The organism is Mycolicibacterium chengduense (assembly GCF_033741155.1).
Lineage (GTDB): Bacteria > Actinomycetota > Actinomycetes > Mycobacteriales > Mycobacteriaceae > Mycobacterium.
In genome coordinates, this window is record NZ_JAWQNH010000006.1 from 280,482 (window position 1) to 336,455 (window position 55,974).

Consider the following 55,974-nt stretch of genomic DNA (forward strand, 5'->3'; position numbering starts at 1 on the left):
GTTGTCCGGTCAACCGGTTCCGCAGCTGGCGCCCGAAGCAAGTCCGGCGCCCGGTCCAGCGCCTGGTCCGGCACCGCCGCCTGCCGCCCCGCCGCCACTGGCGGTTGCCGAGTACGACCCCGCGACCGGAACGTATCTCGGGCCCGACGGGCACGTCTACACCCAGGCCAATCTGGCCCACAACGCTCAGGAGCAGACATGGCAATCGATGCTGATGCCGCCGGACCAGAAGTGAGGAACCCCGCCAGGATCGCGTTGCTGGTCGGCCTCACCGCCGTGGTCGGCCTGGTCGGTGTGGCCGGCTGGCTCGGGTTTCGCGCCTCGGCCATCCACCGCGAAGACCAACGGCAGGCCGCGTATCTGGAGGTGGCCCGCCAAGGCGCGGTCAACCTGACCACGATCGACCACCGCGAGGTGGAAGCCGATGTCAAACGCATCCTCGACTCGGCCACCGGCCCGTTCTACGACGACTTCAGCAGTCGCGCCCAGCCCTTCATCGACGTGGTGAAGAAAGCCCAGTCAACGTCGGTGGGCACCGTGGTATCGGCGGGTATCGAGTCCGAAACCGACCACGACGCCCAGGTGCTGGTGGCAGTCAGCGTCAAGACGGCGATCGCCGACGGATCCGACCAGCAGCCACGGTCCTGGCGGATGCGTATCGCGGTGCAGCGCCAGGGCGATCAGCTGAAGGTGTCCAACGTGTCATTCGTCCCGTAACACCCTGTTCGACAACAGCTCTCACCCAACGACGAGGATCCACCATGCCCGCAGTCGAGATGACTGACATGATGACCGACGAGACGCCCGACGAACTCGACGAATCGCCCAGCGCGCACACCCCGGTGCCAGAGAAGAGGTCACTGGTGCGTGGACTGGCATTCGTCGTGCTGCCCGTCATCGTGATCGCACTCGGCGGTGTCTGCGGTTGGCTGAAATGGGTCGACGGATCGTCACGGGCCGCCCAAGGTGCGGCAACCGAGTCGGTCCAGGTGGCCCGCGATGCGACCATCGCGCTGTTGTCGTATCAGCCCGACACCGTCGGGCAGAGTCTGGAGGCAGCGCAGTCGCGCCTGACCGGGGCCTTCCGCGATTCCTACGGCAAGCTCATCCACGATGTGGTGATCCCCGGCTCACGTGAGAAGAAGATATCGTCGATCGCCAACATTGCTGCCGCAGCATCGATCTCGTCCACCGCCACGCACGCCGAGGTGTTGGTCTTCGTCAACCAGACCTCTATCGTCGGTGCCGACGCGCCGACGGACACCGCCTCGGCGGTGCGAGTCGGGCTGGACAGGATCGACGGCCATTGGCTCGTCGCGTCTTTCGACCCCGTCTGAACTCTCCCCGCACCGCCGGTCATGGCATCGTGTACCCACCGCTGACCGAGATCATCTGACCGGTGATCTGGCGCGCCGCCGACGGCGAGGAGAACCACAGCACGGCGCGGGCGACGTCCTCGGCGGTGGTCAATTGGCGCGTCGGGGTGTCCTTGAGCATGAACTCGATCTGCTTGGGATTGAAGACTTCGTCCTCGCCCACGGCCCACAGGCTGGCTGCCCCCACCGCGTCGGGGCCTTCCGGCATCACCAGGCCCGGGCACACGATGTTGGAACGGATTCCGTGCCGGCCATGTTCGCGTGCGGTGGTACGGGCGAAGGCCACCATCGCCGCCTTGGACGCCCCGTAGATGCCCTGGCGGATCTGGCCGAAGGCGGCGTCGCTGGCGATGAACACGAGCGCACCGGCGCCTGCCTCTTTCATCGGGCCCAGCGCGGCCTGGGTGGCGGCGACCGCGCTGTAGAAGTTGACTTCGATGGTGCGCTGCCACTTGTCACGATCGGTGTCGGTGGCCACGAAACCGGGCACGCTCCAGCCGGCGTTGTTCACCAGGACGTCGACCCCGCCCCACTGGGTCACCGCCGCCCCGACTGTTTCGTCGGCGCCGGTGCTGGTCGTCAGGTCGTGGATGGCCAACTCGACAGCCTCGGCGCCGAGGTCGACAGCCTCGTCACGCACCTTCTTCGCCTGCGGTTCGTCGATGTCGTTCAAGACGATCCGCGCCCCTTCGGCGGCAAAAGCATGCACGATGCCGCGTCCGATGTTGGATGCGCCGCCGGTGACGACGACGCGTGCGTCGGCCAGTCCGAGATCCATCATGTCCCTCCTCGGCGGGGCGGTGTTGAAACACCCCGACTCATTGATTTAACCTAGATTAGAAATCTCGGTTAGATTTGTCTATGCCGGATGCGTCGACAGGAGACGGTGTGGAGAAGCTGTTGCAGGGCAAGGTCGCGGTGGTGACCGGGGCCGCGCAGGGAATCGGACTCGAGATCGCCCGGACACTGCATCGGCACGGCTCCCAGGTGGTGCTCGCCGACCTCGACTGCGATGGGGCGCGCCGCGCCGCCGCCGGCATAGCCGGCGCCGGGACGGACTGCGTCGGCACCGCGTGCGATGTCACGGCCGAAGACCAGGTGAAGCAGCTGGTGGCCACCACGGTCCGGGACTTCGGCCGGGTCGACCTGTTTGTCAACAATGCCGGTATCACCCGTGACGCCTCGCTGAAGAAGATGCAGGTGGCCGACTTCGACGCCGTCATCACCGTGCATCTGCGGGGCACTTGGTTAGGTGTGCGGGAAGCCGCGGCGGTGATGCGCGAGCAGAGGTCGGGCAGCATCGTCAACATCTCGTCGCTGTCGGGCAAATCGGGTAACCCGGGCCAGACGAACTACAGCGCCGCCAAAGCCGGAATCGTCGGCTTGACCAAGGCGGCCGCGAAAGAGGTTGCCCACCACAATGTCCGGATCAATGCCGTGCAGCCCGGGTTGATCCGTACGCCGATGACGGCCGCGATGCCGCCGGAGGTGTTCGCCCAGCGCGAGGCCGACGTGCCCATGAAGCGCGCCGGCGAGCCGCACGAGGTGGCCGGTGCCGTGGTGTTCCTGGGATCGGACTTGTCCAGCTATATCACCGGCACGGTGATCGAGGTCGGCGGCGGGAGGTACATGTGACGACAGTGCGCAACGACGTGGACGGTGGGGTCGGGTGGATCACGCTCAACCGACCCGACCGGATGAACGCCGTCAACGTCGACCTCGCCACGGCCCTCGGCGCGGCCATCGGCGGTCTCGGGGACCGGCCGGATGTCAACGTGATCGTGATCCGCGGTGCCGGCGGCAACTTCTGCGCCGGTGGCGACTTCGACGAGGTGCAGCGGTTGCGGGCCGAGGGCGCACCGGCGTTGCGCGGGCTGTTCACCGCCTTCAAGGCGGCCTGTGACCAGATCGGCAGGGTGGCGGTCCCGGTGATCGCGGCGGTCGAAGGCGTCGCGATGGCCGGTGGATTCGAGCTGATGCAAGCCGCGGACATCGTCCTGGTGACCCATGAAGCCCGGATTGCGGACAACCACATCAATTTCGGCATGGTCCCCGGCGGCGGGAGCACCGCGCGGCTGCCGCGCATCCTCGGTCGGCAGCGCGCCCTGGCCCTGCTGCTCTCCGGCGACAAGATCGGTGGCGAGCAGGCAGTGCAGCTGGGACTGGCGTATCGGGCCTACCCCGCGGCGACCTTCGACGAATCGGTGCACACCTTTGCGACGCGGCTCGCCGGCCGCGAGCGCGCCGCGGTCACCGCGATCAAGGCGTTGGTGAATCACGGCTTGGACAACGACTTCCACACCGCCGACAGCAACGAGACCGACGCCGTCGTCGCCCACATCGCGGGCCGGGCCGGCCGAAGCGGTGTCTCCGCTTTCAAGAACAGAGAGGTGCGCACATGACCACAGCGATCGACGAGCCGGTACTACGCGAGGTGGCACCCAACGGTGTGGCCACTATCCGCCTCAACCGGCCGGCCACCTCCAACGGGCTCAACGTCGAGACGCTCAAGGCGCTGCACGAGGCCGTGCTCACCTGCCATGCCGACCCGTCGGTCAAGGTAGTGCTGCTGACCGGGGCCGGGCGCAACTTCTGTGCCGGGGGAGATGTCCGGACCTTCGAATCAAAAGGGGAGGCGTTACCCGACTATCTCCGTGCGGCCACCGCCTGGTTGCAGCTGGCCACCTCCGCGCTCATCCAATTGCGCGTCCCGGTCGTCACGGCGGTGCAGGGGTTCGCCGCCGGTGGCGGCGGCATCGGACTGGTCTGCGCCTCGGACATCGTGGTCGCCGCTCGTTCGGCGAAGTTCTTCTCCGGGGCGGTCCGGGTCGGGATGGCGCCCGACGGTGGATCGTCGGTCACCCTCACCCAACTGGTCGGGCTCCGGCAGGCGCTGCGGATCCTGCTCACCAATCCCACGCTGACCGCCGACGAGGCCGCCGCGATCGGGCTGATCACCGAGGTGGTCGACGATGCAGACCTGCTGGCCCGGGCCGAGACGCTCGCCGCGGACTTGGCGGCCATGCCCACCAAGGCATTGTCAGCCACCAAGCGGCTCGTCTGGTCGGGTGTCGGCGCCTCGATCGAGGAGCGGCTCCCCGAGGAGTCGCGCACGGTGTCCGAACTGTCGGGCACCGCCGACGCGCTGGAGGGGCTTCGGGCCGTCATCGAGCGGCGCGCACCGAAGTTCACCGGCCGATGAACGTCTTGATCGAGGACGACGGCCCGGTGCGGACTGTCACGCTCAACCGGCCGCAGGTGCGTAACGCGATCGATATCCCGCTGCGGCTCGAACTGGCCGACGCCCTCGAATCAGCCGATACCGACACCGGCGTGCGGGCGATCGTCCTCACCGGTGCCGGCGCAAGCTTCTGCTCCGGCGGCGACATCTCCACCATGCGGGTCATGTCCGAGTCCGAGGCGATGGACCGCGCGCAGTTGGCCCAGCGCATCATCCGCGCCATCTGGGCGACGCCCAAACCGGTGATCGCGGCGGTCGAGGGCGCCGCGTTCGGGGCGGGTGCGGCACTGGCCGCCGCGTGTGACCGGGTGGTGGCCGCCCGCGATGCCCGATTCGCCACCACCTTCACCAACGTCGGTCTCGCCGGTGACATGGGGGTGTTCGCCTCCCTGCCACGACGCGTCGGTCCGGCCCGCGCTCGTCAGATGCTGCTTTTCCCGGAACCGTTCACCGCGGATGCGGCGCAGGAGTGGGGGTTGGTCGACGCCATCACCGAACCCGGCGATGCGGTCACCGCGGCCCGGGCGGACGCGCAGCGGCTCGCGGCCGGGCCGGCCGCCGCCTACGGAGCGATCAAGAACCTGCTCGCCATCAGTCCGACCTTGCCGCCGGTCGAGGTGCTCGACCACGAAGCAGCGCAGCAGGCGCGGTTGTTCGGCAGCGCCGACTTCGCCGAGGGTATCGCCGCCTTCCGGGAGAAACGGCGACCATCCTTCGGTCCACGACAAGGAGTTTCGTCATGACCCACGTGACCGATCCGGTGACCGGCACCGACGGCAGATATCAACGCCTGATCCGCCCGGACAAGGTGCACGGCACCCTCTACACCGATCCCACGATCTACGCCGAGGAACTGGCCAAGATCTGGTACCGCACCTGGGTGTTCGTCGGCCACGAGAGTGAAGTCGCCCACCCCAACGACTATGTCCGCAAGAAGCTCGGTCCCCAGGACGTCATCATGACGCGGGATCGCGACGGCGAGATCCACCTGCTGCTCAATCGCTGTGCTCACCGCGGCAACCAGGTCTGCGACGATGCCAAGGGCAACTCCAGCACATTCCGTTGTCCGTACCACGGGTGGACTTTCCGAAACGACGGCGAGCTCATCGGTTTCCCGTTCTTCAAGGGCTACGGTGGCCGCAAACTGGACCTGGCGATGGGACGGGTCCCGCGCGTCGACTCGTACGGTGGTTTCGTCTTCGGCAGCTTCGCCCCCGATGGTCCGACGCTGTTGGAGCACCTCGGTGCGGCCGCAGGCGAGATCGACCGCCTGGTTCGGCTGTCACCGGAAGGGCGCGTGGAGTTGACGGCAGGCTGGCTGCAGCACACGGCACGCGCCAACTGGAAGCTGCTGGCCGAGAACGAAACCGACGGGTACCACCCCCAGTTCGTGCACGGATCCATTTTCGGGGTGACCGGCAGCACGATCGGCCCGCTCTACAGTGACTCCTCCATCGCGGTCACCCGGGATCTCGGCGGCGGGCACAGCGAGAACGATCTGCGCCCGGAGTTCCGCAAGTTCGCCGAGCCCATGCGCTGGTTCGGCACCACGGAATCCCGGGTCCCGGATTATGTCGCCGCCATCCGCGCCAAGCACGGCGCGGACGCCGAACGGATCCTGATCGAGGGCGCACCTCATGTGATGATCTTCCCGAATCTGTTCATCGCCGAGATCCAGGTCTTCAACATCCAACCGATCTCCGTCGACGAATGTGTGCAGTACGCGACGGCCGTCCAACTGGCCGGCGCGCCCGAACTGAATCGCCGGATGGTCTCCCAGTGCATCGGCTCGGTGGGGCCGGCGGGCATGCTGCTGGCCGACGATACCGAGATGTACGAGCGCAACCAGCAGGGTATCGCGTCGCTGAGCCCGGAGTGGCTCGACATCCGGCGCGGCATGAACCGGGAAAGGTTGGACGACAACGGATTCACCATCGGCACCAATACCGACGAAACCGGCATGCGCGGCTTCTGGGCGCAGTACAAGCGGCTGATGGAAGAGGACTGATCAGCGTGACGACGTCTTTACAGACTGCGGGCGCGTCGGCCCCGGTGCCTGAGGGTTTCGACCGGTCGGCGGTAGAACAGTTCCTCTACCGCGAGGCCCGCTATGCCGACGAAAACGATTACGACGCTTGGGAGGCGCTGTGGACCGACGACGCACTGTACTGGGTTCCCGCCGTTTCCGGTGACTGCGACCCCACCCGGCAGATGTCGATCATCTACGACAACCGCAGCCGCATCTCGACCAGGCTGAAACAGGTGCGCACCGGTCGCCGGTACGCCCAGGCGCCGCCCTCGCACCTACGCCGCCTGATTTCCAACATCGAATTCGAAGGCGGGCGCATCAACCCCGCGGGTTCGGTGGATCTGGAGGTCGGAGCCAACTTCCTGGTCATCGAGGCCCGGCCGCGGGGCAACCACCTGTGGGGCGGCCGGGTCACCTACCGGTTGCGACGCGTCGACGCTGACCTGCGTCTGGCGTACAAGAAGGTGCAGTTGGTCGACGCCGACAAGCCGATCCCCACGCTCAGTTTCCTCATCTGAAAGGGCAAGCATGGGAATCCATTTCGACGGGTCGGCCCGGGTGACCGTCGCTGGCGTCGGCGCGGTCGTCGGCAGTGAGTTCGCCGAGATCGCGGTCTCCATCGACGAGCAGGCGAACTCGCCCCGGCTCAAACTGGAGGATCTTCGCACCGGGCGGGTGCGTTTCCTGGACGCGCTGGAATTGGAGACGGTCATCTGGCTGCCCGACGAACGGCTCAACAGCCTGCTCGACCCGTCGGCCGATCGTTGGCGAGGTGACGAATGAGGCGGGCGGCCATCGTCGCGCCACTGCGGACCCCGGTCGGCACCTTCGGCGGGAGCATGCGACCGTTGCGCGCCGAAGACCTGGCCGCGCACATCGTCGCGTCGGTGGTGAGGCGCAGCGGAATCGACCCCGAGGTCATCGAAGACGTGGTCATGGCGCAGTCGTATGCCAACTCCGAAGCGCCGTGTATCGGGCGCTGGGCCGCCCTGCATGCCGGTCTGCCGATCAGTGTGTCCGGCTTGCAGATCGACCGCCGCTGCGGCGGCGGGCTGCAGGCGGTGATCACCGCCGCGATGACCGTGCAGACTGGCGCCGCCGATGTGGTGGTGGCCGGCGGCGTCGAATCGATGAGCAATATCGAGCACTACACAACCACGGCGCGATGGGGCTCACGGTCGGGCAATCAGATGCTCTACGACCGGCTCGACCGCGGACGCGAACGATCCCAGCCGGAATGGCGATTCGGCACGATCAGCGGGATGATCGAAACCGCGGAGAACCTCGCCTCCGATTACGGGATCGATCGGGCGGCCGCCGACGCCTTCGCCGTCCGCAGCCACCGGAGGGCGAAGGCAGCACAGTCCGGCGGCCTGTTCGACGACGAGATCGTCCCCGTGGACGTTCCGCAACGCACGAAAGAGCCCGTGGTGGTGACGCGGGATGAGGGGATTCGCGCCGACACATCCACCGAGACCCTGGCGGGTCTGCGTACGGTCATGACCGGTGGGACGGTCACCGCAGGAAACGCGGCCCAGCAGAACGACGCCGCGGCAGCCTGCCTGGTCGTCGCCGAGGACCGGCTCGACGCCCTCGGGTTGGAGCCCATCGGCTTCCTCGAAGGGTGGGCGGCCGTCGGGTGTGAGCCCTCCCGGATGGGTATCGGCCCGGTGGGGGCGGTCGAGAAGTTGTTCGGCCGAACGGGTCTGACGTTCGATGACCTGGCCCTGATCGAGATCAACGAGGCGTTCGCCGTGCAGGTGCTCGCGGTGCTGTCAGGATGGGGCGTCACTCTCGCCGAGGTCGAGGACCGGCTCAACGTCAACGGCTCCGGCATCTCGCTCGGTCATCCGATCGGGGCGACCGGGGTGCGGATCATGGCCACGATGTTGCACGAATTGCGGCGCCGTGGAGGCGGCCTGGCACTGGAAACCATGTGCATCGGCGGCGGCCAGGGGATTGCCGCGGTGTTCAGGAGCGCATCGTGACCTACGGCCTGCTCGGGTATGCCGGTTATCTACCCCGCTATCGGCTCAGCGCCGCAGATATCGGGTTGCGCGGAGGTGACCGGGTGGTCGCCTCCTACGACGAGGACTCGACCACCATGGCCGTCAGCGCTGCCGGCATGGTGGTCGGGCCGGGAAGCCGGCCCCAAGCGCTCTATTTGGCAACCACCACACCCGCCTACGCCGACAAGACCAACGCCAGTGCCGTGCATGCCGCGCTCGGTCTGCCCGCCGACGTGCTGGCTGCCGACCTGGGCGGAACCGCTCGCAGCGCCATCGCCGGCGTGGTCGCCGCGGCATCCGGCGGGGGACTGGTGGTGGCCGCCGACGTACGGGTGGGCAAGCCGGGGTCCTCCGACGAAAAGTCCGGCGGTGACGGAGCGGCCGCGCTGTGGTTCGGCGACGGTGAGTCGATTGCCGAACTGCTGGCGGTGCGCTCGCTGACCGACGAGTTCCTGGACCGCTGGCGAGATCCCACCTCCAGCACGGGTATGCAGTGGGAGGAGCGATTCGGCGCCGAGCGGTATGCGGACCTGATCCGTTCGTGCTCGGGGGCCGCGCTGGACGCGGCCGGGGTAGCCGACGTCGACCACGCGGTGTTGGCATGTCCCAACACGGCGGTGACCAAGCGAGCGGCAACGTTACTCAAGGGGCAGAAATCGGTCAGTAGTTCGCCGATCGGCCACAGTGGGGCGGCCGATCCGCTGATCGCGCTGACCGGTGTGCTCGACATCGCGGACCCGGGAGACACGATCCTGGTGGTGTCGGCTGTCGACGGATGCGACGCCATGGTGTTCCGCGCCACCGCCGCCATCACCGAACACCGGCAGCACCTCGTGTTGAACACCCAACGCCGGCAGGGACAGCCGGTACCGTACCTGACCTATCTGGGGTGGCGCGGGCTCGTCGAACGGGAGGCGCCGCGCCGACCCGAACCCGAACGCGCTGCCGCGCCGCCGGCGGCCCGATCACAGCGCTGGAAGTTCGGCTTCACCGGAACGCGCTGCACTCGATGCGGTTTCGGTCATCTCCCACCGGTGCGGGTGTGCCGATCGTGCGGGGCGACCGACGAGATGACCGAGGTGCCGGTGGGGCGCCTCACCGGAACCGTGGTGACCTATACGGTCGACCATCTCGCGTTCTCGCCGTCGCCGCCGATGGTGCAGGCGGTCATCGATATCGACGGCGGTGGCCGATGCACCCTCGAGGTGGCCGATGCCCGACCCGAGCAACTCGCCGTGGGCGCTCGGGTGAGGTTCACCTTCCGGCGACTGTTCACCGCCGGTGGCGTGCATGACTATTTCTGGAAGGCGGTGCAGGACAATGCCGAGTAACGGAATCGCCGGCAAGGTTGCCGTCGTCGGCATGGGGTGCAGCGCCTTCGGCGAGCGGTGGGACGCCGGCACCGACGACCTCATCCTGGAGGCATACCAGGAATGTCTGGAATCGGTCCCGGCTTTGGGTCGTGGTGACGTGGACGCCTACTGGCTCGGAACGCTGAGCTCCGGGCTCGGGGGACTGACCCTCAGCCGGGCAATCGCCACCGACGACAAGCCGGTCACCAGAGTGGAGAATTTCTGCGCCACCGGCTCGGAGGCCTTCCGCAACGCCTGCTACGCGGTTGCTGCGGGCGCGTACGACATCGTCATGGCGGTCGGCGTCGAGAAGCTCAAAGACTCCGGCTATTCCGGGCTCCTGCGACAAGATCCGCCAGGGGACGGCACCGCCCCGGAGATTTCGATGACGGCGCCGGCGGCGTTCTCCCTCATCGATCCGGCCTACTGCGCCCGTTACGGCGTACATCCGGATGAGATGCGGGCGGCGATGACGCACGTCGCATGGAAGAACCATGACAACGGCACGCGTAATCCCAAGGCGCAGTTCCGTTCCCCGGTCGCCCGAGAGACCATCGACAAGGCGCCCAAGGTAGCCGGCCGACTGGGTATCTTCGATTGCTCGGGAGTGTCCGATGGCGCGGCCTGCGCGCTGATCGTGTCCGCCGAACGCGCCCATGAGTTCACCGACACGCCGATGTACGTCCACGGGTTGTCGTTGATCTCCGGGTCGGCGCGGGGCTCGATGGATTCGGATTTCGACTACACCACCTTCCCGGAGGTGGTCAGGGCGGCCAAGGACGCTTACGCCCAAGCTGGCATCGACCGACCCGCAGAACAGCTTTCGATGGCCGAGGTACACGACTGCTTCACACCGACCGAGATCGTGCTGATGGAGGATCTCGGATTCTGCGATGCCGGCCATGCGTGGAAGGACGTCCTGGACGGTGCCTTCGACGCCGGCGGGCGACTGCCGGTCAACCCGGACGGGGGTCTGAAATCGTTCGGCCATCCCGTCGGGGCCAGCGGCTTGCGGATGCTGTACGAGGCATGGCTGCAGTTTCGCGGTGCGGCAGGCGAACGCCAGCTGGCCGACCCGCGCACCGCACTCACACACAACCTGGGCGGGCGCCCCGGAGGCTGTGTGTCGTTCGTGTCCATCGTGTCCCGGGAGATGCGCCGGCCCTGAGTGTCGTCGACGACGGCGCAGGGTCGAAGACCCCTACGGGCCGGTGGCTCCGGGCTGTCAACGGGTGCTCAGCGCCTGTACGGTGCTGACCGCGTCGGAGTCGGCAATGATCGCGAAGCTGCGCTCCATCAAAACCTGCAGCAGTTCCTGTCCCCGAGGGTTGACGGTCTCCCAGGACATCATGGCAGCCAGGGGCAGAGCGATCTGGGCCACGACTGCGACCTGAAACTGTTGCCACGCCTGGTCGAACGGATAGTTGATGCCCTCTCTTGCAAGAGCATCGAGGTAGCCCGTCACCAGCTCCTGCTCACGACCACCTCGTTGCGTTGGAGTCAGGCCCTGGCCGATCAGATAGGCGACATCCCACATCCCGCACCCACGGCCGGCGAACTGGAAATCGACGGTCACGTGCGAACCGCTCTCGGCAAAGAACAGATTGTCGACGCGCAGGTCGCCGTTGACCAAGGTCGCGGGTTGGGTGAGCGCCCCCAGGAGGTTGGGGGCCAGCCTGCCATAGGCCGATATGACCGCTGCCACATCCGCACGGGCAGTCGTGCGACCGTGCTCGAGGAAGATGGGCCAGCCTGCCGCTGCGCCGGCGCTGAACAATGCCACCATGCGGGGGTCGTCGAGATCCAGGAAGGCCGGGTTGTTCGTGGCGGGAGGCGTCAAGTGCCAACCCCAGGCATGGAAGCGGGCGAGCTCTTCGAGCACGGTCTTGGCCCGGTCGAAAGTCAGGCCTGCCAGGTGGTCTCCGTTCTCGAGAGCGGCGAGGTCTTCCATGACGATGAGGAATTCGCCTGTCTCGTCGTCGAAGGCAGCGATATGTGAACGGGGTGCGCGCATCGGTACTACCGGTGCAATCTCGTTGTAGTACAGCACCTCTCGCTCGTAGAGGCGAATCGACCGAGCCAGCTCCAGGTAGGCCGGGTAATCGGTCGGCCACTTGACGATCACCGTGTCGGGTCCATCGCCGTCCAGATCGAGGTGGGCCCGATACAGAAACGACGCGAACCCCACGCCTTCGGCGATGCGCTCGATGTGAAGCTTGTTGATTCGGGATCCCGGCGTGATGACCCGGGCTGACACCAATGCTTCGGTGAGCCATGGGGCCGTCAATTCAGAAGGGTTTCGCGGGAATCGAGTGCGAATTGAAGTCATATTAGAAAAGTAGTTGTTAACTTGTACACAAGCAAGTAAAAATGTGTCCATGGTTACACGGTCCAGCCCCTCGGCCAGTCCGGCAGCGGTCGTCGAACGCTACAACTACGAACTTTGGAACGACCGGAACTACGCCGTCGGGGAGGAAGTGATCGGCGAGCAGATCATCCGGAACACCCCGGGAGGTCGGACTGTGCTCACCCACGACGAGGCAATCCAGCGTGTGCGCGACTTATGGGCCGGCGTCAAAAGCGTGCACTTCACCCTCGTGCACATGGTCGCTGACGTCGAACTGTGCTCGATCGTCTACCAAGCGGACATCGTCAACCACGATGGGAGCCAGGACGTCATCTCTTCCATCGAGGTCTACCGCGTTGTCGCGGGGCGTATCGCGGAGGTCTGGAACCCGTGCACCTACGACCATGGCCGTTGGCCTGAACTCGGCGAGGTGGCAACCGCATGACCACGTTGGTACGGCCGGAACTGGGGTTCTATGCCCTTGGCGGCCAACCGGAGTTGCCGCGGGTGATCGTGGACGAGATCCGCCAGGCCGAGCAGCTGGGGCTGGGTCACGCGTTCATCTCGGAGCGCTTCAACACCAAGGAGGCGTGCACGCTATCCGGTGCGGCCGCCGCGGTCTCCGAGACCATCGGAATCGCCACTGGCGCAACCAATCACAACACCCGTCACCCCATGGTGACCGCGGCATACGCCCTCACCATGTCCCGGCTGAGCCAGGGGCGCTTCACGCTGGGTATCGGTCGGGGGGTGCCGCCACTGCAGGACGCCTTCGGGATGCCGCGCATCACCACCGCGCAGATGGAGGACTTCGTGGGGGTGATGCGTCGACTCTTCCGCGGCGAGACCATCGTCGGTCACGACGGTCCAATGGGGCGGTATCCCTTGCTGCGGCTGGGCCAGGACTATGACGTCGACATCCCGCTGGGCATGGTGGCTTTCGCGCGGAACTCACTGGAACTGGGTGGCCGCGTGATGGACCAGGTCATCCTGCACACCTTCTTCACCGACGAAACGCTTGCGCGATGCGTCGGAATCGTCAAGTCCAGCGCCGAGCGGGCCGGGCGCAATCCGGACGACGTGAAGGTGTGGTCGTGCCTCGCGACCATCGGGGATCACCTCCCGGAAGAGCTGCGCCTGCGCAAGCTCGTCGGTCGACTCGCGACATACCTGCAAGGCTACGGCGACCTGATGGTACGGACGAACCGCTGGGATCCGAAGGTCTTGCAGCGCTTTCGCGATGATGCGGTGGTTCGGAGCTTTTATGAGGGCGGACTACAGGCGATCGACAGTCCCACCACTCCCATAGCGAAACTGGAGCACATCGCCTCGTTGCTGCCGTCGGAGTGGACGGCCCCGGCGGCCACCGGTAGCCCGGCGGAATGTGTCTCCACCATTCGACGACAGCTCAGCCTGGGTGCTGATGGGGTGATTCTGCACGGAGCCACACCGACCGAGTTAGAGCCGATCCTGGCGGCCTACTGAACGGCGTCTTGACGCGGTTATTTTTTCGAATATAGATTCAATAGAAGTGTTCGCGAACGAAGGAGTTCAGGTGTCGGGTGTGCAAGACAAAGTCGTCGTCGTGACGGGAGCCGGGGGAGGCCTGGGCCGCTCGTATGCCCGATTCCTGGCGGCGAACGGGGCGCTCGTCGTCGTCAACGACCTCGGCGGGGCACGCGACGGTTCCGGTGCCGGCACCCAGGCCGCCGACACGGTCGTCGACGAGATCCGCAACGCCGGCGGCAGAGCCGTCGCCAACTACGACTCCGTCGCCGACGAGGCCGGTGCCGCCGCGATCATCGAGACGGCGCTGACCGAGTTCGGCGCCGTGCACGCGGTGGTGAGCAACGCCGGCATCCTGCGCGACGGGGCCTTTCACAAGATGACGGCCGACAGTTGGGACGCGGTGCAAAAGGTGCACCTGTACGGCGGATTCAACGTCATCAGGGCTGCCTGGCCGCATCTGCGGGAACAGAAGTTCGGGCGGATCGTCGTGGCGACATCTACCAGCGGCCTGTACGGGAACTTCGGACAAGCCAACTACTCCGCCGCCAAGGCCGGCCTGGTGGGGCTGATCAACACCCTGGCCATCGAGGGGGCGAAATACGGCATCACCGCCAACGCCATCGCCCCGTTGGCGGCCACCCGGATGACAGCCGATATCGCCCCGCAAGAGGTACTGGACAAGCTGGACCCTGAGTTGGTCGCGCCCGCCGTTGGGCATCTGGTGTCCGACGAGAATGCCGATACGGGATCGGTTTTCGTCGTCGGCGGCGGACTGGTGCAGCGCGTGGCACAGTTCCAGAACGACGGCGTCACCTTCTCGACACCGCCGAGTCTGACCGATATCACCGCAAAGTGGCCGCAGATCAGCGATATGACCGGCGCCAAACTCGGCAGCAACCCCGTCTGAGCGCACCGTGAGCACCACCGTCCCCGCTGCAGGACGCCTGCCGAGGCGCGGCGAGGCCTACCTGCCGGCCGATACCTCGGTGCCATTGGTGGAGCACACCGTGGGTCACCTCGTGGCCGCCCGCGCGGCCGAGCACCCGGAGCGGGAGGCGCTCGTCGGGGTACGGCACGGCAGTGGCGAGGTGGACAGACTCACGTATGCCGCGCTCTGTACCGAAGCGCAGGAGGTGGCCGCGCGGCTGGCGGCAGTGACGGACCCGGGTGATTATGTGGCGCTCTGGGCTCCCAACGTCATCGAGTGGACCGTCGTCCAGTACGCGGCCGCGTTGGCTGGGGTGGTGCTCGTCGCACTGAATCCGGTTCTGCGTGAAAACGATCTGGACTATGTGCTACGACACAGCAGAGCGCGGGTGTTACTGCATGCCCGGGCCAGTCGCCAGTACGACATGGCCGAAGTCGCCGAGCGGGTGTGCGCCGGCATACCCCACCTTCGGCGAGTCTGCCTGTCCGAGCTCATGGCTCTGGAACCGACGGATCAGTGGTCGACGCGGGCCGCCGCGGTCTGTGTCGACCACCCCGTGATGCTGCAGTACACGTCCGGGACGACGGGGCGGCCCAAGGGCGTGCTGCTCACGCACCGGGCGCTGGTCAATGTCGCCAAACTGACCATGGAAGCCACTGCGGTGCCCGACGCGGTGATCTCCTACAACCCGCTGCCCCTGTTCCACACGGCGGGCTGCGTCATCGGTACTCTCGGCCCGTTGTGGGTGGGTGGCACGACCGTCGTCGGTGAACGCTTCACTCCCGACATGGCGTTGGAGACGCTGCGCCGCGAGAAGGTCACCATGATGTTCTACGTCCCAGCGGTATTGCGGGCGCTCCTGCATGCGCAAGCGGCCAGCTCCGAGGCGGCGCCGGACCTGCGCATCATCCTGGGTGGCGCCTCGGACGTTCCGGCAGACCTGATCGCCGGTGCTGCAGCAGTATTCGGCGCACAGGTGTACAACGCCTACGGACAGACCGAACTGTCGCCGGTGCTGACGATCACCCGCCCGTCGGACACCGCGGAGGACCGGCTCACCACCGTCGGGCGCCCGCTTCCGCGCGTCGACTGCAAGATCATCGATCCCGAATCCGGTGCCACGGTGGCGCTCGGCGAGATCGGTGAGATCTGCGCTCGCGGGTACCAGCAGTTCCTGGAGTACGTGCATGATCCACACGCCACGGCCCGGGCCCTGGACGCCGATGGTTTCGTGCGGACCGGCGACCTCGGCTTCATGGACGACCGCGGATACCTCAGCGTCACCGGCAGGTTGAAAGAACTGATCATCCGCGGGGGTGAGAACATCTCACCGGTCGAGGTCGAGTCGGTGATCGCGCGCCACGAGGCCGTTCTCGATGTCGTGGCCCTCGGCATTCCAGACGCCGCCCTCGGTGAGGTTGTCGCGGTGGTATGCCGGCTCTCGGGAGGTCGCGGCGACGTGCTGGCCGGTCTGATCGCTCACGCGCGGGACCGCATGCCCGCGTACAGAGTGCCCGCGCGGTGGTTCACCGTCGACGAGTTCCCGGTGACACCGACGGGAAAAGTCCAGCGATTCGCGCTGCGCGAGGCCGCTCTCGCCGGTCAGTTGCGCGAGCTGTGACCGAGCCGCTCACCATCGCCGACCGCCGGCTCGCCTTGCGCCGCCGGTTCCCCGTGTGGCAGCCGATATCGTTGGCGCGCTGGCTCGATCGCTGTGCGGCGGACTATCCGCAGCGCCCGTTCGTGCTGTCCGATGCGACAGCGCAGACCTATCGCGATGTCGCCGAGCAATCGCGCCACCTGGCCGCCGGGCTGGCCGCGCTCGGTGTGCGGTCCGGCGATCGGGTGGGCATGGTGCTGGCCAACCATCCCCAATTCGTGGCCGTCAAGTTCGCCATCGCCCGCGTGGGCGCGGTCGCCGTGCCGTTCAACTATCTCTACCGTCAGGACGAGCTCGCCTTCGTCCTGGCGGATTCCCGGTGCCGGATTCTGATCACCATGTCCGAGTTCGGGTCGCTCGACTACCAGGACATGCTCGACGGGATCGTCCCGGGCTGGGATGCGCCCGGCTTCCACCGGCGGGCCCGTACGGCCGACGAGGTGCCGGACCTGCGTGGGGTGGTCGTCGTGCCCACCGGTGCCGCGCCGCGGCGCGGTGCACTGTCGTTGCGCGAGCTCACCGATATGGGCCGTGCTCGTCTCCCGCTGTTCGAGGCGCCGGCGGTCGACCCGGCGAGTGCCGGCGACATGCTCTACACCTCGGGTACCACCGGGTCACCGAAAGGTGTCGTGGTGTCCCATGACGCGGTGCTGCGGACGGCGTACGCCTCGGCGCTCACCCGTGCCTTCGAGGACGGACGACGGATCTTGTCGTCCTTGCCCTGCTATCACATGTTCGGCTATGTCGAAGGGTTGTTGGCGGTCATGTACGTCGGCGGCGCGATCATCATGCAGCCGTCCTTCAGCCCGGAAGGCTACTTCGGAGGTATCGAGAAACACCGGGCCACCGACATCCTGTGCGTACCCACCATGGCGGTGGCTCTTGTCCAGAGCCCGGCGCGTTTCGACTACCAGCTCAGCTCGCTGCGGGCCATCCTCTGCGGCTCTGCGCCCGCTCCGGTCTGGTTGTGGCAGCAGGTGGTCAGCGACTTCGCGGTCACCGAGATCGTCACCGGCTACGGAATGACGGAATGCGGCGGAGCGATGACACTGACGCTGCCCGAAGACCCGCTGGAGAACCTCACCACGACCGTGGGACGGCCCAAGATGGCCGGTGCGGCCGGTATCACCGACACCGATGCGTTGGTCCGTTATCGGACAGTCGATCCCGACACCTTCACCGACACCGCGGGTGAAGGCGAATTGGTGTCGACGGGGCCGACGGTGATGACGGGATACTGGAACCGGCCGTTCGACACCGAGCGCACGCTGCGCGACGGCTGGCTGCGCTCCGGTGACCTGGGGCGGATCCGGCCCGACGGCTACCTCCAGGTCACCGGCCGGAGCAAAGAGCTCTACAAGAGTGGCGGCGAACTGGTCATGCCCAAGGAGATCGAGGACCTGTTGGCGCGGCACCCCGGGATCAGCCAGGTGTTCGCGATCGGGCTGACCGACGAGCGCTGGGGCGAGATCGGTTGTGTGGTGGTGGTCCCGGCGCCGGGGCACGGTGTCACCGAATCCGACATTCTCCAGGTGTGCCGCGAGAAGCTGGCGCGGTTCAAAGTTCCCAAGCGCGTGGTGTTCTACCGCGCCGAGGACCTGCCGACCACCCCGACCGGCAAGGTGCAGAAGTACCGTCTCGTCCAGCAGATCACCGGCTCGCGCGAACCCGCCCACGGAACCTGAGTGCGGTCAGACCGTCGCGAACCGGCGCACGCCGTGCTCGAGCACCGCGGCCAGGCGATCCTGTGCAACCAGCAGATCCAGATGGGACTGCACTTCCAGAACGGCCGTCATGCGGTTCACCACGTCCAGTTCGTCAAGACGTCGTTCGCGTCGGGTCCACCGCATCTTCGAGGCGACCTCGAATGCGGTCTCGCTCCCGGCTGCCACGAGGTCGCCGACCACGACGAGCCGAGTCCGGTGATGCTCTGTCAACTCCTGCGCGCGGGCGTGGGTGGTACGTGCTGTACCGCCGTGTGCGGGCAACATCCGTGCGTCGGGCAGGCTCAGCACAAGGCGCAGGGAGTCGAGATAGGAGCGCAGGGGAAGCCGCCCCGGTGCCCGCTCGAAGGCAATCGACGGTGTGATCCGTGGCAACAGGTGGTCGCCGGTGAACATCTGGCCACCGGCGGCGTCCTCGAACACGATGTGGCCCCTCGTATGGCCGGGGGTTGCGCGTACCACCAGCTGTATTGCGCCGCAGTCGATCACATCACCGTCGTCGAGCCACCGATCCGGCGTACCGAACGGCACGTCGCGCTCGTAGGGTTCCCACTGCAGGGCGTCGACGGCCGCGGCGAGCGCCGGTGCGCCGGCCGCACGGAGCATGTCCACCTGCACGGGGTGGACGACGTCGGGTCGCCGATGAAAGGCGTCGATACTGTGCCGTTCCTCGCGGCCCAGCATCAGTTCCATGCCGTAACGGTTTCGCCACCCGACGCCGAGTGAGTAGTGATCCCAATGCTGGTGGGTGGCGACGATCCGGACCACGTCGGAGATGCCATAGCCCAGCGCGTGTAGCGCGCGGGTCAGAGTCGCCTCCGAAGGCGGATACGCCCAGCCCGGGTCGACCAGCGTCACGCCGGACGGCGATCCGATGACGTAGGCGTTGACCACCTGAAGATCCGGCAACGGCAGTGGAAGCGGTACACACGTCACGGAATTCGTGATGGGTTCCGCGTCGCCACACATTCCCGCAGCTGATGCCTGTGTCATGGTCACCTCTCGCTGTGCCGTCCCAAAAATTTAACAGAAACTAGAAAAAATGTGTTAGCGTGGATGTCAGCAGTCCAGTAAATCGAGTGGCGCCTCGAAGAGAAATTCAAAACTTTTCCCGGATCGGCAAAGGAGATCGGCTCGATGGTCACCGTGCTGGACGACTACACCCACCCGGTCGGGCAGGAATCCGATTTCAACGAGTCGATGTACTTCGAGTTCCACGACGACAACACCGGCCTCGCCGGTTTCGTGCGGCTGGCGAACCGACCCAACGAGGGCCGGGGGGAGCGGACGGTCTGTCTCTACTTCCCGGACGGAACCGTCGGGTTCGGCTTCCTGCGACCCGCGGTCGCCGGCAATACCGAGATGAACGCCGGAGGACTGTCGGTGGAGGTGGCGCGTCCGATGCAGGATGTCACGGTCCGCTTCGACGGGCAGGTCAACGTGTTGTCCGACCCGCGTGCGCTCAGTGATCCGAAGTCGGCACTGGCCGCCAGCCCGGTCGTAGCCACGCGCATCCAGCTGCGGTACGTCGCCATGGCGCCGTTCCACGAGCAGACGTTCGAGTCTGGAGCGCAGTCCTTCGCGCCGAATCACTACGAACAGCTCGCAGTGGTGACCGGCAGCGTCGCGCTCGCCGATCGGGTGCAGACCGTGCGTGGACACGGGCTGCGGGACCACTCGTGGGGACCCCGTTCGTGGCAGGCTCCCTACTTCTATCGGTGGTTGCATGGCTGCTCAGGCGATTTCGGTTTCATGGCAGCATATTTCGGTGACCAGGATGGATCGTCTCGGCGGGGCGGCTTCGTCTTCGCGGGCGGGCGGATGCATCCGTGTGACGACATCAGCATCACCACCGAACGCGACGCCGACGGATTCCAGCGCCGCATCGGGGTGTCGTTGACCGCGGGATCGCGGCAGTGGCGACTCCAAGGCGAGGCGACGTGCTCGGTTCCGTTGCGGCACCGCGGTGCCGACGGCGTGGCCAGCACCCGCATCGTGGAGGCGGCGATCCGCTGGAACCTCGACGGCCGCAGCGGTTTCGGCGGAATGGCCGAGTACCTCGACCAGATGCGTGACGGTCAACCCGTTGGCGCCCACGTATAGCGGAAACTGAGAAAAGGAGTTCGAAGGGCATGAAGGTGTTCGACAACCTCGGCGAGTTCGAGGCTGCCGCCGGGACCGAACTGGGTCCCACCGACTGGCTGGCCGTGGATCAGCAGCGCGTCGATGCATTCGCCGAGGCCACCGATGACCACCAGTGGATCCACGTCGATCCCGCGCGGGCTGCGACCGGACCGTTCGGCGGCACCATTGCCCACGGTCTGCTGACGTTGTCGCTGCTGCCTCGGTTCATGCACGAGCTCTATCGCGTCGACAACGTCGCCATGGCCATCAACTACGGCTTCGACAAGGTCCGGTTCATCACGCCGGTGCCGGTGGGAGCCAAGGTGCGGGCATCGTCGCGGATCGCAGCGGTCCACAAGCTGGATTCCGCGGTGCAGGCGACGCTGGTCACGACCATCGAGGTGGAAGGTGCCGGTAAGCCGGCCGCGGTGATCGAATCGATTGTGCGCTATGTCGGTTGACCTCACCCGCGACGCCAAGGTCGGTACCGCCGACGAGCTCTACCGCGCCCTTGCCGCCGGTGACGCCGAGGCATTGGACCGCCTGCTCGCACCGGAGTTCGTGGGCCACGCCGCGCAGGGCCTTCCCCTGCAGATGGGTGGCACCCATGTGGGGCCGGAGGCGATGCGCACGAGGCTGTGGTGGCGGATCGGCGAGCATTTCAAGGCCCGGGCGGTGGCCGAGGATTTCCAGCTTCTCGAAGATGGCCGGCTCGTCGTGATCGGCACCTATCTCGGCCACGCGCGGCGCAGCGGCGCGACACTGGAGGCTGCCTTCGTCCACGTGCTGGCCTTCGACGTCGACGGCCGCATCGTCTCGTTGCATCAGCTCACCGATACCGCTGCATGGCATGCGGCTCTGGATGGAGACGACGGTCTGCACACCATCGACTACCGGGTCGAGGACGGGGTGGCCACGGTCTGCCTGAACCGACCCGACCAGCGCAATGCCATCAATCTGCGGATGGGGCAGGAGACGTTGGAGGTGGCCCGCCGGATCGCCGCCGATCGTTCGGTGCGGGCGGTGCTGATCTGCGGGAACGGTCCGGCGCTCACCGTCGGCGGAGACATCTCCTACTTTCTCGAAGGCAGCGCAGAGGGTTACGCGAAACTCTTCGAGAAGATGATCCGGCCGTATCACGAGGGATTCGACATCCTCAGCCGCGTCGAGGCCCCCATCGTCACGGCCGCGCATGGCGCGGTTGCCGGCGGCGGCCTGGGCTTCGTCTACGCCGCCGACCTGGTCCTGGCCGCCGAAGACACCCGGTTCGTCGCGGCCTTCGCCGGCATCGGTCTGTCCGGAGACGGCGGCGGTACCTACCATCTGCCTCGGCTGATCGGGCCGCGCCGGGCCGCGCAGGCCTACCTGCGCAATACGCCGATCACCGCGCAGGACGCGCTGGCGTGGGGCATGGTCAACGAGATCGTGCCCGCGGCCGAACTTCGCACTCGGGCCATCGAGCTGGCGCGCGAGTTGGCGCAGGGACCGACCGTTGCCTTTGCCACGATGCGGGCATTGCTGAGGGAGAGCTGGGGCAACGATCTACCCGGCCAGCTCGCCGCCGAACTGCGCGGCACCGTCTGCACCGGTAACACCCGCGACGCCGCGGCTGCCATCTCCGCGTTCGCAGACAAACGAACGCCGATCTTCGAAGGACGTTGACATGACCGGACTGATCCGCGACACCGACGAGCACAAGGCGATCCGGGAGAGCGTCGCCGCCATCGCCAATCGTTATGGCCAGCAATACTTCCTGCAGCGGGGCCGGACCGGCGAAGGTATCGAGGAACTGTGGAAGGACCTCGGTGCGGCCGGCCTGCTCGGGGTGCACCTGCCCGAGGAGTACGGTGGCGGTGGCGGCGGGATGGCCGAGGCCGTGGTCGTGGTGGAAGAGTTGGCCGCACACGGGATGCCGATGCTGATCTGGGTGATCTCGCCGGCCATCTGCGGATGCATCGTCGCCATGCACGGCTCGGAGGAAATGAAGCGCCGCTGGCTACCGGGGATCGCCGATGGCAGCCAGAAGATGGCGTTCGGGCTCACCGAGCCCGATGCCGGCTCTAACAGTCACAACGTCAAGACCACCGCGCGCAAGACCGCGACCGGATGGGTGCTGTCGGGATCGAAGTACTACATCTCGGCGATCGACCAGTGCGATGCGGTCCTGGTGGTCGCGCGCGATGCGGACCACTCCACCCCGGAGAAGTCCAAGCTGTCCCTGTTCGTGGTGCCGACGGATGCCCCGGGACTGAGCTACCAGCAGATCGAGACCTCGATCGTGTCGCCGGACAAGCAGTTCACCGTGTTCCTCGATGAGGTGGAGATCGGTGAAGAGGCGCTGATCGGGCAGGCGGGCAACGGTTTACGGCAGGTGTTCGACGGCCTGAACCCCGAGCGGATCCTGGTAGGCGCCATCTGCGGTGGTGTGGGCCGGTACGCGATCGACAAGGCGACGGCGTACGCGAAGGAGCGCACGGTGTGGTCGACGCCCATCGGTGCGCACCAGGGCGTGGCCCACCCGCTGGCCGAAAGCCACATCGCGGTGGAACTGAGCCGACTGGCGACGGCGCTCAGCGCGCAACAGTTCGATGCGGGACAGCCCGCCGGTGAGGCGTCCAACATCGCCAAGTTCGCGGCATCCGAAGCGGCCCTCAAGGCCCTCGATCAAGCCATCCAAACCCACGGCGGCAACGGTCTTTCCCACGAGTACGGGCTGTCCGAATTGTGGTTCGTCACCCGCCTCATGCGTACCGCGCCCGTCAGTCGGGAGATGGTCCTCAATTTCGTGGCGCAGACCTCGCTGGGCCTGCCCCGCTCGTACTGACAGCTCAGCCCAGCATCGAAGGAGAACGGACAATGACGTCAGCGGACAACGCGTTCGACGCGGTGGTGGTCGGTGCGGGGGCAGGTGGCCTGTTCACCGCCGCCCGGCTGGCCAAGGCCGGTTATCGCACCCTGGTTGTCGAGCGGCTGGACAAGGTCGGCGGCCGCGCATCCACCGACGATATCGACGGTTTCAAGGTCAACACCGGGGCGATCGTCATCGAGGTGGGCGGCATCACCGAAGACACCTGCCGTGAGGTGGGAGCCCGTTTCGACATCCGCGAGCCCAAGCCGCCGATCCTCTACCGCATCGCAGGTAAGGATGTCGATGTCACCGGCGGTGGCTGGGGTTTCCTGCTGGGCAAGCTGACCCGCCAAGGTGCCAAGCTGGTCAAGGGGATCGGTGCCGCGCGCAACGACTCAGGGCTGCCCGAGGACGAGATCACCACGGCCGAATGGGTTTCCAAGTACACCAAGAACGAAGGGGTGCACGGAATCTTTCGCAACATGTGCGCCTCGGTGTTCGCCGTTGGGTCCGAAGACCTGCCGGCCAGGGTGTTCTTGACCTATTTCACGCGCAAGAGTGCGTTCAAACGGTTCGGTTTCCACCCGGAGGGCACCATCGGACTCTGGCGTGCGCTCGCCGATGCGGTCGTGGCCAATGGCGGGCAGATCTGGCTGTCGACCGCGGTGTCGAAGATTCGCACCGACGGCGACGGCGCCGTGACCGGTGTCGAGGTGCTGCGTGATGGTCACAGTGTGCGCATCAATGCACCGGTTGTGGTCAGCGACGTCGGACCGGCCGCCACCGTGGCGCTGATCGGGGCGGAGAACGTTCCGCCCGACTATCAAGAGCTGGTGAAAAAGGCCGACCGGCCGACGTCGATGATCTCGGTCAACTTCGCCAGCCAGGAGCGACTCGTCGAGGTGCCCGGCATGTTGAGTTTCGCCAAGTCGCGCCGGCTGGCCTACATTGCCAACTTCACCGATGTGTGCCCGGAGATGGCTCCGTCAGGGTGGAACCTGTACGTCGGAACGTCAGTGCCGGACAATCCCACCGGCGACTTCGACGAGGCCGCCGAAACCGAACTCCTGCTGCAGGACCTGCGGGACAACATCGCTGATTTCGACAGCCGCGCACGGATACTGAACATCGCGATCACCCGGGACGACTGGCCGCCACAGCGTGCGGTGGCCGGCTACGACCTCACCCATGAGACGCCGTTCGCGGGGCTGTGGAACGTCGGTGACGGTGTCAAGGAGTACGCCAATGGCGGCACCACGGCGTGCGCGGAAACGGCGAAGATCGTGGTGGACAAGATCGTCGCGGCGCACAAGCCGATGGTGTTGCGCTGAGCGGTCTCGCCGAGCGGATCGCCACCGCCCGCAGCGCCCTGTTCGTCCCCGGTGACCGCCCCGACCGCTTCGCCAAGGCTTTTGCCAGTGGCGCGGACATCGTCGTCCTCGACTTGGAGGACGCCGTGGCGGTCGGGGACAAGGATGCGGCACGAGCAGCGGTCGACGACTATCTCGACCGCTGTGGTGCGCCCGTGGTGGTCCGCGTCAATGGCACCGACACGCCGTGGCATGACGCCGACCTGACCATGATCTGTCGGCACCGGGCGGCGGTGATGATTCCGAAGGCGCACAGCGCTGCACACGTCGCCGGCGTCACCGAACGGCTGGCTGTCGACACTCCCGCTGTCGTGCTCATCGAGACAGCGGCGGGGGTCTGCGCGGCCGCGCAGATCTGCGGCGTTCCCGCGGTGGTTCGGGCTGCCTTCGGCAGTATCGACCTGAGCGCCGAACTGGGCGTCGATCCCGACCAGGCTTCGGCACTGCAGTACGCGCGCAGCGCGGTGGTGTTCGGCTCGGCCGCCGCGGGTCGCCCGGCGCCACTCGACGGAGTCACCACCGAACTCGGCGATGCGAGTCGGCTTCGGCGGGACCTGTCCCATGCGGTGACGCTGGGATTCGGCGGCAAGTTGTGCATCCATCCCCAGCAGATCGCCACGGTGCACGAGGGCTTCGCACCGTCGCCGCGGGAAGTGGAGTGGGCCCGAAAGGTCACCGCTGTGGCGGTCGCCGGCAAGGCGTGCGTCGTCGACGGCAAGATGGTCGACAAACCGGTCGTCGACCGCGCCGCGCGAATCCTGCTGCGCGCCAACAGGGGACAGGATAGCTAGGAAACTCGCCCTTGCGGTGGCGCGCGTCACAGTCATATTCTAACGAGAATTAGATTCGTTCCGATGGGTGGGTGTCTCACATGTCGCGTCGTCTTCAGCTCATCTGCGCCTGGTGTGGGCCTGCCACAGTTGTCGTCACCTTGTGCGGGTGGCTCATCGCGGGCATCCTGCCGATCCCACTGGGTGCGTCCAGCAGCACCGAAGAGGTCGTGAATTTCTACGGCCACGACACCCGGGTGCTTGCCGGCCTGGTGATCGCGCAGCTCGGCATCTGTCTGGTATTCCCGCTGATCGCGTTGATCGGCTATCAGATGTTGCGGATCGAGGGGCGTCGCCCGCTGCTGACGTTGTTGCAGCTGGTCACCGGCGCTGCCACCGGTGTGCTGCTGTTGCTGCCCATGCTGTTGATGGCCGTCGCGGCGTTCCGGCCCGACCGGAACCCGGAGCTGACGGTCACTCTCAACGACATCAGCTGGCTGGTGTTCATCACGCCGATCGCGCCGTTCATCATCCAGAACATCTCGATCGGCACCGCGATCCTGCGTGATCCGAATCAGACACTGCCTCGGTGGGTTGGGTACATGAACTTCTGGATCGCCGCCTCGTTCCTGCCGGACCAGCTGGCTTTCTTCTTTCACGGCGGGCCGTTCTCCTGGCGGGGCGTGTTCGTCTTCTGGTTGGCGCTGACCACCTACAGCGTCTTTCTCGTCGGGATGGGTCTGGTTCTGCGGGCTGCGGCCCTGCGGGACGACGACGCCGTGTCGGCGGCACATCCAGCTGCGGCGTACTGAGGACCTGCCGCCGGACCCGTCCAACCGGTGAATTCGCGAGCGTACTCACCGGAAACCTTGTGGGGCAGGGTCTCTCACCGTCTCATCGCCGAGATGATGCGACCCGGTGCAGCCGCGGACACGCCGCTCCATAAGTTGACTTATGGAGCGGTCGGTGTGACTATGGTCTCAGCCGTGTTCGCACTGTGGTGCAACTCAATATTTGAATTGAACGTAAATTAAGGAGAACGATGGGGTTCGCCAGTTCGGCCGAGGTCACCAAGTACATCGGCGGTATCTTCGAGGCCGCCTTCGATGATCCCGAGATCGGCCCCAAACTCGAGGCCACCGGGCTCGTGGTCGCGTTCGATTTCACCGAACCCGAGGCCATCGTCGTGATCGATATGCCGCACAAGGCGGTGCGCGAAGGGCTCGGTGGTGGACCCGCGCCACTGGCCACCATGGCGATGACCGCCGACACCGGCAACGCCTACTGGCAGGGCAAGGTGAACCTGCCGCTGGCCATGGCGAAGAAGAAGATCAGGGTCGACGGCAACGTGGCCAGCCTGCTCAAACTGGCTCCGTTGGGCAAGAAGCTCTACCCGGCCTATATCGAGCGTCTCAAGGCAGACGGCCGCGACGACCTGCTGGCCTGAGCGATGTTTCCGGGTATCCACGCGGCATCCGCGCCAGAACGACCGGCCGTGATCATGGCCGAGTCGGGCCGGACCCTCACCTACGCCCAGCTGGAGCGCAGTTCGTCCTCGATCGCCAGTGCGTTGCACGACCTCGGCCTGCGCCGCGGTGACGTCATCGCCCTGCTGTCGGATAACACCGTCGAGGCGTTCGAGGTGTACTGGGCCGCCATCAGGTCGGGTCTCTACGTCACCGCGATCAACTGGCATCTTGCCCCCGAGGAAGCGGCTTACATCGCCACCGACTCCGGCGCCACTGTCCTGTTCGCCTCGGCGGGTGTGCGCGAACTCGCGGAAGCCCTCACGTCGCTGACCCCCGGTGTGCTCCGACGGTATGCCTTCGGCGGTCACATCACCGGCTATCAGCCATATGACGTCCTGATCGACGATCGGTTCGCACCGCTTCCCGACCGGCCGCGTGGCGCCGAGATGCTCTACTCCTCGGGTACCACCGGTCGACCGAAGGGGATCAAACCCGCGCTGCCGGACATCCAGGTGGACGAACCCGGTGACCCGGTGGTCGGGATGTTGGCCCACGCTTTCGGGTTCACGGCCGAAGATCGCTATCTCTCCCCGGCGCCGATCTACCACGCCGCACCGTTGAAGTGGTGCGCGGCGGTGCACGCACTCGGTGCAACGGTGGTGCTGATGGAGAAATTCGACGCCGTCACGGCACTGGAAGCCATTGCGAAACAACGCATCACGGCAACACAGATGGTCCCGACCATGTTCATCAGGATGCTCCAGTTGCCCGATGATGTGCGCCGCGGTTTCGACACGTCATCGCTACGACTCGCTGTCCACGCGGCCGCCCCCTGCCCCCCGGATGCCAAGCTGGCAATGATCGACTGGTGGGGGCCGATCCTGGTGGAGTATTACGGTGCCACCGAAGGACACGGTGTCACCGTCGTGACCACCCCGGAATGGTTGTCCAAGCGGGGATCGGTCGGGCGCGCGGCCCTGGGGACGTTGCATATCTGCGACGACGAAGGTGTCGAATTGCCCGCCGGGGATATCGGCACGGTCTACTTCGAGCGGGACCAACCACCGTTCGAGTACCACAACGACCCCGAGAAGACCGCCGGCGCGCGCCATCCCGCGCACCCGAACTGGTCGACGGTCGGCGACCTCGGATACGTCGACGATGACGGCTACCTGTTCCTGACCGATCGCAAGGCGTTCATGATCATCTCCGGCGGAGTGAACATCTATCCCCAAGAGATCGAGAACGTGCTGACGATGCACCCCAAGATCGCCGACGTCGCCGTCATCGGGGTACCGCATCCGGAGATGGGCGAGCAGGTCAAAGCCGTCGTCGAACTGCGGCCGGGGCACCTCGGAACCGACGAACTCGCCGAAGAAATCATCGGCTATGTGCGCGAACGCATCGCGCACTACAAGGCACCGCGCAGCGTCGACTTCGTCGAGACGCTGCCGCGGTTGGCAACCGGAAAGCTGGCCAAACGCCAGCTCCTCAAACGGTACGCGGAGGTTCACTGATGGCAAGCCAAACACTCACGGCGACAAGATCATACGACCAGGTCAGCATCTCACCGCTGAGTTTCTGGGCCAAGACCGCACAAGAACGCGAGCAGTCGTTCAAGATCCTGCGCGACGAACGCCCGCTGAGCTGGCATCCGCCCATCGAAGGCGCGCTCATGGAGGCCGAGATCGACGGCCTCTGGGCCGTCACGAGGCACGAGGACATCGCCTATGTCAGTAAGAACCCCAACCTGTTCCAGTCCGGACGGGGGGTGATGATCGAGGCGGTGCCCGAGGACATCCTGGATGCCGCACAATCGTTCCTGGCCATGGACGGTCCCCAGCACTCCACGCTGCGCCGGCTGATCAGCTCCGTGTTCACCCCCCGCCAGGTCGCCAAGATCAAGGATCAGATCAAGGTTCAGGCCTCGACGATCGTGACCGATCTTCTCGCCACGCGCAGCGGGGACTTCGTCGAGCAGGTGTCCAAACGGCTGCCGATGTGGACCATCTACGAGATGATCGGGCTGCCCGAGGAGTACCGGGAGGAGGCCGCGCACAACGCCGACGGCATGGTGTCGTGGGCCGACGCCGACGTGGCTGCCGGCCGCGAATCGGGTGAAGTCCTCAACGATTCACTGGTCGGGATGCTCAGCGCCGGACTCGAACTCGCCGAACAGCGCCGCGCTCACCCCACATCGGACCTGATGTCGCTGTTGGTGCAGGCGGAGATCGATGGTCGCCGGCTGACCGACGAAGAGCTCGGCGCGTTCTTCGTGCTGTTGTCCGTCGCTGGTAATGACACCACCCGCAACACCGTCACCTTGACCACGATGGCATTGCAGCAATTCCCGGACCAGCGTGCGCTGCTGGAGCGCGATTTCGACGCCCACATCAATCCGGCCATCGAGGAGTTCGTCCGCTGGGCAACCCCGGTGATGACCTTCCGCAGGACCGCCACCCAGGACACCGAGTTGTGCGGCCAACTGGTCCGCGAAGGTGAATGGGTCCTGATGATGTATTCCTCGGGTAATCGTGACGACCGCGTGTTCGTCAACCCGGAGCAGTTCGATATCACCAGGGCGCCAAACCCGCATCTCGGTTTCGGTGGCGGTGGCCCGCATTTCTGCATGGGTGCGTTCCTGGCCAAGATGCAACTCGAGGCGATCTTCCGCGAGCTCATCCACCGCGCTCCGACCCTGCGCGTCGGTGAACCCGAATACCTGACCGGCAATTTCGTCCACGCCGTGAAGTCCCTGCCCTACACCCTCGACTGACCGGAGGTACACCTTGACCGAGTTCTCGGGCAAACACTATGTCGTCACCGGAGCCGCCTCGGGCATCGGTCACGCCGTCGCCGAGCAGTTGTTGGCCGCCGGCGCGGCGGTGACCAGTCTCGACCGTAACCGCCCGCGGGCCGAGGTGACCCGCCATCTCGAGGTCGACCTGGCCAATCCGCGCAGCATCGATGCCGCCCTGGAGGCACTCGACGGGCCCTACGACGGGCTGATGAACGTTGCCGGTATCCCTGGGACGGCACCAGCCGACCTGGTGTTCGCCGTCAACAGTCTGGCCGTCCGGCATCTCAGTGAAGCGTTCTTCGAACGACTGTCGCCCGGGGGCTCGATCACCATCGTCTCCTCGACCGCCGGGTTCGGCTGGCCGGAGCGCCTGGAGGTGATCCGCGACGTACTGGCCACCGATACCTTCGAAGAGGGGGCGGCGTGGTTCAAGGCCCACCCCCAGCAGGGCAACGCCTACAACTTCTCCAAGGAAGTCACCACGGTGTACACCCAGTCGATGGGACTGGCTCTGGCGCAGATGGGTTTACGCATCAACGCCGTGTTGCCCGGCCCGGTGGAAACCCCGATCCTCGTCGACTTCGAGGAGTCGATGGGCAAAGACACCCTCGACGGTGTCAAAGAGCTTCTGGGGCGCCATGCCCAGCCCGACGACGTCGCCTCGGTGGTGCTGTTCTTGGCGTCGGATGCCGCGCGGTGGGTCAACGGCCAGGCACTGGCCGTGGACGGTGGAATTACCGGCGCGGTGAGCACCGGCGTGGTCCCCAAGCCGGAGTTCTGAGGTATCCCGGATGACGGTTCACACGGAAGCTGCCGCGCCAACACAACACGACGCGATCAGCACGCTCGGTGCGCTGCGACAGACGTTCGCCTCGGGCCGCACCAAGGGGTTGCAGTGGCGACTGCAACAGCTGGCGGCGATCGAAGCGATGTGCGACGAACAGGAGCAGGCGATCTCGGCCGCCCTGGCCGCCGATCTGGGCCGCCCGGCAGTGGAGGCCTGGCTGGGCGATATTGCGTCGACGAAGGGGGAGGCTGCCTACGCACGCAAGCACCTGAAGAAGTGGATGCGCCGTCGACGGCAATCGTTGCCCTTGGCACAACGACCGGGCCGCGCATGGGTGCAATATGACCCCCTGGGCGTGGTCCTGGTCATCGGCCCCTGGAACTATCCGTTCTATCTGAGCATCGCACCCTTGGTGGCGGCGATCGCGGCGGGCAACTGCGCGGTGCTCAAACCGTCCGAGCTTGCTCCGGCGACCTCCGAGCTGCTCGCGGAGTTGGTACCCAAATATCTTGACAGTCAAGCTGTTCGGGTGGTGGAGGGAGATGCCGGCACCACCGGTGATCTGATCGCCGCGGGATTCGACCACGTGTTGTTCACCGGCGGTACGGAGATCGGGCGTAAGATCATGGCCGCCGCTGCGCCGACCCTGACACCGGTCACCCTCGAGCTCGGCGGCAAGAGCCCGGTTCTGGTCACTGCCGATGCCGACTTGGACGTTGCGGCCCGCAGGATCGCCTGGGTCAAGCTCATGAACTCCGGTCAAACCTGTATCGCACCCGACTACGTTCTGGTGGAACGCACCGTTGCCGATGCGTTCACCGACAAGGTCGTCGCCGCGATCGCGGCCATGCATTCCCAGCAGAGCCACGCGGGGCAACGCATCGTCAATCGCCGCCAGTTCGATCGGCTCAGTGCACTACTGGACGCCAGCACCGGCGTCACGGTCACCGGGGGCGGACGTGACGCCGCGACGCTGACCATCGAGCCGACCGTCATCCGTGACCCCGCCCCGACCGACCCGGTGATGGCAGACGAGATCTTCGGGCCGATCCTGCCCGTTCTGACGGTGGAATCGACCGAGGTGGCGGTTCGATTCGTGAACTCCAGGCCGAAACCGTTGGCGCTCTATGTCTTCACCGGCTCGCCGCAGCGTGGTCGCGATCTCGTCGACCGGATACCCTCCGGCGGCGCGGTCATCAACCACGTTGCCATCCACTGCCTGGTCCCCGCGCTTCCGTTCGGTGGCGTCGGTGCCAGCGGCATGGGTCAGTACCACGGCCGCTGGGGATTCGAAGCACTCAGCCACCGGCGCGCCGTGCTCGCCAAGGCCACCTGGCCGGACCCACAACTGACCTACCCGCCCTATACCGACCGGGCCCTGAAGATCATGAGAAGGCTGTTCTGAATGAATATCCGCATCGACACCACCCGGTGTTCGGGCATCGGGATGTGTGAGATGACCGCGCCGACCGTGTTCGAGATCGGTGATGACGGCCAGTCCCATGTGATCGGCGACGCAGACGCAGACCGGGTGGCAGCACAGGAGGCGGTGTCCAACTGCCCTACCGGTGCCATCTCCGTCGCCGATTGACCGTCGCCGATTGCCCGCTGCCCACTGCCCACTGCCGGTCGACCCCGGCGACAGTGCGATCCCGTTCCCAGCCGGCCTCAGGAGAGGTAACCCGAAACCGTCATGGCTTTCGTCATCACCCAGAACTGCTGCACCGACGCCAGTTGTGTGCCGGTCTGTCCCGTCGACTGCATCCGGCCGGTGCCCGGACCCACCGGCGCGGCCGCACCGATGCTCTATATCGATCCGGGCACCTGCGTCGACTGTGGTGCCTGCGTGGCGGTGTGCCCGGTGGGCGCGATCTACCATGAGGACGACGTGCCGGCCGCCCAACAGCGCTTCACGGAGATCAACGCCGCCTACTTCGCCGCCGAGCCGTTGTCGATACGTCCCGCGCCGGCGAAGTGGTCGCCCGGGGCGGTGGGCCGGGACGCGCTGCGGGTGGCTGTGGTGGGAGCAGGCCCGGCGGCGTGTTACGCGGTCGCCGACCTCGCCCGCACCAGCGGCGTGCAGGTGGACGTGTTCGATCGACTGCCGACGCCCTTCGGACTGGTCCGTTTCGGGGTGGCGCCCGATCATCAACGCACCAAAGACGTCACCCAGGTATTCGAGACCGCGTTGGCCGCCCCCAACGTCAACTGTTTCTTCAATGTAGTTGTCGGCCAGGACATCAGTCACGACGAGCTGACGGCCACCCATGACGCCGTGATCTACGCGGTCGGTGCCTCGCAAGCGCGCGAACTGGGGATCCCCGGCGAAGAATTGGCCGGCACCGCGCCCGCTGCCGCGTTCGTCAACTGGTACAACGGCCATCCCGACTATGCCGGACAGCGATTTGACCTGACCGGGCCTCGCGTGGTGGTCATCGGCAACGGTAATGTCGCGCTGGACGTCGCGCGGGTGCTGGTGTCAGACCGAGATCGGTTGGCGACCACCGATATTGCCGCACACGCGCTGGATCAGCTGGCAGCCGGCAGTGTGCGCGAGGTCGTGGTGGTGGGTCGCCGTGGTGCGGCCGACGGTGCCTTCTCGGTCGGGGAACTGTTGGCACTCGGCACCCTGCCCGGGGTCGACGTGACCGTGGAAGGCGAGCTGGGGGAGCGGCCCGACGATCACGAGGGGGCTGTGAAATTCGATCTCGTGCGCGAGTACGCCCAGCGGCCGCCGACCCCCGGCAACAAGCGCATCGTGCTGCGCTTCGGTGCGCGCCCGGTACGCCTGGAGGGTGATGCACATGTCAGTGCTGTTGCACTGCAGGATAATTGCGGAGTGCACTCGATCGACACCTCGCTGGTCCTGACGTCCATCGGCTACCGTGGCACCCCGGTGCCGGGTCTGCCGTTCGACGAGGTCGCCGGGATCGTTCCCCACGATGGTGGCCGCGTGCTGCGTGACGGTATGGTGCAGCCGGGTGTCTATGTCACCGGATGGATCAAACGCGGACCAAGGGGGGTGATCGGCACCAACCGGTTGTGCGCCCGTGAGACGGTCACCAATCTCCTGGCCGATGCTCGGGCCGGGGTGCTGCCGAAACCGACCTCGCACCAACACCTCGACGCCACACTCGCCGAGCGTGGCGTCGAGGTGGTCACCCTGGCGGGATGGCATCTCATCGACGCCGTCGAACGCGAAAAAGGTTCCGCCACCAGCCGCCCGCGGGTGAAGGTCGTCGACCGTCGAGCCATGCTCACGGCAGCCGGCGTAAGCCGTTAGCTATCCGTGTCCTCGACATCTCAACTCGGGATTCAACTCAGCCGGTGCGCCGGGCCCGAGATCGTGATCGCCCTCGGCGACGGGGTGGGCGCGGCGAACCTGCTCGACGACGGCCGGTCGATCGGCGAGCTGCTCCGTGCCGGCGTCCCTGCCGATACGCGTCTCACCGTCGTACTGGGGTGGAGTCCGACCGCCCCGCACGGCATCGACCCGAACGCCTTCCACGGAATCGTGACCCTCATGCCCGGCTGGGGCGTGCGTTCGCTGCTGCCGCACGCCGCCACCACAGCGATACCGACGAGCTTGGCAGCCGTCCCGGCCCTGCTGACGTCGCATCTGCGCCCGCATGCCCTGATCACCCGGATGACGCGCCGTGGCGACGGCCTGCAGTTCTGCACCGAGGTGTCCTGGCAACAGGCGCTGGTCGACGTCGGAGTCCCGGTTTGGGCGGTACTCGACGACGATGCACCGTCAGCCTGCGCCGGGCCGCCGGTTCCGGTGGACCGGGTGACGGTCATCGGGTGTGCCGGCGACGCGCCGGCCAACGCCCCCGAGCGTCCCACGGAAGGGCTGCATGAGGCCTTGGCCGATCGGGTGCTGCACCTCATCCCGGAGGGGGCGCGCCTGCAGTACGGCCCCGGTCAGCTCGGCACCGCAGTACTACAGCGGTCCACCAAGGCGTTGGCCGTCGACACCGGGTTACTTACCGATGCCGTGATGGACCTGCAACGGCGGGGTCTGTTGATCGGAGAGCCGTCGGCGACCTACCTGTTCGGCAGCACCGAACTGTACCGATGGGCCGACGGGCGGCCGATCCTGCGCGGCATCGAGCACAGCCATGACCTGACCCGGCTCTCCAGGGGGACGCCGTTCGTCGCGGTGAACACGGCCATCGAGATAGACCCGTTCGGCCAGGTCAATGTCGAGGGCGTGGGCGAGAAAGTGGTGGGTGGCATCGGCGGGCACCCGGACTATTGCACTGCGGCTCGGCTCAATCGCGGTGGACTGTCCATCATCGCGGTTCCCACCCGATTCAACGGCCGCTCAACCCTTGTGGAGCAGCTGAGCAGACCGGCATCGACCCCTGCCCACGATGTCGAGGTGATCGTGACCGAGTCCGGCCACGTCGATCTCCGTTCGGCGGGATGGGCGCAGCGGCGACGCCTGATCGAGGGGTTATTCCACCGCGCGGCCTGAGCGTCGCCCGATTCGGGCCGAACGGGAGTCAGGCTCCCGCGATATCGCGGCCGATGATCTCCTTCATGATTTCGGTGGTACCGCCGTAGATCGTCTGGATGCGGGTGTCCAGATACGCTCGGGCCACCGGGTATTCGAGCATGTAACCGTAGCCGCCGTGCAACTGCAGGCACCGGTCGATCACCCGCTTCTGCAGCTCACTCACGTACCACTTGCCTTTGGCGGCATCGACGGGTGTCAGTTCGCCGGCGTTGTAGGCCAGCACACTGCGATCGGTGTAAGCCTCGGCGATGTCGATCTCGGTGGACATCTCGGCCAGCTCGAACCGGACATGTTGCTTGTCGGTCAACGGAGCTCCGAATGCCTGACGATTCTGGCAGTACTGCACGGTCATGTCGAAGATCGCGCGGGTGGTCGCCAGCGCCTTCGCGGTGACACCGAGACGCTCCCTGGGGAGATGACTCATCAGATACTGCAAGCCGAGTCCGGTTTCGCCCAACAGATTCCGTGCAGGAACGACCGCATCACGGAAGTACAGCTCGGAGGTGTCCTGTGCCGGGAGGCCGAGTTTGTCGAGCTTGCGGCCGCGCTCGAAGCCGGGCGTATCGCGCTCGACGACGAACAGACTGAAGGCTCGTGAGCCGGCGTCGGGATCGGTGCGGGCCGCCACCACCACCAGGTCGGACATGATCCCGCTGGAGATGAAGGTCTTCTGCCCGTTGAGGATCCATCGGTCACCATCGCGGCGCGCGGTGGTCCGCATACCCCGGAGATCGCTGCCCGCGCCGGGTTCGGTCATCGCCAGAGCGCCGATCACCTCGCCGGCAGCGAAAGCCGGGAGCCAGCGGGCCTTCTGCTCGTCATTGGTCAGATCGAGCAGGTAGTGCAGCACCAGATCGTCCTGCAGGCTGATGGTCAACCCGAACGACAGGGCGTTGATCCTGGCGATCTCTTCGCAGACCACCATCCGGTACCGGTAGTCGGGCTCGCCCGATCCGCCGTACTGTTCGGGTATCTGCAGGGCGTAGATGCCCGATTTGGCTGCGCGGGCGAACACCGAACGATCGATCCATCGGTCGTGATCCCAATCATGTTGATGGGGAACGACTTCTCTGGCGAGGAATTCACGTACGGTCTCCCGATATGCTTCGTGATCGGGTTCGTAGAGTGAGCGTCGCATGCGTTACAGCCGCTCGATGATGGTGACGTTGGCCTGTCCGCCGCCTTCGCACATGGTCTGCAGCCCGAACCGTCCGCCGGTGCGCTCCAGTTCGTGCAGCATCGAGGTCATCAGGCGGGCACCGGTACAGCCGATCGGATGGCCCAGCGCGATCGCCCCGCCATTGGGGTTGACGCGCGCCGGGTCGGCACCCAGTTCGGCCAGCCACGCGAGCACGACCGGCGCGAAAGCCTCGTTGATCTCCACGGTATCGATATCGTCGATGGACAGGCCGGTTCGCTTGAGCGCATGTTGGGTGGCCGGGATGGGCGCCGTCAGCATCATCACCGGGTCAGCGCCGCGGACCGAGATGTGGTGGATGCGGGCACGGGGTGTCAGGCCGAATCGATCGACGGCGGATTTGGACGCGACCAACAACGCAGCCGCTCCATCGGAGATCTGGCTTGCGACAGCAGCCGTCAGCACCCCGCCGTCGACGAGGGTGGGGAGTGCGGCCATCTTCTCCAAGGACGTATCCGCGCGAGGGCCTTCGTCCACACTGATACCGGCGTACTCGGTGATCTCGCGGGTGAAGCGTCCTTCGCCGATTGCGGCCAGGGCCCGCCGGTGACTTTCCAGGGCGAAGCGTTCGTTGTCTTCGCGGCTGAGTTTCCACTGCTCGGCGATCATCTCGGCGCCGCGGAACTGGGAGATCTCCTGGTCGCCGAAGCGTGCTCGCCAGCCCTCACACCCGGTCCACGGGTCGGTGGCGCCGAACGGTTCCCCGGCGGCGAATGCGCTGAGGATCGGGTACTGGCTCATCTTCTGCACGCCGCCGGCGACGATCAGTTCGGAGGTCCCACTCATCACGGCTTGCGCCGCGAAATGCACTGCCTGCTGTGCTGATCCGCATTGGCGGTCGATGGTGACGCCGGGGACGGACTCGGGCAGCCCGGCCGCCAGGGCCGCGGTGCGGGCGATATCGCCGGCCTGGGAGCCGATGTTGTCCAGGCATCCGAGGATGACGTCGTCGATGGCGGCGGGGTCGACGTCGTGACGTTGTACCAACGTCTTGATCACGTGGGCAGCCATATCGGCCGGATGCGCGGCCGCGAAGCCGCCTTTGCGCCTGCCCACCGCGGTCCGGGTGGCGTCAACGATATAAGCCTCAGTCATGAACTGAATTTAACATAGAATCAAAAATGATCCTAGCCGGATGCCCTTACGGCGCTGCCAGATCCGAGCTACTCAGCGGCGCCGGCGCTGGCGCTGCGGCTTCGGGAGCGGGGACAGGCTGTGCTTGACGAACGCCTGCGCATTGGACACCATCGTCTCGACCGAACCGCGTCGTGGATCCCACCACTCCGCCGTCCAGTTCAGCGCGCCGAGCACCAGGGCTTGCGCCAACGACGGATTGAGGTCTTCGCGGAGCTGGCCGTCGGCGGCGGCCTGGCTCATCAGCCCACGCCAGATCTTGTTGTACGCCGCTTCCTCTTTCTTCTGCCGGGCCTTCAAGTGCGCGGGGATCTGGCCGGAATTGCGAATCGACGCGCGGGCATAGTCGGACAGTTCGAGTTCATGGCGCAGATGGGATTCCACGGCGGTCATGATGCGGTCCATGGGCGGCGTTTCCGGGGGTAGCGCGTCCAGTGCCGCCTGGAGATAGCTGCGCAGGTCGCTGATCCCGGCGAACATGACCTCTTCGATGAGATCTTCCCTGGATTTGAAGTAGTAGTAGATCGCCGGAGCCCGCAGGTCCGCCTTGTCGGCGATATCGGTCAGCCGGGTCCCGGCGTATCCCTGCACGCTGAGTACTTGTGCGGCGGCATCGAGAATTCGCATCCGGGTGCGCTGCGCCTTGCTGTCACCCGAGTCGGATATCGGGAGCTTGGTGGACATTGGTTGATGATAGGAGTGTCCGACGCGTCAGCGGTGGCGGCGTGGTCGACGGTGTGTCCCGTCGATTGCGCGTGCCCATCGACCCGCTGTATGCGGCAACCCCGGGCATCGCGCTCGGCTGCTGCGCTCAAATACCGCCGCGAGCGACCAGCTGGGCGGCTATGACGTTGCGTTGGATCTCGTTGGTGCCTTCACCGACGATCATCAACGGCGCGTCGCGGAAGTAGCGTTCGACGTCGTACTCGGTGGAGTAGCCGTACCCGCCGTGGATGCGTACTGCGTTGAGCGCGATCTCCATGGCGACCTCGGAGGCGAACAGCTTGGCCATCCCGGCCTCCATATCGGCGCGCTGCCCGCTGTCGTACCGCGCAGCGGCATACCAGGTGAGCTGACGCGCAGCGGTCAGCTTGGTGGCCATCTCGGCCAGATAGTTGCCGATCGACTGATGCTGCCAGATGGGTTTGCCGAAGCTTTCACGCTGCTGGGCGTAGGCCAACGCATCCTCCAATGCGGCACTGCCCACCCCGAGCGCCCGAGCCGCGACCTGAATCCGTCCCGTCTCCAGCCCTTTCATCATCTGCGCAAAACCGTGGCCAGGTTGCCCACCCAGAATCGCCCCGGCCGGGACCCGGTAGTCGTCGAAAGCCAACTCGCATGACTCCACCCCCTTATAGCCCAGCTTGGGCAGATCCCGTGACACCGTCAGACCCGGGCCGTGGGTGGCCAGCACGATCGAGATCCCCGCATGGCGGGGCTGGGCGTGCGGATCGGTCTTACACAACAATGCGATCAGATCCGAGCGCCGCGCATTCGAAATCCAGGTCTTGGCGCCGGTGATCACCAACTGATCGCCTTCGGCACGGGCCACGGTGGTCATGGCCTGCAGATCTGACCCACCGCCGGGCTCGGTGAGCGCCATGGTGGCTCGGATCTGCCCCGTGGCCATCTTGGGCAGATATTGCTGCTTTTGTTCCTCGGTACCGAACAACGCCAACAGCTTGGCCACCACCGTATGCCCACCCATCGCCCCGGCCAGGCTCATCCACCCCCGTGCCAACTCCTGGGTGACCTGCGCATAACACGGCATCGACACCGGGCTGCCGCCGTAGGCCTCCGGCACCGCCAACCCGTAGATCCCGATCTGCTTCATCTGCTCGATCCAGCGCTCGGGATAGGAGTTGGCATGCTCCACTTCCCGCACCGTGGGCTTGACATCACGATCGATGAACGCACGCACCGTCTGGATCAGGAAGGATTCCTCGTCGCTGAGCTGATTGAGCATAAAGGCACCTTACCTGGTTTTTATTTCATGTTAAATTACGCGAGCTCGGCTCGGATCCGCAACGAAGGGGGGCCCACGTCGTGAATACATCTACCGGTGACGTGATCGCCGGTCAATCTCGATCAGAGCGGCGGCTGCCGGCCGAAGAAGGCGTCTGGGTCTTCGTGTTCGGGGACATGACGGTATTCGCCATGCTCTTCGGTGTCTACATGTATTACCGCGGACAGGACCCCGCTCTCTTCGATACGTCCCAGAAGGGGCTGAACCAGACCTTCGGTGTCGTCAATACCCTTGTCCTGCTGACCAGTTCACTCTTGGTGGTCAACGCGGTGCGGGCCGTACGCGCGGGCGCACGACCGCTTGCCCGGTGGCTGATCTACGCGGCGATGGCGTGCGGCGTGATCTTCGTAGCCAATAAGACCTTGGAGTACGCCGATAAGATCGCCCACGGCATCACGCCGGCCACAAATCAGTTCTTCATGTACTTCTATGTGATGACCGGGCTGCACCTGGTCCATGTCCTGCTCGGCCTGGCGCTGCTCGGGCTCATCGTGAAACTGACCCACAAACCGGTGTTGGGTGATCGCGATGTGGGCTACCTCGAAGGGGCCGCATGCTTCTGGCACATGGTGGATCTGCTGTGGATCGTCATCTTCGCACTGCTCTACTTGGTGAAATGATGCTCAAAACTTTGCTGCGCGACCGCACATCCGTCGTCTGGTTCGTACTCGTCGCCGCCACCCTGGCATCGTGGACATTGGGCGTCGGGCATGAATTGCCGGATCGTTATGCCGCGGTCGGCATCATCGTCATTGCGTTCGTCAAGGTGCACTTCGTCGGCAGGTACTTCATGGAGCTGCGCGACGCGCCATCGGTGCTGAAAGCGGTATTCGGCGCGTGGAATGTTGGGGTGGCCGCACTGCTGATCGGGTTGTACCTCGTCGGCTAGCCCCGCGCCGGCCGTGGTCCGGCGGGGCCGCCGCCACGTCGGCGGACGGTGTGCCCGACGACTGCGGTAGAGCCGTCATCGATCTCGGACGCGCAGCTTCCGGAAGTCCCAACTGGATATGGTCGACGGCGTCATGCGCAGCCATCCGTGGCGGCCATCGTCGACGAATGGTGCCCCCGAGAAGTACTTCTCGGCGAACAGCCGCTCCGGCACGGTGAGTTCGGGGTGGGCCAGGCCCGTGCGCGGCGCTTCGCCGACCACTGTGGCGGTGCCGGCCATCTCGACGCCCCGCAGTTCGCGGTAGTCCTCGCCGGCGTCGACCACGACAGCGATCCGCGGGTCACGGTGGACATCGGTCCAGCGCTGGCTGTCGACGATGGAGTACAACCACAGTGCCGCACCGTCCCACGCGAACCACAGTGGCGTGACATGGGGGCCGCCGCCGGCGCCCACGGTACCGACCCGGCAGGTCCGCTGATCGGCGAGGAACGCGTCGATCTCGTCAGGGCTCATGGCTATCGCGCGGCGGCGGCGTTGAGTGGGCACCGATTCTCCTCGGACGATCTCGCGGGCTCGCACCGCCCCGTGAGCGCCGCGATATGACTACAGATTCGAATATAGGATAAATTTTTGCCGAGAGTGGCTCGGTGGCGGCCGGCGCGGGATGAAGCCCAATACGCCGATATCGTTGGTGAGGAGTTCGTCGTGGCATCGAGGTCGTGGCCGTCTTCCGATCGTGTCGGTAACGAGCGGGCGTGCCGCATCGTGGAGGACCCGCGGTCCGTCGAGGCACGTTTCGGGTTACGGCACTGTGGCCCCACGGAAGCCGGCGGTTACCGTTGCCGGTTCGGCGCACCGGAGTGGCTGCGGGATGACGATGGCCGCCCCCTGCGGGGAGCCCTGGCGGTGCTGGTCGACCATGTTCTCGGCGAGTTACCCTATCGGCGGCGGGAACCCGACAAGTGGCCGCTGACTGCTGAACTGGCCTTCGATATCGTGGGCGAACTGCCCGTCGGTGCCGAGATGTTGGTCGCCGAGGCGGTCGCCGTCCCCACCGCCGTCGATCCGTTCCTGCAGTGCCGGATCCGCGCCGAGGACGGCACGGTGCTGGTGGTCGGCAGCGCGCGGATGGTCTATGTCGGGGCCACCGCGCGCGAAGCGTCTGAGACCCTGGTAGTGCCGGATGTTCCGGTCGATGAAACGAGCGTCGACGGCATGCTCGGTCTGAGCCGATCACCCACCGAAGAGGGATGTCAGATCAGTGTCACCAAGGCTGGCCGGTGGGTCAACGACTTCGGCATCCTGCACGGTGGGGTATCGGCCGCTGTCTCGGAATTCGCTGCGGCCGAGGCGGTTCGCGCGCACAATCCGGCTCTGGCGACCGCCCACATGCAGATCAGCTTTCTGCGGCCGGTGGCCGCCGATGACCGGTTCGTGGCGTCGGCCCGAGTTCTGCACATCGGACGGTCCTCGGCCGTGATCGAGGTGCTCGGCCGCGGCGGTCACGACGAACTGTGCACGGTGTCGGTCGTGACGGCCAGGTTGTGATCGTATGGTTCGTGGTTCAGCCGGGATGGCCGTACACCGCGACGACCACCGTGCGGTCCAGGCTGTTCTCCGACCACACACCCATCTGGGTGTTGGCGCAATTGGCCATGATTGCCAACGACTCCGGGTCGCCGTACCACCGGTTCATCAACTCGATCCCGCTGATCGCCAGCGCGGGGTTGATGGCAACGGTCTGTTGCACCGTGCCCCGGTATCCCGCTGCGGCGGCACGGGTTTGCGGCGTGGAGCCGTCAGATCCGAGATCGCCATCGAGTTCACGGTGATTGAGCATGTCGACGGCGTGCCACTGGGCCGCCAACGTCAGTTGTGGGTTGGCGACCACATTGTTCTGGCATCCCGCCTGATGCTGCACCGTGTAGACGTTGGCTATCACGCTATTGTTGAAGCGCCGGTTGTCGGCGTGCGCCACGCCGGACGACAGGAGCGCTGTGCTGGCCAGCATCAGAACGCCCAATAACGGCGCCCCGCCCCGCCATCGGTGGCGGGGCGGGGATGCCGGAGATTCCGCGGGTTGTGCGGTCGACTGGGGAACGGAGCGCTGGCGTACCACGGGTCAACTCTGCGCAATGGAAGGCCCCGGGTCAAGGTTTTTCTATTCGTGATTAAGCGCATGGAAGATGTCGGGCGGATTCGCCGAGGCCGCGAGAGTGGCGGTCGCGGGCGCGCGTGAACGTAGGCTGTCGCGGCGTCGACGGCGATGAATGGGCGTCAGCAGCCGTATCATGGGCGAATGCCCAGGCACAGCGCACGGTTAGCCGTCGATCAGCACGACACCGGTGACCTCGGTGCGGAATCTAAGTCGGCATTGACGCGGTCGCGGATCCTCGATGCGGCCGCACATGTGCTGTCCGAGAGCGGCTATGCCGGCCTGCGACTTACCGACGTCGCGGCAAGGGCTGAGTTGCAGGCTCCCGCCATCTATTACTACTTCCCGTCCCGAGACGAGCTCATCGAAGAGGTCATGTGGTCGGGTATCGCGGACATGCGTTCGCATGTCGCCACCGTCCTGGACGCCGTACCGGACGGAACACCCCCGCTGGACAAACTGCTCGTTGCCGTCGAGGCGCATCTGCGCCATGCCCTGGAGATCTCGGACTACACGACAGCGGCGATCCGCAATGCCGGTCAGGTTCCGCAGGCGATCCGTAAACGGCAGGTGCTGGAAGAAGAACGCTACGGCGAGATATGGCGCAGGTTGATCAGCGATGTGGCGCGCGAGGGCCTGCTGCGCCCCGAGTTGGATCTCTACATCGCCCAGATGCTAGTGCTGGGAGCGTTGAACTGGGCTGTGGAATGGTGGAATCCCCGGCGCGGTTCGATCGAAGAGGTGGTGGCCAACGCCCAGTCCGTCATCCGTTACGGCCTCTGCGAGTAGTCGGCCCACATCAGGGGAGTCCGGGCCAGGTGGCTGGCGGCTGATGTCAGCAATACGCCGATGGATTCGTCGAGGTGCTCTGGGGCGATCGCTGCGTGTGACCCCATGGCGCCTGCCATCCGGCGCGCCCGCACGCCCTCGAGGAGGCTGGCGGCCCGCCATTGAGAAAAGGCGCGGTAATAGTCGAGATCGTCGACCGCGAAGCCGGTGATGTCCCGGTAGACGTCCACCATCTCGTCACGCGTCGGGAAGCCGCCGGCTCGGGTAGGGGAGGGCATCGCGATGGCGGACTCCGCTGCCGGCCGCCAGTCGTCGAGTAGCCAGGCCAGATCGGCGTACGGGTCGCCGACAGTGCACAGTTCCCAGTCCAGCACCGCTGTGATCTCGCCGGCGGACACCAGCAGATTCGAGAGCCGATAGTCGCCGTGCATCACCACAGGTGGTGACGGCTGCGGGCGCCGGCGCTGCAGGCTGTCGAAAACACGTTGCCAGGCCTGATGGTGTCGACTGCCGTCGGGTAGCCGATGCCAGGATGTGGCGACCCGCCGCAACTGTCGGATCAGATAGGGGGTGGTGGACGTGGCCAGGCCCAGAATCGCCGGATCGAGGCGGTGCAGTCGGGCCAGTGTCTCGATGACCGAGATGCCCAGGGCATAACGCTGGCTCGGGGACAAGGCCCGTGCGTCGTCCTCGCTCTCCAGGGGTGCACCAGGCGCCCGCCTCATGACCAGGAATGGTGTCCCGGCAGGACTCAGGCCGGTTCCGACGACGCCGGGAACGGGCACGTCCGTGGGCTCCAGCGCACGTAAGATCTGTGCTTCCCGGACCACGTCGTGAGCGTTGCCCGTGGTGGCAGAGGGCGGGGGCTCGCGCATCACCCACTCGTGCCCGGCCTGGTCTCGGACGATGGTGGTGATGTTCGACTGTCCGATACCGACACGCTCCACGGTGACCGGCGGGGCGATGTCGGGGACCTGTTGTTGCAGCCACCGACCGACCGCGGCGGGCCGAGCCCACATGCCGTCGGCTGTCGTGGCAACGGTGTCAGACGCCGAGGCGGGTTCGGGTGTGTTCATGGCATCTGACCTCTTCGTTCAGCGTTCCTGGCGAGCGAGCCCAATATTCTATTTAGGATTAGAACACGGCTTCATTGGCGGTAAACCGCCGGAGTGGTAGTGAAGCCGCCCGCATTGGGTGGACCGGTTTCATGCCGACATAAAACCCCGTTCCGATGTTTTCTATCCAAAATTCGATTAATCTCTCGCTCGGCAGGGACTGACGGCGCCGCGTCGATGTGGGCCGCATGGGGAGGTGGAAGGACCGCAATGACCGCAACATTGAATCCCGCGATGCATGACGGAGCTGTTTCCGAGCGCGCCGACTACCGATTCCTTCGCATCGGATTGTGGTCGGTGGTGGTGTATGCCGGGCTGGGGCTGTTGGGATTCGCCGTGTTCGCGGGTTTTTGGCCGCCGCCGGGCGAAGACCTCGGTGCGGCCGGCATCGCCGCGTACTTCCGCGAACACGAGGCCTCGATCCGGGTCGGCATGGTCCTGATGGCGGTCGGTGCGCCGTGCTACTACACGTGGAGCATCGCGCTGTCGAAGATCATCAGCCGGATGGAGGGTCCGATGGGTCCTTTGTCCATGACCGAGTTGATCGGCGGGTTGATGACAGGCGTTGTCACCGTGGTTCCGGCGATCGTATGGCAGACGGCAGCGTTTCGTTCCGAAGCCCGATCGGCCGAGAGCGTGCAACTGCTGTACGACCTTGGCTGGTTGTTCTTCGATCTGACGTGGATGTTCTCGTTCCTGCAGAGTGTCGCCATTGGTATCGCCATCCTCAAGGATCGACGGGTGCAACCGCTGTTTCCGCGCTGGACGGGCTACATGTGCTTCCTGACGGCGGCGGTGTACATCCCGCTGGTGTTCATCCCGTTCGCGCGCACGGGGCCGTTCGCGTGGCACGGCGTGCTCAATTTCTGGGCGGTGTTCGTGATGTTCTTCGTGCTCATTGCGGTTCTGACGCCGTATGCGTTCCGAGCCTTGCGCCGGCTCGAAGCCGAGTGACCACATCGACGAAAGATTTGGAGGCGCCCGGTGGATCCGAGTCCCGACTATGACGCCAGCGACGAGCTCGAGTACTTCTTCAGCTGGCTGGCGTGGGGGCTTCGCGGCACGTATCCGCCGCCGGCCTACCCACCTGTGTGAGTTCCCAATTCCAACCCGTCGTCACGCGGTGACGGCGCTCAGTGCCGCGTCCAACGTCGGAACCACCCCGAGGACGCCCGCGAATCCGATCAGGTCGAGCGGACGGCTGGTGCCGGGACCGTCGGCGACGACTGCGAACCGCGTTGTGGCCGGCAGCGCGTCGTGCGCGGCGACCAGCACACCCATCCCGGTCGAGGCCAGGAAGTCGACGGCGGTCAGGTCCACGATCACCGCGTGCGGTGCTGTCGCCATGGCCGCCGCCAATGCGGTATCCAGCTGGGGCGCGGTGATCATGTCGACGGTCCCGGTCACCGTGAGCACGGTGACGGTGCCGATCCGGCGTTCGGTGACCGTGCAGGTGGCTGGATCTGGGGGCATGGCCGCCTCTCGGTTGCGCTGTGCTTCTTCAGCCGACGATAGCGGCGGGCGGGACCGGCGCGCCTAGCGGGTCAGCGCCGGCTCGCGCACCGGTGCGGTCAGCATCGCCGCGAGCATCGTGATGATGTCGTCGACGTCTCCGACCGATTCGGCCGACCGCTCCCGCTCGGCGAGCAGGGCGAACATTGTGGTGCCCAGTGCCGCAATGCGACGGCGGCGCGCCGACGGATCGGTGGTCGGGACGGCGCGGGCCAGGCGGTCCAGTACCGCGCCCCACGCCGACTGCTGCGCCCCGTCGGTATCGGTCGGCAAATACACCGCCGATGCCCGGAGAAAGCTTGCGTAACAATCGCTGTCGACGGCGGTCAGGGGGAGCATCAGCACTCGGAGCAGGGCGTGTACGTCGGCGGTGGGGCCGAGCGCGTCGAGCATCAGCCGTCGCTCGCGTTCCATCGGCGCGAGCCGCCGTCGGACCACGGCGTCGATCAACTCCTGGCGGTTGCTGAAGTAGTAGTTGACCGCAGAGTTGTTGCGCTGGCCCGCGGCGAGGGCGATATCGCGCAGCGGCACCTGGGCGCCGCGTGCCGCGATCAACTGTTCGGCCGCGTCGAGGATCGCGATCCGCGCCTGTTCACCTCGCGTCATGGCCTTAGATAATAAACATGGCTGACAAAATAAGCGAAGATGCTTAATATGCTCGTGACGAGCTGAGGAGGCGCCATGGTGGCGGACATCGACGAGATCCGGGAGATCGACACCGGTCGGCCCATGCAGCGCTTCGCCCGCGGCTGGCATTGCATCGGGTTGGCCGACGACTTCCGGGACGGTACGCCGCATGCGGTCAACGCGTTCGGCACCCGGCTCGTGGTGTTCGCGGACACTCGGGGCCGCCTGCAGGTGCTCGACGCCTACTGCCGGCACATGGGCGGTGACCTGTCGCAGGGTTCGGTCAAGGGTGATTCGGTGGCATGCCCGTTCCACGACTGGCGCTGGGACGGCTCGACCGGCAAGTGCGCACTGGTGCCCTACGCCAAACGCACCCCGCGACTGGCCCGCACCCGGCGCTGGCCCACCGGCGAGGTGAACGGCCAGCTACTGGTCTGGCACGACCCCGAAGGCAGCCAGCCCCCGGCCGAGCTGTTCCCTCCGACCCTCGAGGGCTACGACGACGGGCAGTGGTCGCCGTGGTCATGGAATTCGATTCTCATCGAGGGGTCGCATTGCCGCGAGATCGTCGACAACAACGTCGACATGGCGCACTTCTTCTACATCCATCACGCCTACCCGACCTACTTCAAGAATGTCATCGAAGGTCACACCGCCTCGCAGTTCATGGAATCCAGGGCGCGCCCGGACACCACGAAGAATTACGAAAAGCTCTGGGAGGGAACAAAGCTTCGCTCCGAGGCCACTTACTTCGGGCCGGCCTACATGATCAACTGGTTGCACAACGACGTGGCGCCCGACTTCACCATCGAAGTGGCCCTGATCAACTGTCACTACCCGGTGACCCATGATTCGTTTGTTCTGCAGTGGGGTGTGGCAGTACAGCTGATCCCGGGCATGCCGCCGGAGAATGCCGCCAAGCTTGCCACGGCGATGAACCGGTCATTCGGCGAGGGCTTCCTGGAGGATGTCGAGATCTGGAAGCACAAGAGCCGCATCGACAATCCGCTGTTGACCGAAGAGGACGGCGCAGTGTACCAACACCGGCGCTGGTATGAGCAGTTCTATGTCGACCTCGCCGACGTGACCAGCGACATGACCGATCGCTTCGAATTGGAGGTGGACACCACGCACGCCAACGAGTTCTGGCAGCGCGAGGTGGCCGCCAATCTCCAGCAAACCGGGGCGTGATGTCCGACCTGCAAGGCAAGATCGCGTTCGTCACCGGGGCGTCCTCGGGCCTCGGAGCCGAGACTGCCAGGCTGTTGTCGCGCCAGGGCGCAACGGTTTTCGGCATCGGCCGGGATGCCACCCGCCTGGCGGCGGTGTTCGACGACGTCCGACACGGGTCGTACGCCGTCGTCGACGTGACCTCCGCGCAGGCCTGCCGAGACGCGATGCATGAATGCGTCACGCGGTGGGGGGCCCTGGACATTCTCGTCAATGTGGCGGGTAGACATCAGATGCGCCGCACGGAAACACTGACCGATCAGGACTGGGCCGATGATCTCGCCGTCAATCTCACCGGCCCGGCGGCGCTGTGCCGGGCCGCCCTCCCGCATCTGCTCGACCGCGGCGGGAACATCGTCAACGTCGCATCCATCGCCGGGGTGGAGGGCCAGGCCTACTCGGCCGGCTACTGTGCGGCCAAGCACGGGCTGATCGGACTCACCCGAGCGCTCGCGGTGGAGTTCACCAAAGACCGCTTGCGAGTCAACGCCGTGTGCCCGGGCGGGATGCTGACACCGCAGATCGAGCAGTTCAGCCCACCCGAGAACCCGGATTTCGATCTGATCCTGCGCTCCGCGGCGCCGCGCGGTTTCATGCAACCGCTCGACGTGGCCAACGTGATCGCTTTCCTGGCGAGCGATGCGGCGGCCGCCATCCACGGCGCGGTCTACCGCGTCGACAACGGCAAGGGCGCCGGCTAGGTGAGCTTCTTGAGGAACTCGTTGGCGAGCGGCCCCGCCGACGCCGGGTTCTGCCCGGTGTAGAGGTTGCGGTCGACCAAGATGTACGGCTCCCAGAGGGGACCGCGGCTGAACTCGACACCCAGTTTGATCAGCTCGTCCTCCGCGGTCCATCGCGCCCTCGCGCGAAGTCCCACCGCATCCTCCTCGTCGTTGGTGAAGCAGGTGGCGCGGTACCCGCGGAAGGGGCTGACACCGTCGCGGCGGGTCGCCATCATCGCTACCGGTGCATGGCACACGATTGCCAACGGTTTGCCGGACGCCAGGGCTGCGACCAGTAACCGCCCGGAGTCGGCGTCCTGCCACAGATCCTCCATGGGGCCGTGGCCACCGGGGTAATACACGGCGTCGTAGTCTTCGACTCGGACGTCCGACAGGCGCAGGGGCCGACGCAACTCCTCGGCGATGCGCAGGGTTTCGGCCAGTTGCCCAGCGATCTCGGCGCTACCCGCCATATCGGGCCGCAGACTGACCACGTCGACATACGGCACGACACCGGCTGGTGTGGCCACCACGATCTCGTGGCCGGCGCCGGACAGCTCACGATATGGCGCGGCGAACTCCTCCGCCCAGTAACCCGTGGGATGTCGGGACCCGTCGGCGAGCGTCCAGTAGCTGGCGCCCGTCATTACGAACAGAATTTTTGCCATGGCGACCAGTCTGCTCTTCGGCGGAATATTTGGATATGGCTTGAAGTGGATATCTGCCGACTCCGCGGCGCTGTCGACCGGATCGTCCTACAGTTTGCCCGTGGCGTTTGCTGGAACATGACGCACGACTCCCTCGAGCGCCAGGCGCGCACCTCAGATGGAACCTCAGGTCCTCCGTCGAACTCAGCCCACGACTGTTCCGACGAAGAGTCCGATCGCGTAGGTGATGGCCAGCGCCAGACCGCCGCCGACGATATTGCGAACGACGGCCCGACCTCGCGGCGCGCCGCCGAGGCGGGCCGACACCGAGCCGGTAATTGCCAGGGCTATCAGGACGGCGACCACCGTGACGGGGATCCGCACGCTCGGTGTCGGCAACAGGATCGCCAGCAGCGGCAGCAGAGCCCCGGTGATGAAGGCCGCCGCGGAGGAGAAGGCCGCCTGCCAGGGGTTGGTGAGCTCGTCCGGTTTGATCCCGAGTTCGGCTTCGGCGTGGGCGGCGAACGCATCGTGCGCGGTGAGTTCGGTGGCGACCGCCTGAGCTGTCGACTCCGACAGGCCCTTGGCCGCATAGATCTGCTTGAGTTCGTCCAGCTCGGCCGCCGGATCGTCACGCAGCTCGGCGCGCTCCTTCGTCAACAGCGCACGTTCGGTGTCGCGTTGCGTGCTCACCGATACGTATTCTCCCAATGCCATGGACACCGCACCGGCGGCCAGCCCCGCGACACCAGCCATCAGGATGGGCCCGCGTTCCACCGTCGCCGCGGCGACACCGACGACGATGCCTGCGGTGGAGACGATTCCGTCGTTGGCGCCGAGCACTCCGGCCCTCAGCCAGTTCAGCTTCGAGGAGACGGAGCCGGTATGCGGCTCGGCAGGATGCGACATGGTCATCAGATTAGGCAATGACCACTCGCTCTGCCAGCGAATGTAGCCTCACCAAAGTGTTGGCGGGCAAGGTTGTTCGCCCGACTGGATGGCCGTGCCGACCGGATTGGGGCCGCGGGGGTCTAGGGCCTTTGTGCTCTAGATCCGGCCGCCACCGTCACGCAGAGTTGAGGCGTTCGGGCGCCGGCACCGCGACATGGCTGTGCCGTCGCCGAGCCGTCGTGGAAAGAAGGTCACGTGGTAGCCGAAGCGCCCCCAATCGGAGAACTCGAGGCACGGCGTCCATTCCCACAACGGATGGGCCCCAAAGGCAACCTGATCTACAAACTGATCACGACGACCGATCACAAGCTGATCGGCATCATGTATTGCGTCGCGTGTTTCGTCTTCTTCATGATCGGCGGCCTGATGGCCCTGCTGATACGTGCCGAGCTGGTGCGCCCGGGGTTGCAGTTCCTGTCCAATGAGCAATACAACCAGCTGTTCACCATGCACGGGACGGCGATGCTGCTGTTCTACGCGACCCCGATCGTGTTCGGCTTCGCCAACCTGGTGCTGCCGCTGCAGATCGGTGCCCCCGACGTCGCCTTCCCGCGGCTGAACGCGTTGTCGTTCTGGCTGTTCGCTTTCGGTGCATTGATTGCTCTGGCCGGATTCATCACTCCCGGTGGCGCCGCCGACTTCGGCTGGACCGCCTATACGCCGCTCTCGGACGCCGTACACAGCCCTGGTGCCGGTGCCGACCTATGGATTCTGGGTATCGCCGTGGGCGGCCTTGGCACCATCCTGGGGGCCGTGAACATGATCACCACGGTGGTCTGCATGCGTGCCCCCGGTATGACGATGTTCCGGATGCCGATCTTCACCTGGAACATCCTGGTGACCTCGGTACTGGTGCTGGTGATCTTCCCGCTGCTGACCGCGGCGCTGTTCGCGCTGGCCGCCGATCGCCGGCTGGGTGCACACGTCTATGACCCGGCCAACGGTGGCATGGTTCTCTATCAGCACCTGTTCTGGTTCTTCGGTCACCCTGAGGTCTATGTCATCGCGCTGCCTTTCTTCGGGATCATCAGCGAAGTGGTGCCGGTGTTCAGCCGCAAGCCCATCTTCGGCTACACCACGCTGATCTACGCGACGTTTGCGATCGGCGCGCTGTCGGTGGCGGTGTGGGCGCACCACATGTACGCCACGGGTGCGGTTCTCCTGCCGTTCTTCTCGTTCATGACGTTCCTGATCGCTGTTCCGACGGGTATCAAGTTCTTCAACTGGATCGGCACCATGTGGAAGGGCACGCTGACGTTCGAGACACCCATGCTGTTCTCGGTCGGGTTCATGGTGACTTTTCTGCTGGGCGGCCTGTCGGGCGTGTTGCTGGCCAGCCCGCCGCTGGACTTCCACGTGACCGATTCGTATTTCGTTGTGGCGCACTTTCATTACACCTTGTTCGGCACCATCGTGTTCGCCACCTACGCGGGCATCTACTTCTGGTTCCCGAAGATGACGGGCCGCCTGCTGGACGAACGATGGGGCAAGCTGCACTTCTGGCTGACGTTCATCGGCTTCCACACCACCTTCCTGGTGCAGCACTGGCTGGGCGATGCGGGCATGCCCCGCCGCTACGCGGACTATCTGCCGACCGACGGGTTCACCACGTTGAACGTCGTCTCGTCGATCGGTGCGTTCATCCTGGGTATCTCGACGCTGCCGTTTGTGTGGAACGTGTTCAAGAGCTGGCGCTACGGCGAACCGGTGGTGGTGGATGATCCGTGGGGTTACGGCAACTCGCTGGAGTGGGCCACCTCGTGCCCGCCGCCGCGGCACAACTTCACCGAGCTGCCTCGGATCCGTTCCGAGCGGCCCGCGTTCGAGCTGCACTACCCGCACATGGTCGAGCGGATGCGCGCCGAAGCGCATGTACGTGCCTCGGGGCACACCCCCGAACCGAGTTCCTGATCGACTGACCTCACATCGTCTGGGCTAGCGCACCACGACAGCCGATTGCTGGTCCACGTCCTGGCGGGCCACCAACACCGCTAACTCAGCGCGATCGTCGTGTGGGGTGACATCCATGATCGATGCGATATCGGATGACCGGGCGGCATCGACACCAGCGACTGGTCGTTGCGGTGAGTGGCTATCCTTCTGGCCGAAACTCCATCACATGTGAAAGTGGCTTGCGCGGCGACAGGGCCACCGGCCACGACGACGAATCCATCGATGCACCATCGACTTCCGCCCCGGCCTGACCCACTCTGATGAGAAGTTGCGGGGTGCCGCGCTGGCCGATCAGGGCGCGGAGCAGTTCCCTTGGCTGGGCGAGCTCGGTGATATGGGAGAGCGTGCAGGACGCATGGCCGGCCAGCGTGCATTCGAGCAGAACGGCCGACAGCGCCTCCCCGCAGCGCAGCAGGTCGTGGTGGGAATCCCCGTGGGAGGTCGACAGCACCACGACCTCAGAGCGGTCGCCATCTGGACTCCACCAGGCCAACTCGGACCCGAAGGTGTGGTCGTTGTGCCGGATCTCCGCAGTCAGCCTGGACATTTCGGCCAACTGCGGCCGGTCGACAGTCAATACCGTGTCGAACATGACGTGGTAGGGAATGACCGTTTGGCGCAGCCTCACCTCCAGGTCGGGCCAGGCCGCCGGCGCACGGAAGTGGTTCAGATCGGTGCGGCGCGCCAAGATCGCCTCGGCGCGCGCACGAGCCCGGGGTGACACGTCATCGACCACCGGGCGAACGCGGATGGTGGCCAGGTGCAGCGGGACATCCGGGTTCGGAAATCGCTGAACCTCCGCGTCCCACCCCGAGGCCGACAATGCGACCACCAGATGATCCAGGGCTGCACCACAGCTCAGATACACCTCGCGTCCGAGCGGATCGATGTTGGTCAGCGCTCGACCGATGTCGGCGTAGAGATGGAGCGTCGACGATCCTTCGGCCACCCAGCGCCAGGGCTGACTGTTGTAGAGCGACGGTGCGCGGCAAGCCATCTCCACCGCATCGCACAGGACCCGCGCCTTGAGTTCGGTCCCGGTCACGCCGGCCACCCCCTTCGGACATCCGGGAAGGCCCCTTGCGCCCTGCGGCGCAGGGCGTCCAGGTCGTACACGTCGAAGCCGCCAGGTGTCGTGACGAGCCAACCGCGCTCGACGAACTTGGCGAGCGCCTGGCTCACGGCCTCACGCCTGGCACCGGCAAGCTGCGCGAACTCCTGCCTCGTGAGCGAGTGATACACATGCACGGTCCCGTCGGAAAACTGGCCATCCTCGCCGAATCGGTCGGTGAGACCGACGATCTGCCGGGCAACCCGGGTCGCAACGTCGGCGGCGACCACGCCGGCGATCTCGGACTCGCGTTCTTGCACTTGACGCGAGAGCGCCTGCAACCATCGCTGGGCCAGATCGGGATGCCGGTGTGCCAACCGCCGTAGCGACGAGCTGGTGAGCCATCCCGTCCGTACCAGCGTTTGGCACGTTGCGGTCTCGCTTCGAAGGCCGGGGTCGAACATCGACAGTTCTCCGACGACATCACCTGGGCCCTTCACGTCCCGGACCACCTCGCTGCCGTGTGCCACCGGGCAGGACATCTTGACCAGGCCCGAGATGATCACGTACACCCGGTCGCCGGGCTCGCCCTGCCTGAACAGTCGATGACCGGAAGGGAAGTCCGCCAGGTGAAAGGTGGTACCGCACATGTCGCCGAGATGCGTCGCGAGCTCTGCGCCCTGCCCGTCGAACAGCCAGCTGCGCATGACGACGGACTCCCACGTCGCGCGCGGTGTTCCCCGACTCGCTGCCGGTCGCCGGATCGGGCGCGATATCGGTGCGAACGGATGACGGCGGGTGAGAGCACTGCCGTCGACCCGGACGCTCATGGGTCGACTCGCTCGGCGATGTTCTTCACGGCGACCGTCCCTTCGATGTCGGCTTTCTTCCCGCAGACCATCGTGCATCGCCGGCTGGCTCACAAAGGAGAGTCCAAAGTCCTCAGTCGAGGTGCCGAGGATCTGTGCACGAGTTCGGGACCTTCGCCTCTACGCGGGGGTCCTGTTATTGGCGAAGAGTCACCGCATGGACCACTTGTCGCCGTTGGACGCAGCATTTTTGGAAGCCGAGGACGCCGACCGGCATGTGAGCCTTGCCCTCGGAGCCGTGGCGGTGCTCGAGGGTCCGATGCCGGCCTATGACAGCGTTGCGGATTCGATCGCGACCCGAGTCGCAAAGGTGGCCCGGCTACAGCAGGTCTTGCTCACGCACCGACTGGATTTGGCTGCACCACAGTGGAAACCAGATCCACATTTCGATCCGTATCACCACATTCACCGCGCGGCACTTCCGCACGGTGGTGACGACGGGGCGCTGTTCCGGTTCGTTGCCGACGTCATGGAGCGTCGCTTGGACCGCGATCGGCCGCTCTGGGAGTGCTGGATCATCGAGGGCGTCGAGGCCGGACGGTGGGCATTGCTGATGAAGATGCACCATTGCATCGCCGACGGCATCGCCACCGTGCACCTGCTGTCCAGTCTCAGCGACCAGGGAAGTAGTGGTACCTTCGCCACCCAGATCCGTGCCGCGACGGCGAACGCAGGTGACGGCGCGAAGACGGCAGGCATGAGTCTGAACCCGTTGGAGTGGGTGAATACGCTGTGGCGGGGCGCGGCCGCGCTGCCCGATGCGGCGACCACGACAATCGCCGGCGCCGCACAGCTTGCGGCGGGATTGCTGGGTCCGGCCGCGGGGTCGTCCCTGAGGGGCCCGGTCACCGCGATGCGGCGCTATAGCGCCGCCCAGGTTCGGCTGCGGGACGTCGAGAAGATCACCAGTGTCTTCGACGTCACGCTCAACGACGTGGCGTTGGCGGCCATCACCTCCAGCTATCGGGACGGCCTACGGCGTCGGGGCGCCGAGCCGCAGCGAACGTCGCTTCGGACGCTGGTGCCGGTGTCCGTCCGTGACAATACTGCGTTGGACCGCACGGACAACCGGGTGTCGTTGATGCTGCCCCTCCTCCCGGTCGAGAAGCAGGATCCGGTGCAGCAGCTGCAGTCGGTGCATCGCCGACTCGCGAGGTCGAAGAAGACGGGCCAGCGCGAAGCGGGCAGCATTTTCGTAGGGGCGTTGAGCGCCTTACCGTTTCCGTTGACGGCCTGGGCGGTACGGGTGCTCATGCGGTTGCCGCAGCGTGGTGTCGTCACCCTGGCGACCAATGTGCCGGGGCCGCGGCGCCGGCTCAAGATCATGGGTTGCCGGGTGCTGCGTGTCCTGCCGATTCCGCCGATTGCGCTGCAGCTGCGAACGGGAATTGCGATCATGAGTTACGCCGACAGCCTGTATTTCGGCATCACCGCCGATTATGACACCGCGTCCGACATCGACGAGCTGACGCGGGGCATCGAGCTGGGGGTGCGGCGGCTCACCGCGCTCGCAACGGATAAGTAGCCGTCGCCGTGTCATCGGCGCGCGGGACCATCGGCCGGCTCGGTTCGGGACTTTCGTCGCTATCGGCCGGCCGAGAGAGTGAATACCGTTGGCTGCGAACGCAAAACCACCATCCGAAGGACACCCGATGACCGAAACCACGAAATCCCCTTCTTCGACGACGCAGCCGGCCGATCTCTTCGATGAGGTTCGAGAATCCGCCCGTATGGGCCAGCACGCGGCTGCAGAGGCGTTGCGCAAGTTCAGTCGGACCCTCGACGAAGCAATTCCCGAGGCTGTCCAACCCCTGCGGGCCAAGATCATCGACGCTGCCGTCGACTTGGCAGACACTCTGGCGGCCGCCCAATATCAGTTCAATCGCAAGCTCATCCGCACCGCTGACCGTGCGTTGACGCGCCCGGACGGCGACGAGAAGTAGACCGTGCCGGGGCGAGCCGTGACCCCTCGGCGGCTCGCCCCTGGCCGTTCAGGACCGCCGGGGAACAGGATGTGCCGTGACCACCTTTCTGCGCAGCAGTGACGCGTTCATCTGGTCCATCGGTGCCGATCCTCGGATGCGGTCGACGATCGTCTCGTTGCTGCTGCTGGACCGATCACCGGACTTCGCAACCGTTGTCGGACGGTTCCGAGGTCTCAGCCACCACGTGCCGATGTTTCGTGCCCGAGTGGTGCCCTCGCGGTGGCCGCTGCCACCGCGCTGGCAGCCCGACCCCGAG

60 protein-coding genes and 1 pseudogene (2 of these 61 running past the window's edge) are annotated in these 55,974 nt (G+C 65.8%); 45 read left to right on the plus strand and 16 right to left on the minus strand.

All coding sequences use genetic code 11. The annotated features are described in order from the left end of the window. The 3 genes in view from SBI67_RS23340 to SBI67_RS23350 are tightly spaced (at most 44 nt apart) and all read left to right on the plus strand, a layout consistent with a single transcriptional unit that may run on beyond the window. Positions 1-235, plus strand: partial view of an MCE family protein gene (locus tag SBI67_RS23340; RefSeq protein WP_318982828.1) — the 3' end only. The gene continues 1,235 nt to the left of window position 1, outside the view; 235 of the gene's 1,470 nt are visible here — the last part of the coding sequence; the start codon falls outside the window, past its left edge; the stop codon is at positions 233-235. Continuing rightward, entirely contained in the window at positions 199-717 is a 519-nt protein-coding gene (locus tag SBI67_RS23345; RefSeq protein ID WP_318982829.1) for an Rv1363c family protein, read from the plus strand. The genes SBI67_RS23340 and SBI67_RS23345 overlap by 37 nt, the downstream gene beginning before the upstream one ends. Before the next feature lie 44 nt (positions 718-761). Further along, the gene (locus SBI67_RS23350) at positions 762-1,337 is read left to right on the plus strand and encodes a hypothetical protein (protein WP_318982830.1); all 576 of its coding nucleotides are present in this window, start codon (positions 762-764) and stop codon (positions 1,335-1,337) included. A gap of 19 nt (positions 1,338-1,356) precedes the next feature. On the opposite strand, the gene SBI67_RS23355 is transcribed toward SBI67_RS23350, so the two are convergent. Continuing rightward, positions 1,357-2,154 (minus strand): SDR family NAD(P)-dependent oxidoreductase, encoded by a 798-nt coding sequence (locus SBI67_RS23355; RefSeq protein WP_318983040.1) that lies wholly within the window; start codon positions 2,152-2,154, stop codon positions 1,357-1,359. Between the two features lie 83 nt (positions 2,155-2,237). Between SBI67_RS23355 and fabG the strand changes: the two genes are divergently transcribed. From fabG to SBI67_RS23405, 10 genes are read left to right on the plus strand one after another with little or no spacing between them, the layout of a single operon-like run. Then, positions 2,238-3,011: a 3-oxoacyl-ACP reductase FabG gene (gene fabG, locus SBI67_RS23360; RefSeq protein ID WP_318982831.1), complete on the plus strand. Its 774-nt coding sequence runs from the start codon at positions 2,238-2,240 to the stop codon at positions 3,009-3,011. Further along, positions 3,008-3,778 carry an enoyl-CoA hydratase/isomerase family protein gene (locus SBI67_RS23365; RefSeq protein ID WP_318982832.1) on the plus strand — a complete coding sequence of 257 codons (771 nt, stop codon included), beginning with the start codon at positions 3,008-3,010 and terminating at the stop codon, positions 3,776-3,778. The genes fabG and SBI67_RS23365 overlap by 4 nt, the downstream gene beginning before the upstream one ends. After that, positions 3,775-4,578 (plus strand): enoyl-CoA hydratase/isomerase family protein, encoded by an 804-nt coding sequence (locus SBI67_RS23370; protein ID WP_318982833.1) that lies wholly within the window; start codon positions 3,775-3,777, stop codon positions 4,576-4,578. The genes SBI67_RS23365 and SBI67_RS23370 overlap by 4 nt, the downstream gene beginning before the upstream one ends. Next, complete coding sequence (locus SBI67_RS23375; protein WP_318982834.1) at positions 4,575-5,360, plus strand: enoyl-CoA hydratase/isomerase family protein; 786 nt, start codon at positions 4,575-4,577, stop codon at positions 5,358-5,360. Before SBI67_RS23370 ends, SBI67_RS23375 begins: the two co-directional genes overlap by 4 nt. After that, positions 5,357-6,625, plus strand: coding sequence for an aromatic ring-hydroxylating oxygenase subunit alpha (locus SBI67_RS23380; RefSeq protein ID WP_318982835.1), 1,269 nt, complete (start codon positions 5,357-5,359; stop codon positions 6,623-6,625). The genes SBI67_RS23375 and SBI67_RS23380 overlap by 4 nt, the downstream gene beginning before the upstream one ends. A 5-nt stretch (positions 6,626-6,630) precedes the next feature. Then, the gene (locus SBI67_RS23385; protein WP_318982836.1) at positions 6,631-7,164 is read left to right on the plus strand and encodes an aromatic-ring-hydroxylating dioxygenase subunit beta; all 534 of its coding nucleotides are present in this window, start codon (positions 6,631-6,633) and stop codon (positions 7,162-7,164) included. A gap of 10 nt (positions 7,165-7,174) precedes the next feature. Next, the gene (locus SBI67_RS23390) at positions 7,175-7,429 is read left to right on the plus strand and encodes a hypothetical protein (protein ID WP_318982837.1); all 255 of its coding nucleotides are present in this window, start codon (positions 7,175-7,177) and stop codon (positions 7,427-7,429) included. Next, positions 7,426-8,634 carry an acetyl-CoA C-acetyltransferase gene (locus SBI67_RS23395; protein WP_318982838.1) on the plus strand — a complete coding sequence of 403 codons (1,209 nt, stop codon included), beginning with the start codon at positions 7,426-7,428 and terminating at the stop codon, positions 8,632-8,634. Before SBI67_RS23390 ends, SBI67_RS23395 begins: the two co-directional genes overlap by 4 nt. Continuing rightward, on the plus strand, positions 8,631-9,986 hold the full coding sequence (locus SBI67_RS23400; protein WP_318982839.1) for an OB-fold domain-containing protein: 1,356 nt from the start codon (positions 8,631-8,633) through the stop codon (positions 9,984-9,986). The genes SBI67_RS23395 and SBI67_RS23400 overlap by 4 nt, the downstream gene beginning before the upstream one ends. After that, positions 9,976-11,175 carry an acetyl-CoA acetyltransferase gene (locus SBI67_RS23405; RefSeq protein WP_318982840.1) on the plus strand — a complete coding sequence of 400 codons (1,200 nt, stop codon included), beginning with the start codon at positions 9,976-9,978 and terminating at the stop codon, positions 11,173-11,175. Before SBI67_RS23400 ends, SBI67_RS23405 begins: the two co-directional genes overlap by 11 nt. A gap of 57 nt (positions 11,176-11,232) precedes the next feature. On the opposite strand, the gene SBI67_RS23410 is transcribed toward SBI67_RS23405, so the two are convergent. Beyond that, positions 11,233-12,294, minus strand: a complete 1,062-nt coding sequence (locus tag SBI67_RS23410; protein WP_318982841.1) for a phosphotransferase — start codon at positions 12,292-12,294, stop codon at positions 11,233-11,235. A gap of 91 nt (positions 12,295-12,385) precedes the next feature. Here SBI67_RS23410 and SBI67_RS23415 point away from each other — a divergent pair, with 91 nt between their 5' ends. The 5 genes from SBI67_RS23415 to SBI67_RS23435 all read left to right on the plus strand — a co-directional run bounded on the left by SBI67_RS23415 (position 12,386) and on the right by SBI67_RS23435 (position 18,136). Then, complete coding sequence (locus SBI67_RS23415; RefSeq protein WP_318982842.1) at positions 12,386-12,799, plus strand: nuclear transport factor 2 family protein; 414 nt, start codon at positions 12,386-12,388, stop codon at positions 12,797-12,799. After that, positions 12,796-13,839 carry a TIGR03857 family LLM class F420-dependent oxidoreductase gene (locus SBI67_RS23420; RefSeq protein WP_318982843.1) on the plus strand — a complete coding sequence of 348 codons (1,044 nt, stop codon included), beginning with the start codon at positions 12,796-12,798 and terminating at the stop codon, positions 13,837-13,839. Before SBI67_RS23415 ends, SBI67_RS23420 begins: the two co-directional genes overlap by 4 nt. A 70-nt stretch (positions 13,840-13,909) precedes the next feature. Further along, a complete protein-coding gene (locus SBI67_RS23425; RefSeq protein WP_318982844.1) occupies positions 13,910-14,770 on the plus strand; it encodes an SDR family NAD(P)-dependent oxidoreductase in 861 nt (286 codons plus the stop codon). A gap of 7 nt (positions 14,771-14,777) precedes the next feature. Next, the gene (locus SBI67_RS23430) at positions 14,778-16,412 is read left to right on the plus strand and encodes a class I adenylate-forming enzyme family protein (protein ID WP_318982845.1); all 1,635 of its coding nucleotides are present in this window, start codon (positions 14,778-14,780) and stop codon (positions 16,410-16,412) included. After that, positions 16,409-18,136, plus strand: a complete 1,728-nt coding sequence (locus tag SBI67_RS23435; RefSeq protein WP_318982846.1) for a class I adenylate-forming enzyme family protein — start codon at positions 16,409-16,411, stop codon at positions 18,134-18,136. Before SBI67_RS23430 ends, SBI67_RS23435 begins: the two co-directional genes overlap by 4 nt. A 6-nt stretch (positions 18,137-18,142) precedes the next feature. Here SBI67_RS23435 and SBI67_RS23440 read toward each other — a convergent pair whose 3' ends face one another. Then, a complete protein-coding gene (locus SBI67_RS23440) occupies positions 18,143-19,111 on the minus strand; it encodes an MBL fold metallo-hydrolase (RefSeq protein WP_318982847.1) in 969 nt (322 codons plus the stop codon). Positions 19,112-19,312: 201 nt separating this feature from the next. Between SBI67_RS23440 and SBI67_RS23445 the strand changes: the two genes are divergently transcribed. The 15 genes from SBI67_RS23445 (at position 19,313) to SBI67_RS23515 (ending at position 34,823) form a co-directional block, all read left to right on the plus strand. Then, the gene (locus SBI67_RS23445) at positions 19,313-20,278 is read left to right on the plus strand and encodes a DUF7064 domain-containing protein (RefSeq protein WP_318982848.1); all 966 of its coding nucleotides are present in this window, start codon (positions 19,313-19,315) and stop codon (positions 20,276-20,278) included. 29 nt (positions 20,279-20,307) lie between these two features. Beyond that, positions 20,308-20,760: a MaoC family dehydratase gene (locus SBI67_RS23450; RefSeq protein WP_318982849.1), complete on the plus strand. Its 453-nt coding sequence runs from the start codon at positions 20,308-20,310 to the stop codon at positions 20,758-20,760. Beyond that, positions 20,750-21,961, plus strand: a complete 1,212-nt coding sequence (locus SBI67_RS23455) for an enoyl-CoA hydratase-related protein (protein WP_318982850.1) — start codon at positions 20,750-20,752, stop codon at positions 21,959-21,961. Before SBI67_RS23450 ends, SBI67_RS23455 begins: the two co-directional genes overlap by 11 nt. A gap of 1 nt (position 21,962) precedes the next feature. Then, positions 21,963-23,123 (plus strand): acyl-CoA dehydrogenase family protein, encoded by a 1,161-nt coding sequence (locus tag SBI67_RS23460; RefSeq protein WP_318982851.1) that lies wholly within the window; start codon positions 21,963-21,965, stop codon positions 23,121-23,123. A 32-nt stretch (positions 23,124-23,155) separates the two neighbouring features. Further along, positions 23,156-24,478, plus strand: coding sequence for a phytoene desaturase family protein (locus tag SBI67_RS23465; RefSeq protein WP_318982852.1), 1,323 nt, complete (start codon positions 23,156-23,158; stop codon positions 24,476-24,478). Then, complete coding sequence (locus tag SBI67_RS23470) at positions 24,475-25,308, plus strand: HpcH/HpaI aldolase/citrate lyase family protein (RefSeq protein WP_318983041.1); 834 nt, start codon at positions 24,475-24,477, stop codon at positions 25,306-25,308. The genes SBI67_RS23465 and SBI67_RS23470 overlap by 4 nt, the downstream gene beginning before the upstream one ends. 80 nt (positions 25,309-25,388) lie before the next feature. Then, on the plus strand, positions 25,389-26,099 hold the full coding sequence (locus tag SBI67_RS23475) for a hypothetical protein (protein ID WP_318982853.1): 711 nt from the start codon (positions 25,389-25,391) through the stop codon (positions 26,097-26,099). Positions 26,100-26,329: 230 nt separating this feature from the next. Then, a complete protein-coding gene (locus SBI67_RS23480) occupies positions 26,330-26,734 on the plus strand; it encodes an SCP2 sterol-binding domain-containing protein (RefSeq protein ID WP_318982854.1) in 405 nt (134 codons plus the stop codon). Positions 26,735-26,737: 3 nt separating this feature from the next. Beyond that, a complete protein-coding gene (locus tag SBI67_RS23485) occupies positions 26,738-28,273 on the plus strand; it encodes an acyl-CoA synthetase (RefSeq protein WP_318982855.1) in 1,536 nt (511 codons plus the stop codon). Next, positions 28,273-29,532, plus strand: coding sequence for a cytochrome P450 (locus SBI67_RS23490; protein WP_318982856.1), 1,260 nt, complete (start codon positions 28,273-28,275; stop codon positions 29,530-29,532). Before SBI67_RS23485 ends, SBI67_RS23490 begins: the two co-directional genes overlap by 1 nt. Before the next feature lie 13 nt (positions 29,533-29,545). Further along, positions 29,546-30,337, plus strand: coding sequence for a coniferyl-alcohol dehydrogenase (locus tag SBI67_RS23495; RefSeq protein ID WP_318982857.1), 792 nt, complete (start codon positions 29,546-29,548; stop codon positions 30,335-30,337). Positions 30,338-30,347: 10 nt separating this feature from the next. After that, positions 30,348-31,748 (plus strand): aldehyde dehydrogenase family protein, encoded by a 1,401-nt coding sequence (locus SBI67_RS23500; RefSeq protein WP_318982858.1) that lies wholly within the window; start codon positions 30,348-30,350, stop codon positions 31,746-31,748. Beyond that, a complete protein-coding gene (locus tag SBI67_RS23505; RefSeq protein WP_318982859.1) occupies positions 31,749-31,934 on the plus strand; it encodes a ferredoxin in 186 nt (61 codons plus the stop codon). A 102-nt stretch (positions 31,935-32,036) separates the two neighbouring features. Beyond that, positions 32,037-33,626, plus strand: a complete 1,590-nt coding sequence (locus SBI67_RS23510) for an FAD-dependent oxidoreductase (RefSeq protein ID WP_318982860.1) — start codon at positions 32,037-32,039, stop codon at positions 33,624-33,626. A 6-nt stretch (positions 33,627-33,632) separates the two neighbouring features. Further along, the gene (locus tag SBI67_RS23515) at positions 33,633-34,823 is read left to right on the plus strand and encodes an acetyl-CoA hydrolase/transferase C-terminal domain-containing protein (protein WP_318982861.1); all 1,191 of its coding nucleotides are present in this window, start codon (positions 33,633-33,635) and stop codon (positions 34,821-34,823) included. Between the two features lie 28 nt (positions 34,824-34,851). On the opposite strand, the gene SBI67_RS23520 is transcribed toward SBI67_RS23515, so the two are convergent. The 4 genes from SBI67_RS23520 to SBI67_RS23535 form a co-directional block, all read right to left on the minus strand. Continuing rightward, complete coding sequence (locus SBI67_RS23520) at positions 34,852-36,003, minus strand: acyl-CoA dehydrogenase family protein (protein WP_318982862.1); 1,152 nt, start codon at positions 36,001-36,003, stop codon at positions 34,852-34,854. A gap of 3 nt (positions 36,004-36,006) precedes the next feature. Continuing rightward, a complete protein-coding gene (locus SBI67_RS23525; protein ID WP_318982863.1) occupies positions 36,007-37,158 on the minus strand; it encodes an acetyl-CoA C-acetyltransferase in 1,152 nt (383 codons plus the stop codon). Between the two features lie 72 nt (positions 37,159-37,230). Then, on the minus strand, positions 37,231-37,881 hold the full coding sequence (locus SBI67_RS23530) for a TetR/AcrR family transcriptional regulator (protein ID WP_489685571.1): 651 nt from the start codon (positions 37,879-37,881) through the stop codon (positions 37,231-37,233). 127 nt (positions 37,882-38,008) lie between these two features. Next, positions 38,009-39,163, minus strand: a complete 1,155-nt coding sequence (locus tag SBI67_RS23535) for an acyl-CoA dehydrogenase family protein (protein ID WP_318982864.1) — start codon at positions 39,161-39,163, stop codon at positions 38,009-38,011. Between the two features lie 101 nt (positions 39,164-39,264). Here SBI67_RS23535 and SBI67_RS23540 point away from each other — a divergent pair, with 101 nt between their 5' ends. Together SBI67_RS23540 and SBI67_RS23545 are read left to right on the plus strand one after the other, a co-directional pair. Beyond that, the gene (locus SBI67_RS23540) at positions 39,265-39,843 is read left to right on the plus strand and encodes a cytochrome c oxidase subunit 3 (protein WP_318982865.1); all 579 of its coding nucleotides are present in this window, start codon (positions 39,265-39,267) and stop codon (positions 39,841-39,843) included. Continuing rightward, positions 39,840-40,112 carry a cytochrome C oxidase subunit IV family protein gene (locus tag SBI67_RS23545; RefSeq protein WP_318982866.1) on the plus strand — a complete coding sequence of 91 codons (273 nt, stop codon included), beginning with the start codon at positions 39,840-39,842 and terminating at the stop codon, positions 40,110-40,112. The genes SBI67_RS23540 and SBI67_RS23545 overlap by 4 nt, the downstream gene beginning before the upstream one ends. 75 nt (positions 40,113-40,187) lie before the next feature. Here the strand turns inward: SBI67_RS23545 and SBI67_RS23550 are convergent, their stop codons facing one another. Continuing rightward, positions 40,188-40,658, minus strand: a complete 471-nt coding sequence (locus SBI67_RS23550; protein WP_318982867.1) for a pyridoxamine 5'-phosphate oxidase family protein — start codon at positions 40,656-40,658, stop codon at positions 40,188-40,190. 159 nt (positions 40,659-40,817) lie between these two features. Here SBI67_RS23550 and SBI67_RS23555 point away from each other — a divergent pair, with 159 nt between their 5' ends. Then, positions 40,818-41,660: a PaaI family thioesterase gene (locus SBI67_RS23555; protein WP_318982868.1), complete on the plus strand. Its 843-nt coding sequence runs from the start codon at positions 40,818-40,820 to the stop codon at positions 41,658-41,660. 16 nt (positions 41,661-41,676) lie between these two features. On the opposite strand, the gene SBI67_RS23560 is transcribed toward SBI67_RS23555, so the two are convergent. Then, the gene (locus SBI67_RS23560) at positions 41,677-42,123 is read right to left on the minus strand and encodes a CAP domain-containing protein (RefSeq protein WP_318982869.1); all 447 of its coding nucleotides are present in this window, start codon (positions 42,121-42,123) and stop codon (positions 41,677-41,679) included. 288 nt (positions 42,124-42,411) lie between these two features. Here SBI67_RS23560 and SBI67_RS23565 point away from each other — a divergent pair, with 288 nt between their 5' ends. Further along, positions 42,412-43,056 carry a TetR/AcrR family transcriptional regulator gene (locus tag SBI67_RS23565; protein WP_318982870.1) on the plus strand — a complete coding sequence of 215 codons (645 nt, stop codon included), beginning with the start codon at positions 42,412-42,414 and terminating at the stop codon, positions 43,054-43,056. On the opposite strand, the gene SBI67_RS23570 is transcribed toward SBI67_RS23565, so the two are convergent. Next, the gene (locus tag SBI67_RS23570; RefSeq protein WP_318982871.1) at positions 43,038-44,132 is read right to left on the minus strand and encodes a phosphotransferase family protein; all 1,095 of its coding nucleotides are present in this window, start codon (positions 44,130-44,132) and stop codon (positions 43,038-43,040) included. The two genes, SBI67_RS23565 and SBI67_RS23570, sit on opposite strands and share 19 nt — an antisense overlap. 249 nt (positions 44,133-44,381) lie before the next feature. Here SBI67_RS23570 and SBI67_RS23575 point away from each other — a divergent pair, with 249 nt between their 5' ends. Beyond that, the gene (locus SBI67_RS23575) at positions 44,382-45,125 is read left to right on the plus strand and encodes a hypothetical protein (RefSeq protein WP_318982872.1); all 744 of its coding nucleotides are present in this window, start codon (positions 44,382-44,384) and stop codon (positions 45,123-45,125) included. Positions 45,126-45,152: 27 nt separating this feature from the next. Continuing rightward, positions 45,153-45,266, plus strand: a pseudogene (locus SBI67_RS23580) (CAP domain-containing protein); the annotation flags it as partial. Positions 45,267-45,287: 21 nt separating this feature from the next. Here SBI67_RS23580 and SBI67_RS23585 read toward each other — a convergent pair. Further along, positions 45,288-45,644: an STAS domain-containing protein gene (locus SBI67_RS23585; protein WP_318982873.1), complete on the minus strand. Its 357-nt coding sequence runs from the start codon at positions 45,642-45,644 to the stop codon at positions 45,288-45,290. 63 nt (positions 45,645-45,707) lie between these two features. After that, positions 45,708-46,289, minus strand: a complete 582-nt coding sequence (locus SBI67_RS23590) for a TetR family transcriptional regulator (protein ID WP_318982874.1) — start codon at positions 46,287-46,289, stop codon at positions 45,708-45,710. A gap of 75 nt (positions 46,290-46,364) precedes the next feature. Between SBI67_RS23590 and SBI67_RS23595 the strand changes: the two genes are divergently transcribed. Further along, positions 46,365-47,501: a 3-ketosteroid-9-alpha-monooxygenase, oxygenase component gene (locus SBI67_RS23595; RefSeq protein ID WP_318982875.1), complete on the plus strand. Its 1,137-nt coding sequence runs from the start codon at positions 46,365-46,367 to the stop codon at positions 47,499-47,501. Beyond that, on the plus strand, positions 47,501-48,241 hold the full coding sequence (locus tag SBI67_RS23600; protein WP_318982876.1) for an SDR family NAD(P)-dependent oxidoreductase: 741 nt from the start codon (positions 47,501-47,503) through the stop codon (positions 48,239-48,241). Before SBI67_RS23595 ends, SBI67_RS23600 begins: the two co-directional genes overlap by 1 nt. Here SBI67_RS23600 and SBI67_RS23605 read toward each other — a convergent pair. Then, on the minus strand, positions 48,238-48,930 hold the full coding sequence (locus SBI67_RS23605; protein ID WP_318982877.1) for a type 1 glutamine amidotransferase domain-containing protein: 693 nt from the start codon (positions 48,928-48,930) through the stop codon (positions 48,238-48,240). The genes SBI67_RS23600 and SBI67_RS23605 overlap by 4 nt on opposite strands. Before the next feature lie 183 nt (positions 48,931-49,113). Continuing rightward, positions 49,114-49,824, minus strand: coding sequence for a VIT1/CCC1 transporter family protein (locus tag SBI67_RS23610; protein ID WP_413232551.1), 711 nt, complete (start codon positions 49,822-49,824; stop codon positions 49,114-49,116). A 231-nt stretch (positions 49,825-50,055) separates the two neighbouring features. Here SBI67_RS23610 and ctaD point away from each other — a divergent pair, with 231 nt between their 5' ends. Next, positions 50,056-51,771 carry an aa3-type cytochrome oxidase subunit I gene (ctaD, locus tag SBI67_RS23615; protein ID WP_318982878.1) on the plus strand — a complete coding sequence of 572 codons (1,716 nt, stop codon included), beginning with the start codon at positions 50,056-50,058 and terminating at the stop codon, positions 51,769-51,771. Positions 51,772-51,952: 181 nt separating this feature from the next. Here the strand turns inward: ctaD and SBI67_RS23620 are convergent, their stop codons facing one another. After that, positions 51,953-52,858 carry a nitroreductase family protein gene (locus SBI67_RS23620; protein ID WP_318982879.1) on the minus strand — a complete coding sequence of 302 codons (906 nt, stop codon included), beginning with the start codon at positions 52,856-52,858 and terminating at the stop codon, positions 51,953-51,955. Continuing rightward, positions 52,855-53,571, minus strand: a complete 717-nt coding sequence (locus SBI67_RS23625) for a Crp/Fnr family transcriptional regulator (protein WP_318982880.1) — start codon at positions 53,569-53,571, stop codon at positions 52,855-52,857. Before SBI67_RS23625 ends, SBI67_RS23620 begins: the two co-directional genes overlap by 4 nt. A 319-nt stretch (positions 53,572-53,890) precedes the next feature. Here SBI67_RS23625 and SBI67_RS23630 point away from each other — a divergent pair, with 319 nt between their 5' ends. From SBI67_RS23630 to SBI67_RS23640, 3 genes are all read left to right on the plus strand, one after another. Then, positions 53,891-55,258, plus strand: a complete 1,368-nt coding sequence (locus SBI67_RS23630; protein ID WP_318982881.1) for a wax ester/triacylglycerol synthase family O-acyltransferase — start codon at positions 53,891-53,893, stop codon at positions 55,256-55,258. Positions 55,259-55,385: 127 nt separating this feature from the next. Beyond that, positions 55,386-55,676 carry a hypothetical protein gene (locus SBI67_RS23635; protein WP_318982882.1) on the plus strand — a complete coding sequence of 97 codons (291 nt, stop codon included), beginning with the start codon at positions 55,386-55,388 and terminating at the stop codon, positions 55,674-55,676. A gap of 76 nt (positions 55,677-55,752) precedes the next feature. Next, on the plus strand, positions 55,753-55,974 hold the 5' end (the start) of the coding sequence (locus SBI67_RS23640; RefSeq protein ID WP_318982883.1) for a wax ester/triacylglycerol synthase domain-containing protein. Its footprint extends 1,143 nt past the window's final position; the window shows 222 of its 1,365 coding nt (coding positions 1-222); it begins with the start codon at positions 55,753-55,755; its stop codon lies off the right edge, out of view.

Coding starts and splice junctions, on each gene's coding strand:
- SBI67_RS23545 (WP_318982866.1), top strand. CDS start 39,840: ATGATGCTCAAAACTTTGCTGCGCGACCGCACATCCGTCGTCTGGTTC.
- SBI67_RS23450 (WP_318982849.1), top strand. CDS start 20,308: ATGAAGGTGTTCGACAACCTCGGCGAGTTCGAGGCTGCCGCCGGGACC.
- SBI67_RS23605 (WP_318982877.1), bottom strand. CDS start 48,930: ATGGCAAAAATTCTGTTCGTAATGACGGGCGCCAGCTACTGGACGCTC.
- SBI67_RS23635 (WP_318982882.1), top strand. CDS start 55,386: ATGACCGAAACCACGAAATCCCCTTCTTCGACGACGCAGCCGGCCGAT.
- SBI67_RS23520 (WP_318982862.1), bottom strand. CDS start 36,003: ATGCGACGCTCACTCTACGAACCCGATCACGAAGCATATCGGGAGACC.
- SBI67_RS23455 (WP_318982850.1), top strand. CDS start 20,750: ATGTCGGTTGACCTCACCCGCGACGCCAAGGTCGGTACCGCCGACGAG.
- SBI67_RS23485 (WP_318982855.1), top strand. CDS start 26,738: ATGTTTCCGGGTATCCACGCGGCATCCGCGCCAGAACGACCGGCCGTG.
- SBI67_RS23490 (WP_318982856.1), top strand. CDS start 28,273: ATGGCAAGCCAAACACTCACGGCGACAAGATCATACGACCAGGTCAGC.
- SBI67_RS23380 (WP_318982835.1), top strand. CDS start 5,357: ATGACCCACGTGACCGATCCGGTGACCGGCACCGACGGCAGATATCAA.
- SBI67_RS23475 (WP_318982853.1), top strand. CDS start 25,389: ATGTCGCGTCGTCTTCAGCTCATCTGCGCCTGGTGTGGGCCTGCCACA.
- SBI67_RS23585 (WP_318982873.1), bottom strand. CDS start 45,644: ATGCCCCCAGATCCAGCCACCTGCACGGTCACCGAACGCCGGATCGGC.
- SBI67_RS23350 (WP_318982830.1), top strand. CDS start 762: ATGCCCGCAGTCGAGATGACTGACATGATGACCGACGAGACGCCCGAC.
- SBI67_RS23345 (WP_318982829.1), top strand. CDS start 199: ATGGCAATCGATGCTGATGCCGCCGGACCAGAAGTGAGGAACCCCGCC.
- SBI67_RS23600 (WP_318982876.1), top strand. CDS start 47,501: ATGTCCGACCTGCAAGGCAAGATCGCGTTCGTCACCGGGGCGTCCTCG.
- SBI67_RS23610 (WP_413232551.1), bottom strand. CDS start 49,824: ATGACCATGTCGCATCCTGCCGAGCCGCATACCGGCTCCGTCTCCTCG.
- SBI67_RS23355 (WP_318983040.1), bottom strand. CDS start 2,154: ATGGATCTCGGACTGGCCGACGCACGCGTCGTCGTCACCGGCGGCGCA.
- SBI67_RS23535 (WP_318982864.1), bottom strand. CDS start 39,163: ATGCTCAATCAGCTCAGCGACGAGGAATCCTTCCTGATCCAGACGGTG.
- SBI67_RS23565 (WP_318982870.1), top strand. CDS start 42,412: ATGCCCAGGCACAGCGCACGGTTAGCCGTCGATCAGCACGACACCGGT.
- SBI67_RS23560 (WP_318982869.1), bottom strand. CDS start 42,123: ATGCTGGCCAGCACAGCGCTCCTGTCGTCCGGCGTGGCGCACGCCGAC.
- SBI67_RS23390 (WP_318982837.1), top strand. CDS start 7,175: ATGGGAATCCATTTCGACGGGTCGGCCCGGGTGACCGTCGCTGGCGTC.
- SBI67_RS23465 (WP_318982852.1), top strand. CDS start 23,156: ATGACGTCAGCGGACAACGCGTTCGACGCGGTGGTGGTCGGTGCGGGG.
- SBI67_RS23460 (WP_318982851.1), top strand. CDS start 21,963: ATGACCGGACTGATCCGCGACACCGACGAGCACAAGGCGATCCGGGAG.
- SBI67_RS23590 (WP_318982874.1), bottom strand. CDS start 46,289: ATGACGCGAGGTGAACAGGCGCGGATCGCGATCCTCGACGCGGCCGAA.
- SBI67_RS23525 (WP_318982863.1), bottom strand. CDS start 37,158: ATGACTGAGGCTTATATCGTTGACGCCACCCGGACCGCGGTGGGCAGG.
- SBI67_RS23505 (WP_318982859.1), top strand. CDS start 31,749: ATGAATATCCGCATCGACACCACCCGGTGTTCGGGCATCGGGATGTGT.
- SBI67_RS23375 (WP_318982834.1), top strand. CDS start 4,575: ATGAACGTCTTGATCGAGGACGACGGCCCGGTGCGGACTGTCACGCTC.
- SBI67_RS23395 (WP_318982838.1), top strand. CDS start 7,426: ATGAGGCGGGCGGCCATCGTCGCGCCACTGCGGACCCCGGTCGGCACC.
- SBI67_RS23575 (WP_318982872.1), top strand. CDS start 44,382: ATGACCGCAACATTGAATCCCGCGATGCATGACGGAGCTGTTTCCGAG.
- SBI67_RS23510 (WP_318982860.1), top strand. CDS start 32,037: ATGGCTTTCGTCATCACCCAGAACTGCTGCACCGACGCCAGTTGTGTG.
- SBI67_RS23630 (WP_318982881.1), top strand. CDS start 53,891: ATGGACCACTTGTCGCCGTTGGACGCAGCATTTTTGGAAGCCGAGGAC.
- SBI67_RS23500 (WP_318982858.1), top strand. CDS start 30,348: ATGACGGTTCACACGGAAGCTGCCGCGCCAACACAACACGACGCGATC.
- SBI67_RS23570 (WP_318982871.1), bottom strand. CDS start 44,132: ATGAACACACCCGAACCCGCCTCGGCGTCTGACACCGTTGCCACGACA.
- fabG (WP_318982831.1), top strand. CDS start 2,238: ATGCCGGATGCGTCGACAGGAGACGGTGTGGAGAAGCTGTTGCAGGGC.
- SBI67_RS23625 (WP_318982880.1), bottom strand. CDS start 53,571: ATGCGCAGCTGGCTGTTCGACGGGCAGGGCGCAGAGCTCGCGACGCAT.
- SBI67_RS23420 (WP_318982843.1), top strand. CDS start 12,796: ATGACCACGTTGGTACGGCCGGAACTGGGGTTCTATGCCCTTGGCGGC.
- SBI67_RS23415 (WP_318982842.1), top strand. CDS start 12,386: ATGGTTACACGGTCCAGCCCCTCGGCCAGTCCGGCAGCGGTCGTCGAA.
- SBI67_RS23405 (WP_318982840.1), top strand. CDS start 9,976: ATGCCGAGTAACGGAATCGCCGGCAAGGTTGCCGTCGTCGGCATGGGG.
- SBI67_RS23445 (WP_318982848.1), top strand. CDS start 19,313: ATGGTCACCGTGCTGGACGACTACACCCACCCGGTCGGGCAGGAATCC.
- SBI67_RS23595 (WP_318982875.1), top strand. CDS start 46,365: ATGGTGGCGGACATCGACGAGATCCGGGAGATCGACACCGGTCGGCCC.
- SBI67_RS23370 (WP_318982833.1), top strand. CDS start 3,775: ATGACCACAGCGATCGACGAGCCGGTACTACGCGAGGTGGCACCCAAC.
- SBI67_RS23530 (WP_489685571.1), bottom strand. CDS start 37,881: ATGTCCACCAAGCTCCCGATATCCGACTCGGGTGACAGCAAGGCGCAG.
- SBI67_RS23480 (WP_318982854.1), top strand. CDS start 26,330: ATGGGGTTCGCCAGTTCGGCCGAGGTCACCAAGTACATCGGCGGTATC.